50 protein-coding genes and 1 pseudogene (2 of these 51 cut by a window edge) are annotated in these 57,671 nt (G+C 70.0%); 32 read left to right on the top strand and 19 right to left on the bottom strand.

Annotated elements, in window-relative coordinates; translation table 11 throughout:
* The 3 genes in view from ACFORO_RS02480 to tkt are tightly spaced (at most 18 nt apart) and all read right to left on the bottom strand, a layout consistent with a single transcriptional unit that may run on beyond the window.
* Positions 1–912 carry the 5' portion of a glucose-6-phosphate isomerase gene (locus ACFORO_RS02480; RefSeq protein WP_377868805.1) on the bottom strand. It extends 708 nt beyond the left edge of the window, so the window shows 912 of its 1,620 coding nt (coding positions 1–912); the start codon lies at positions 910–912; its stop codon lies off the left edge, out of view.
* A 10-nt stretch (positions 913–922) separates the two neighbouring features.
* Complete coding sequence (gene tal, locus ACFORO_RS02475; RefSeq protein ID WP_377868806.1) at positions 923–2,032, bottom strand: transaldolase; 1,110 nt, start codon at positions 2,030–2,032, stop codon at positions 923–925.
* 18 nt (positions 2,033–2,050) lie between these two features.
* On the bottom strand, positions 2,051–4,150 hold the full coding sequence (tkt, locus tag ACFORO_RS02470) for a transketolase (RefSeq protein ID WP_377868807.1): 2,100 nt from the start codon (positions 4,148–4,150) through the stop codon (positions 2,051–2,053).
* A 428-nt stretch (positions 4,151–4,578) separates the two neighbouring features.
* On the opposite strand from tkt, the gene ACFORO_RS02465 reads away from it, so the two are divergent.
* From ACFORO_RS02465 to ACFORO_RS02455, 3 genes are all read left to right on the top strand, one after another.
* Positions 4,579–5,559 carry a heme o synthase gene (locus ACFORO_RS02465; RefSeq protein ID WP_354738368.1) on the top strand — a complete coding sequence of 327 codons (981 nt, stop codon included), beginning with the start codon at positions 4,579–4,581 and terminating at the stop codon, positions 5,557–5,559.
* 174 nt (positions 5,560–5,733) lie between these two features.
* Positions 5,734–7,983 (top strand): HelD family protein, encoded by a 2,250-nt coding sequence (locus tag ACFORO_RS02460; RefSeq protein ID WP_377868808.1) that lies wholly within the window; start codon positions 5,734–5,736, stop codon positions 7,981–7,983.
* 9 nt (positions 7,984–7,992) lie between these two features.
* A complete protein-coding gene (locus ACFORO_RS02455) occupies positions 7,993–8,508 on the top strand; it encodes an FKBP-type peptidyl-prolyl cis-trans isomerase (protein ID WP_377868809.1) in 516 nt (171 codons plus the stop codon).
* Positions 8,509–8,631: 123 nt separating this feature from the next.
* Here ACFORO_RS02455 and ACFORO_RS02450 read toward each other — a convergent pair whose 3' ends face one another.
* Positions 8,632–9,603: a quinone oxidoreductase family protein gene (locus ACFORO_RS02450; RefSeq protein WP_377868810.1), complete on the bottom strand. Its 972-nt coding sequence runs from the start codon at positions 9,601–9,603 to the stop codon at positions 8,632–8,634.
* Positions 9,604–9,695: 92 nt separating this feature from the next.
* Here ACFORO_RS02450 and ACFORO_RS02445 point away from each other — a divergent pair, with 92 nt between their 5' ends.
* On the top strand, positions 9,696–10,013 hold the full coding sequence (locus ACFORO_RS02445) for a hypothetical protein (RefSeq protein WP_354738376.1): 318 nt from the start codon (positions 9,696–9,698) through the stop codon (positions 10,011–10,013).
* Entirely contained in the window at positions 10,010–10,873 is an 864-nt protein-coding gene (locus tag ACFORO_RS02440; protein ID WP_377868811.1) for an ATP-grasp domain-containing protein, read from the top strand. The genes ACFORO_RS02445 and ACFORO_RS02440 overlap by 4 nt, the downstream gene beginning before the upstream one ends.
* Here the strand turns inward: ACFORO_RS02440 and ACFORO_RS02435 are convergent.
* The 5 genes from ACFORO_RS02435 to mptB all read right to left on the bottom strand — a co-directional run bounded on the left by ACFORO_RS02435 (position 10,870) and on the right by mptB (position 16,382).
* Complete coding sequence (locus tag ACFORO_RS02435) at positions 10,870–11,811, bottom strand: acyl-CoA desaturase (protein ID WP_354738379.1); 942 nt, start codon at positions 11,809–11,811, stop codon at positions 10,870–10,872. The two genes, ACFORO_RS02440 and ACFORO_RS02435, sit on opposite strands and share 4 nt — an antisense overlap.
* A 104-nt stretch (positions 11,812–11,915) precedes the next feature.
* Positions 11,916–12,887 carry a COX15/CtaA family protein gene (locus tag ACFORO_RS02430; protein WP_377868812.1) on the bottom strand — a complete coding sequence of 324 codons (972 nt, stop codon included), beginning with the start codon at positions 12,885–12,887 and terminating at the stop codon, positions 11,916–11,918.
* A 148-nt stretch (positions 12,888–13,035) separates the two neighbouring features.
* Positions 13,036–13,824, bottom strand: a complete 789-nt coding sequence (locus ACFORO_RS02425; protein ID WP_377868813.1) for an ABC transporter permease — start codon at positions 13,822–13,824, stop codon at positions 13,036–13,038.
* Entirely contained in the window at positions 13,821–14,747 is a 927-nt protein-coding gene (locus ACFORO_RS02420) for an ABC transporter ATP-binding protein (protein WP_009075909.1), read from the bottom strand. The genes ACFORO_RS02425 and ACFORO_RS02420 overlap by 4 nt, the downstream gene beginning before the upstream one ends.
* 6 nt (positions 14,748–14,753) lie before the next feature.
* Complete coding sequence (mptB, locus tag ACFORO_RS02415) at positions 14,754–16,382, bottom strand: polyprenol phosphomannose-dependent alpha 1,6 mannosyltransferase MptB (RefSeq protein WP_377868976.1); 1,629 nt, start codon at positions 16,380–16,382, stop codon at positions 14,754–14,756.
* Between the two features lie 312 nt (positions 16,383–16,694).
* On the opposite strand from mptB, the gene ACFORO_RS02410 reads away from it, so the two are divergent.
* The 10 genes from ACFORO_RS02410 (at position 16,695) to lepB (ACFORO_RS02365) (ending at position 25,486) form a co-directional block, all read left to right on the top strand.
* Positions 16,695–17,540, top strand: a complete 846-nt coding sequence (locus ACFORO_RS02410) for a helix-turn-helix transcriptional regulator (RefSeq protein ID WP_377868814.1) — start codon at positions 16,695–16,697, stop codon at positions 17,538–17,540.
* Positions 17,537–18,985 carry a Fe-S cluster assembly protein SufB gene (gene sufB, locus ACFORO_RS02405; RefSeq protein ID WP_354738385.1) on the top strand — a complete coding sequence of 483 codons (1,449 nt, stop codon included), beginning with the start codon at positions 17,537–17,539 and terminating at the stop codon, positions 18,983–18,985. The genes ACFORO_RS02410 and sufB overlap by 4 nt, the downstream gene beginning before the upstream one ends.
* A complete protein-coding gene (sufD, locus tag ACFORO_RS02400; RefSeq protein WP_377868815.1) occupies positions 18,986–20,173 on the top strand; it encodes a Fe-S cluster assembly protein SufD in 1,188 nt (395 codons plus the stop codon).
* A gap of 33 nt (positions 20,174–20,206) precedes the next feature.
* A complete protein-coding gene (gene sufC, locus ACFORO_RS02395) occupies positions 20,207–20,977 on the top strand; it encodes a Fe-S cluster assembly ATPase SufC (RefSeq protein ID WP_354738389.1) in 771 nt (256 codons plus the stop codon).
* Positions 20,978–21,026: 49 nt separating this feature from the next.
* Positions 21,027–22,328, top strand: a complete 1,302-nt coding sequence (locus tag ACFORO_RS02390) for a cysteine desulfurase (RefSeq protein WP_377868816.1) — start codon at positions 21,027–21,029, stop codon at positions 22,326–22,328.
* Positions 22,325–22,774 (top strand): Fe-S cluster assembly sulfur transfer protein SufU, encoded by a 450-nt coding sequence (gene sufU, locus ACFORO_RS02385; protein ID WP_037814681.1) that lies wholly within the window; start codon positions 22,325–22,327, stop codon positions 22,772–22,774. The genes ACFORO_RS02390 and sufU overlap by 4 nt, the downstream gene beginning before the upstream one ends.
* Positions 22,771–23,169, top strand: coding sequence for a metal-sulfur cluster assembly factor (locus tag ACFORO_RS02380; protein ID WP_354738395.1), 399 nt, complete (start codon positions 22,771–22,773; stop codon positions 23,167–23,169). The genes sufU and ACFORO_RS02380 overlap by 4 nt, the downstream gene beginning before the upstream one ends.
* A 127-nt stretch (positions 23,170–23,296) precedes the next feature.
* Positions 23,297–23,722 carry a hypothetical protein gene (locus tag ACFORO_RS02375; RefSeq protein WP_354738396.1) on the top strand — a complete coding sequence of 142 codons (426 nt, stop codon included), beginning with the start codon at positions 23,297–23,299 and terminating at the stop codon, positions 23,720–23,722.
* Positions 23,723–23,826: 104 nt separating this feature from the next.
* Positions 23,827–24,615: a signal peptidase I gene (gene lepB / locus ACFORO_RS02370; RefSeq protein WP_377868817.1), complete on the top strand. Its 789-nt coding sequence runs from the start codon at positions 23,827–23,829 to the stop codon at positions 24,613–24,615.
* Positions 24,616–24,715: 100 nt separating this feature from the next.
* On the top strand, positions 24,716–25,486 hold the full coding sequence (gene lepB, locus ACFORO_RS02365; protein ID WP_377868818.1) for a signal peptidase I: 771 nt from the start codon (positions 24,716–24,718) through the stop codon (positions 25,484–25,486).
* On the opposite strand, the gene ACFORO_RS02360 is transcribed toward lepB (ACFORO_RS02365), so the two are convergent.
* A complete protein-coding gene (locus tag ACFORO_RS02360; protein ID WP_377868819.1) occupies positions 25,401–27,332 on the bottom strand; it encodes an AarF/UbiB family protein in 1,932 nt (643 codons plus the stop codon). The two genes, lepB (ACFORO_RS02365) and ACFORO_RS02360, sit on opposite strands and share 86 nt — an antisense overlap.
* Positions 27,333–27,503: 171 nt before the next feature.
* Here ACFORO_RS02360 and ACFORO_RS02355 point away from each other — a divergent pair, with 171 nt between their 5' ends.
* Complete coding sequence (locus ACFORO_RS02355) at positions 27,504–28,046, top strand: snapalysin family zinc-dependent metalloprotease (RefSeq protein ID WP_377868820.1); 543 nt, start codon at positions 27,504–27,506, stop codon at positions 28,044–28,046.
* Positions 28,047–28,098: 52 nt separating this feature from the next.
* Here ACFORO_RS02355 and ACFORO_RS02350 read toward each other — a convergent pair whose 3' ends face one another.
* Positions 28,099–28,824 (bottom strand): class I SAM-dependent methyltransferase, encoded by a 726-nt coding sequence (locus ACFORO_RS02350; RefSeq protein WP_377868821.1) that lies wholly within the window; start codon positions 28,822–28,824, stop codon positions 28,099–28,101.
* Between the two features lie 83 nt (positions 28,825–28,907).
* Between ACFORO_RS02350 and ACFORO_RS02345 the strand changes: the two genes are divergently transcribed.
* Both ACFORO_RS02345 and ACFORO_RS02340 read left to right on the top strand, forming a co-directional pair.
* On the top strand, positions 28,908–30,107 hold the full coding sequence (locus ACFORO_RS02345; protein ID WP_377868822.1) for a sensor histidine kinase: 1,200 nt from the start codon (positions 28,908–28,910) through the stop codon (positions 30,105–30,107).
* A complete protein-coding gene (locus ACFORO_RS02340) occupies positions 30,104–30,748 on the top strand; it encodes a response regulator (protein ID WP_377868823.1) in 645 nt (214 codons plus the stop codon). Before ACFORO_RS02345 ends, ACFORO_RS02340 begins: the two co-directional genes overlap by 4 nt.
* Here ACFORO_RS02340 and ACFORO_RS02335 read toward each other — a convergent pair.
* Both ACFORO_RS02335 and ACFORO_RS02330 read right to left on the bottom strand, forming a co-directional pair.
* On the bottom strand, positions 30,732–32,411 hold the full coding sequence (locus ACFORO_RS02335; protein WP_354738412.1) for a GGDEF domain-containing protein: 1,680 nt from the start codon (positions 32,409–32,411) through the stop codon (positions 30,732–30,734). The two genes, ACFORO_RS02340 and ACFORO_RS02335, sit on opposite strands and share 17 nt — an antisense overlap.
* 144 nt (positions 32,412–32,555) lie before the next feature.
* Positions 32,556–33,662: a lycopene cyclase family protein gene (locus tag ACFORO_RS02330; protein WP_377868824.1), complete on the bottom strand. Its 1,107-nt coding sequence runs from the start codon at positions 33,660–33,662 to the stop codon at positions 32,556–32,558.
* Between the two features lie 38 nt (positions 33,663–33,700).
* Here ACFORO_RS02330 and ACFORO_RS02325 point away from each other — a divergent pair, with 38 nt between their 5' ends.
* From ACFORO_RS02325 to ACFORO_RS02285, 9 genes and pseudogenes are all read left to right on the top strand, one after another.
* Positions 33,701–35,263 carry a deoxyguanosinetriphosphate triphosphohydrolase family protein gene (locus tag ACFORO_RS02325; protein WP_377868825.1) on the top strand — a complete coding sequence of 521 codons (1,563 nt, stop codon included), beginning with the start codon at positions 33,701–33,703 and terminating at the stop codon, positions 35,261–35,263.
* Between the two features lie 40 nt (positions 35,264–35,303).
* The gene (locus tag ACFORO_RS02320) at positions 35,304–35,795 is read left to right on the top strand and encodes a GNAT family N-acetyltransferase (protein ID WP_377868826.1); all 492 of its coding nucleotides are present in this window, start codon (positions 35,304–35,306) and stop codon (positions 35,793–35,795) included.
* Positions 35,792–36,325: a hypothetical protein gene (locus ACFORO_RS02315; protein ID WP_377868827.1), complete on the top strand. Its 534-nt coding sequence runs from the start codon at positions 35,792–35,794 to the stop codon at positions 36,323–36,325. Before ACFORO_RS02320 ends, ACFORO_RS02315 begins: the two co-directional genes overlap by 4 nt.
* 46 nt (positions 36,326–36,371) lie before the next feature.
* Positions 36,372–37,082 (top strand): barstar family protein, encoded by a 711-nt coding sequence (locus ACFORO_RS02310; protein WP_377868828.1) that lies wholly within the window; start codon positions 36,372–36,374, stop codon positions 37,080–37,082.
* A 268-nt stretch (positions 37,083–37,350) separates the two neighbouring features.
* The gene (locus tag ACFORO_RS02305; RefSeq protein WP_377868829.1) at positions 37,351–40,158 is read left to right on the top strand and encodes a S8 family serine peptidase; all 2,808 of its coding nucleotides are present in this window, start codon (positions 37,351–37,353) and stop codon (positions 40,156–40,158) included.
* A gap of 50 nt (positions 40,159–40,208) precedes the next feature.
* The gene (locus ACFORO_RS02300; RefSeq protein WP_377868830.1) at positions 40,209–40,886 is read left to right on the top strand and encodes an acVLRF1 family peptidyl-tRNA hydrolase; all 678 of its coding nucleotides are present in this window, start codon (positions 40,209–40,211) and stop codon (positions 40,884–40,886) included.
* A gap of 158 nt (positions 40,887–41,044) precedes the next feature.
* Positions 41,045–41,632: pseudogene (locus tag ACFORO_RS02295) on the top strand (ATP-binding cassette domain-containing protein); the annotation flags it as partial.
* A 75-nt stretch (positions 41,633–41,707) separates the two neighbouring features.
* Complete coding sequence (locus ACFORO_RS02290; RefSeq protein ID WP_377896483.1) at positions 41,708–42,682, top strand: ABC-F family ATP-binding cassette domain-containing protein; 975 nt, start codon at positions 41,708–41,710, stop codon at positions 42,680–42,682.
* A gap of 179 nt (positions 42,683–42,861) precedes the next feature.
* Positions 42,862–43,071: a helix-turn-helix domain-containing protein gene (locus tag ACFORO_RS02285; protein WP_003071237.1), complete on the top strand. Its 210-nt coding sequence runs from the start codon at positions 42,862–42,864 to the stop codon at positions 43,069–43,071.
* Here the strand turns inward: ACFORO_RS02285 and ACFORO_RS02280 are convergent.
* Positions 43,058–44,368, bottom strand: a complete 1,311-nt coding sequence (locus ACFORO_RS02280; RefSeq protein WP_377868978.1) for a glycosyltransferase 87 family protein — start codon at positions 44,366–44,368, stop codon at positions 43,058–43,060. The genes ACFORO_RS02285 and ACFORO_RS02280 overlap by 14 nt on opposite strands.
* 235 nt (positions 44,369–44,603) lie before the next feature.
* On the opposite strand from ACFORO_RS02280, the gene ACFORO_RS02275 reads away from it, so the two are divergent.
* A complete protein-coding gene (locus tag ACFORO_RS02275; protein WP_377868831.1) occupies positions 44,604–46,469 on the top strand; it encodes an ABC transporter ATP-binding protein in 1,866 nt (621 codons plus the stop codon).
* A 113-nt stretch (positions 46,470–46,582) separates the two neighbouring features.
* On the opposite strand, the gene ACFORO_RS02270 is transcribed toward ACFORO_RS02275, so the two are convergent.
* Positions 46,583–47,311 carry a sugar isomerase domain-containing protein gene (locus ACFORO_RS02270; RefSeq protein ID WP_377868832.1) on the bottom strand — a complete coding sequence of 243 codons (729 nt, stop codon included), beginning with the start codon at positions 47,309–47,311 and terminating at the stop codon, positions 46,583–46,585.
* A gap of 81 nt (positions 47,312–47,392) precedes the next feature.
* On the opposite strand from ACFORO_RS02270, the gene ACFORO_RS02265 reads away from it, so the two are divergent.
* The 4 genes from ACFORO_RS02265 (at position 47,393) to ACFORO_RS02250 (ending at position 51,361) form a co-directional block, all read left to right on the top strand.
* Positions 47,393–48,118 (top strand): alpha/beta hydrolase, encoded by a 726-nt coding sequence (locus tag ACFORO_RS02265; RefSeq protein WP_377868979.1) that lies wholly within the window; start codon positions 47,393–47,395, stop codon positions 48,116–48,118.
* 89 nt (positions 48,119–48,207) lie between these two features.
* Positions 48,208–49,461 (top strand): cyclopropane-fatty-acyl-phospholipid synthase family protein, encoded by a 1,254-nt coding sequence (locus ACFORO_RS02260; RefSeq protein WP_354738434.1) that lies wholly within the window; start codon positions 48,208–48,210, stop codon positions 49,459–49,461.
* A 110-nt stretch (positions 49,462–49,571) separates the two neighbouring features.
* Positions 49,572–50,762, top strand: a complete 1,191-nt coding sequence (locus ACFORO_RS02255) for an LCP family protein (protein ID WP_377868833.1) — start codon at positions 49,572–49,574, stop codon at positions 50,760–50,762.
* Between the two features lie 74 nt (positions 50,763–50,836).
* Positions 50,837–51,361, top strand: coding sequence for a GNAT family N-acetyltransferase (locus ACFORO_RS02250; protein WP_377868834.1), 525 nt, complete (start codon positions 50,837–50,839; stop codon positions 51,359–51,361).
* 114 nt (positions 51,362–51,475) lie between these two features.
* On the opposite strand, the gene ACFORO_RS02245 is transcribed toward ACFORO_RS02250, so the two are convergent.
* The 4 genes from ACFORO_RS02245 to metE form a co-directional block, all read right to left on the bottom strand.
* Complete coding sequence (locus tag ACFORO_RS02245) at positions 51,476–51,934, bottom strand: peroxiredoxin (RefSeq protein ID WP_377868835.1); 459 nt, start codon at positions 51,932–51,934, stop codon at positions 51,476–51,478.
* Positions 51,935–52,001: 67 nt separating this feature from the next.
* A complete protein-coding gene (locus ACFORO_RS02240; RefSeq protein ID WP_377868838.1) occupies positions 52,002–53,855 on the bottom strand; it encodes a diguanylate cyclase domain-containing protein in 1,854 nt (617 codons plus the stop codon).
* A gap of 246 nt (positions 53,856–54,101) precedes the next feature.
* Positions 54,102–55,505, bottom strand: a complete 1,404-nt coding sequence (locus ACFORO_RS02235) for a cytochrome P450 (RefSeq protein WP_377868980.1) — start codon at positions 55,503–55,505, stop codon at positions 54,102–54,104.
* Positions 55,506–55,796: 291 nt separating this feature from the next.
* Positions 55,797–57,671 carry the 3' portion of a 5-methyltetrahydropteroyltriglutamate--homocysteine S-methyltransferase gene (gene metE / locus ACFORO_RS02230; protein ID WP_377868839.1) on the bottom strand. It continues 399 nt past the right edge of the window, so only the last 1,875 of its 2,274 coding nucleotides appear in the window; its start codon lies beyond the right edge, outside the window; its stop codon occupies positions 55,797–55,799.

Raw genomic sequence — 57,671 nt, 5'->3', positions numbered from 1 at the left:
GGCGAACCCGGGTGCGTCCGGGCCGTCGACGGCCACCGGCAGCAGGCCGGTGCCGAGCTTGCCGGTGGACTCGGCGATCAGCTGCTCCGCCCAGTCCGGGAATCCCTTGATCCCGGAACCGGTGTCGGCCAGCACGACCTTTTCCGCACCGGCTTCGTGCGCCGCGCCCCACGCCGCCGCCAGCTGCACAGCCGGGTTCTCGGCAGTGTCCTCGGCCAGCGTCTCCGCCACCGAGGCGGCCTGGTCGAGCAGCCGCGCGACGTCCGCGCCCGCGAGACCGGCCGGCACGAGGCCGAACGCGGTCAGCGCGGAGTAGCGGCCGCCGACGTGCGGGTCGGCCAGGAAGGTCTTGCGGTAGCCCTCTTTCTCCGCCAGTTCGGAGAACGGGGAGCCGGGATCGGTGACGACGACGATGCGCCGCGTCGCGTCGATCCCGGCATCCGCGAACGCCTTGGCGAAGATCCGGCGGTGGCTGTCCGTCTCGACAGTGCCGCCGGATTTCGACGACACCACGATGACAGTGCGCTCGAGGTCGCCCGCGAGCGCGTCGGCCACCTGGCCGGGGTCGGTCGTGTCGAGCACCGTGAGCGGGACGCCGGCGGTGGCGGTGATGACCTCCGGCGCGAGCGACGAGCCGCCCATGCCGGCGAGCACCACGCGGTCCACGCCCTCGCTGCGCAGTTCCGCGCGCAGCGCTTCGATTTCCCCGATCAACGGACGCGACGACTTGTGCAACGTCGTCCAGGACAATCGGATCGACGCTTCGGACTCGGCGTCCGGACCCCACAGCGTGGAGTCCTTGGCGGCGAGCTTGGCAGCGGCGCCGTCTTCGGCCAGCCGCTGCGCCAGCGGCGCTGCCTTTTCTGCCAGTTCGGCGTCGACGATCACGACGCCGGTTTCGTCCCCGCTCATGGTCTCTGGTTCAGCCCCTCGCTTTGTTCAGCTGCCCGGTTACCGTGTCCAGCAGTTCCTGCCAGGACTTCTCGAACTTCTCGACGCCTTCGGTCTCCAGCGTCGCGAACACGTCCGGCACGTCGATGCCGGCCGCGGACAGCTTGTCGAAGATCGCCTGCGCCTGCTCGCCCTTTCCGGAAACCGTGTCGCCGGTGATCTCGGCGTGGTCGGCGACCGAGTCCATGGTCTTCTCGGGCATCGTGTTCACGACGTCCTTGACCACGAGCTGGTCGACGTACCGGGTGTCGGAGTAGGCCGGGTCCTTCACGCCGGTGGAGGCCCACAGCGGACGCTGCGCGTTCGCGCCGGCTTCGGCGAGCGCCTTCCACTGGTCCGTGGCGAACAGCTTCTCGAAGGCCGAGTACGCGAGCCGCGCGTTGGCGATGGCCGCCTCGCCCAGCAGCGCCTTGGCCTCGTCGGTGCCGATCGTGTTCAGCCGCTTGTCGACCTCACTGTCCACACGGGACACGAAGAACGACGCGACCGAGTGGATGCCCTTGAGGTCGTGGCCGTTGGCCTTCGCCTGCTCCAGGCCGGCGAAGAAGGCCTTGATGACGGCCTCGTAGCGCTCGACGGAGAAGATCAGCGTGACGTTGACGCTGATGCCCTCGGCGAGCACCGCGGTGATCGCGGGCAGACCCTCTTCGGTCGCCGGGATCTTGATCATCACGTTCGGCCGGTCGACGGTCTTCCACAGGTCCTTGGCCTCGGCCACCGTCTTCTCGGTGTCCTTCGCCAGGCGCGGGTCCACCTCGATGGACACGCGGCCGTCGACGCCGTTCGTGGCGTTGTACACGTCGCGGAACAGGTCCGCGGCGTTGCGCACGTCGGTGGTGGTCAGCTCCCGGACAGTGCCGTCGAGGTCCGCGCCGCGGGCGGCGAGGTCGTTGACCTGCGCGTCGTAAGCGGCACCCTTCGACAGGGCGTTCGCGAAGATCGTCGGGTTGGTGGTCACGCCGACGACGTGCTTGTCGCGGACGAGCCCGGCGAGGTTGCCCGATTCCAGGCGTTCCCGCGAAAGGTCGTCCAGCCAGATCGAGACGCCTGCTTCGGAGAGCTGCGCGAGTCGGTCAGTCATGAGTGCACTCCCTTCAATTCAGTTCTTGGTGTTGGCGATCGAGCGGCGGGCGGCGTCGACCACGGCTTCGGCGGTGAAGCCGAACTCGCGGAACAGCGTCGCGGCGTCGGCCGAGGCGCCGTAGTGCTCGATCGAAACGTTCTCGCCGGCGTCGCCGGTGAAGCGCTGCCACGGCATCGCGATCCCGGCCTCGACCGAAACGCGGGCCTTGACCGACGGCGGCAGGACCGCGTCCTTGTAGTCCTGGTCCTGCGCGTCGAACCACTCGACACACGGCATGGAGACCACGCTGGTGGGGATGCCGTCGGCCTCGAGGGTCTTGCGTGCCTCGACGGCCAGCTGGACCTCGGAGCCGGTCGCCATCAGCACGACCTCCGGGGTGCCGTTGGACGCCTCGGCCAGCACGTAGCCGCCCTTCTTGACGCCCTCGGCGTTCGTGCCCTCCAGCACCGGCACGTTCTGCCGGGTCAGCGCGAAGCCGGACGGGTGGTGCACGTCCTCAAGAACGGCCTTCCACGCGTACGCGGTCTCGTTGGCGTCCGCCGGGCGGACGACGTTGAGGCCCGGGATGGCGCGCAGCGCGGCGACCTGCTCGATCGGCTGGTGCGTCGGGCCGTCCTCGCCGAGGCCGATCGAGTCGTGCGTCCACACGTAGATGACCGGGGCCTTCATCAGCGCGGCGAGCCGGACCGGCGGGCGCATGTAGTCGGAGAAGGTGAGGAAGGTCGCGCCGTACGGGCGGGTGCCGCCGTGCAGCGCGATGCCGTTGAGGATCGAGCCCATCGCGTGCTCGCGGATGCCGAAGTGCAGCGTGCGGCCGTACGGGTTGGTCTTCCACATGTCGGTGCCGGCCTCGGCCGGGCCGAACGAGTCGGCGCCCTTCATGGTGGTGTTGTTGCTCTCCGCGAGGTCCGCGGAACCGCCCCACAGCTCGGGCAGCGGCTCGGCCAGCGCGTTCAGCACCTCGCCGGAGGCCTTGCGGGTGGCGATGCCCTTGGCGTCCGGCTCCCACGACGGCAGGTTGTCCGCGAAGCCCTCGGGCAGCGTGCGGGCGGACAGCCGGTCGGCCAGCTTCTTGCGCTCCGGGTTCGCCGCGGCCCACGCCTCGAAGCGCTCCTGCCACTCGGCGCGCTCCTTCTCGCCGCGCTCGATCAGCTGGCGGGTGTGCGTGAGAACCGCGTCGTCGACGTCGAAGTTCTTCTCCGGGTCGAAGCCCAGCGCCTTCTTGACACCGGCGACCTCTTCCGCGCCCAGCGCCGCGCCGTGCGCCTTGCCGGTGTTCATCTTCGTCGGGGCCGGGTAGCCGATGATCGTGCGCAGCTGGATGAACGACGGCCGCCCGGTCTCGGCCTGCGCCGCCTTGATGGCCGCCTCGATCGCGACGACGTCCTCGCCGCCCTCGACGGTCTGCACGTGCCAGCCGTAGGCCTCGTACCGCTTCGCGACGTCCTCGGACAGCGCGATGTTGGTGTCGTCCTCGATGGAGATCTTGTTGTCGTCGTAGAAGACGATCAGGTTGCCCAGCTGCTGGCGGCCCGCGATGGACGAGGCCTCGGAGGTGACGCCCTCTTCGATGTCGCCGTCGGAGGCGATCACGTAGATGTGGTGGTCGAAGATGCTCTCGCCGGCGGGGGCGTCCGGGTCGAGCAGACCGCGCTCGCGCCGCGCCGCCATCGCCATGCCGACGCCGTTCGCGAGGCCCTGGCCCAGCGGGCCGGTGGTGGTCTCGACGCCCTTGGTGTGCCGGTACTCCGGGTGGCCCGGGGTCTTGGAGCCCCAGCGGCGCAGCTGCTCGAGGTCTTCCAGCTCCAGGCCGAAGCCGGCCAGGTACAGCTGGATGTAGAGGGTCAGGCTGGAGTGGCCGGCGGAGAGGACGAACCGGTCGCGGGCGGGCCACTCCGGGTCCGCCGGGTCGTGCCGCATCGTGCGCTGGAACAGCGTGTACGCCAGCGGCGCCAGGCTCATCGCAGTGCCCGGGTGTCCGCTGCCGCAGTTTTCGACGGCGTCCGCGGCCAGCACGCGGGCGGTGTCTACGGCGCGGGTGTCGGTCTCGGTCCAGTCGGCCGGCACATTGCGCCGGAGCAAGGGGTTGGTCTCGCTGCTAGAGGTTTCGGACACTGAACTCGAACTCCTGCGTCGGTGAAGTGGTGGCTGTATTCCGTGCGTGCCGCTCAAGTGCTGCGGTGTGCGCCCTCAGTTATCTCAATCGATCCCGAAGGGACGATATTCCTGCTGGCGGCGCTGTGCAGGCGGAGCGAGCGGCCCGACGCTGTCACCCTAGTGCGTACACGTGCGCGCGAGCGCGGGCGACAGCCCCGCGGGTGAGGTGATCCTGCCCGCCTGTCCTTCCCCGGCTACCCGTCGCGGGCCTTCGCGACTCGCGGGGCGACGTGACGGACGAGACATCGCCGGGCGTGTCCCGGACCCGCGGGCGTCGAGCCCATCCGCCACGTCTAACATCGATCGCGGGCCAGGCACGGAAGTTCTCACACAGCACCACCTGTTTCTTCCGGGCCGCCCGGCCCAGGACTGACTCAGGGAGAGAAATGTCGTTGGTGAACGCTGCGCACGGACGCAGTGAAGACACCAGCGCCGTACCCCCGGACGGCGGACGGCCGAGCGGGGCCCGGCGAAGCTTCCGCCAGGTGGCCGGCGCGTACGCCGCGCTGGCGAAGCCGCGCGTGATCGAGCTTCTCCTCGTCACCACGATCCCCGCGATGTTCCTCGCCGGGCGCGAGGTGCCGAACCCGTGGCTGGTGGTCGCGACGCTGGTCGGCGGCACGATGGCCGCGGGCAGCGCGAACGCGCTCAACTGCGTGATCGACAGCGACATCGACAAGGTCATGAACCGCACCAAGCGGCGTCCGCTGGTGAAGGACGCGGTGCCGCGGCGCAACGCGCTGATCTTCGGCCTCGTGCTGGGCGTCGCCTCGTTCGCCGTCCTGTACTTCACGGTGAACCTGCTGGCGGCGGTCCTCGCGATCGCGACGATCCTGTTCTACATCTTCGTCTACACCCTCGGCCTCAAGCGGCGGACGTCGCAGAACGTGGTCTGGGGCGGGGCCGCGGGCTGCATGCCGGTGCTGATCGGCTGGGTCGCGGTCACCGGGACCGTGCAGTGGCCGGCGTTCGTGATGTTCGGCGTGATCTTCTTCTGGACGCCGCCGCACACCTGGGCGCTGGGCATGAAGTACCGCGACGACTACGAGCGCGCGGGCGTGCCGATGCTTCCGGTCGTCGCGACCGCCGAGCACGTGGCCCGGCAGATCGTCATCTACTCGTGGGTGATGGTCGCCTGGACGCTGCTGCTGCTCCCGGTCACCAGCTGGCTGTACGCGACCTTCGCGATCCTCGCCGGCGGCTGGTTCCTCTTCTACGCGCACCGGCTGCAGGCCGCCGTGCACCGCGGCGAGGAGACCAAGCCGATGGCGCTGTTCCACCGGTCGAACACGTACCTGATGATCGTGTTCGTCGCGCTGGCGGTCGACTCGGCGATCGGCTTGCCGGTCCTCGGCCTCCCGTTCTGACCCGTTCCGCCGAACGCACCCAATGTGGCATTGGGTGCGTGAGACGCACCCAATGTGGCGTTCGGTGCGTCAGATGCACCCAATGCCACATTGGGGCGCTGGCAGGAATGGCCCGGGATCCTCGCCGGTTGCACTCTTCCGGCCCCGATCCCGACCTGAAAGCAGGACCTTTCCTTGCCCGAGGAACCGGCCTACGAAGCCGAGCTGCGCCGCGAACAGGCCTACACCGACGCCCTGTTCGCGAAGCTCGACTCCGAACGCACCCAGACCCAGCGCCGGCTGGACGAGACCCTGCGCCAGACCGGCGGGACGCCGCAGGCGCGGACCGAACGCGAAGCCGCCACGAACCTGCACAGCGACCGGCTCGCCCAGCTCGGGTCGGTCGAGCAGGGATTGTGCTTCGGGCGGCTGGACTTCGTGCCGGGCAGCACCTCCGAAGACACCGAGGAGACCGCCTACATCGGACGGCTCGGCCTGTTCGACGAGGACGACGACTACCGGCCGCTGCTGATCGACTGGCGCGCCCCGGTCGCGCGACCCTTCTACCTCGCCACCGCCGCGTCGCCGGACGGCGTGCGCCGCCGCCGGCATCTGCGGTCGCTGAGCCGTCGCGTCACCGGCTTCGACGACGAGATCCTCGACCTGACCGCCGCCGACCAGGGCCAGGATCTCGGGCTCGCCGGCGAGGCCGCGCTGCTGGCCGCGCTGGAGCGCCGCCGGACCGGCGAGATGGCCGACATCGTCGCCACCATCCAGGGCGAGCAGGACCGGATCATCCGCGCCCCGCTCGGCGGGGTGATGGTCGTGCAGGGCGCGCCGGGCACGGGGAAGACCGCGGTCGCGCTGCACCGCGCGGCGTATCTGCTCTACACGCACCGCCAGCAGTTGACCACGCGCGGCGTGCTCGTCGTCGGCCCGAACTCGACCTTCCTGCGCTACATCGGCCAGGTGCTGCCGTCGCTCGGCGAGACCGGCGTGCTGCTGTCGACCATCGGGCAGCTGTGGCCGGGCTTGGACGCCGACGGCGTCGAGTCTCCGGAAGCGGCCGAGGTGAAGGGCCGGCTGGTGATGGCCGACGTCCTCGCCAAGGCTGTTCGGGATCGGCAAGGTGTACCCGATCCGGTGATCGAAATCGAGCACGAACGCGAGATCCTCAAGCTCGACCGGAAGACCTGCGCGCAGGCCCGCACCCGGGCACGGCGCTCGCGCCGGCCGCACAACCTCGCGCGGCGACTGTTCATCTCCGACGTCCTCGACGCGCTCACCCGGCAGGCCGCCCGCGCGTTGGGCGAGGACCTGCTGGACGCGCAGGACGTCCAGGACATCCGCGCCGAGCTGGCCGCGAGCCCCGCGGTCGCTGCCGCGCTGAACTCGCTGTGGCCGAAACTCACCCCGGGAGGCCTGCTCGACGACCTGTTCGCCGACCGCGAACACCTCGATCGGGCGGCGGGCGACCTGCTGTCCGAAGAGGACCGCCAGCACCTGGAGAGCGGCCGCACCGCGAAGTGGACGCCCGCCGACGTGCCGCTGCTCGACGAACTGGCCGAACTGCTCGGCACCGACGATTCCGAGGAGGAGGCCGAGGACAAGCGTCGCGAACGCGTCGAGCGCGCCTACGCCGAGGGCGTGCTGGACATCCTGGACCAGGACGAGGAAATCCAGGACGAAGAGGTCCTGCGGGTGTCCGACGTGCTGGACGCCGAGCTGTTCGCCGAACGGCAGCAGGCGCGCAGCCAGCTGACCGCGGCGCAGCGGGCCGCGCAGGACCGGACGTGGACGTTCGGGCACGTGATCGTCGACGAGGCGCAGGAACTGTCCGCGATGGACTGGCGGCTGCTGATGCGCCGCACGCCGAACCGGTCGATGACGCTGGTCGGCGATGTCGCGCAGACCGGGGCCGCCGGGGGAGCGCGGACGTGGGACGAGGTGCTGTCGCCGTACGTCGCGGACCGCTGGCGGCTGGAGCAGCTGACAGTGAACTACCGGACCCCGGCGGAGATCATGGCGGTCGCGGCGGGCGTGCTCGCCGAACTCGACGTGGACCTGGCCGCGCCGGCGTCGGTGCGCGAGACCGGGGTGCCGCCGTGGGGCGTGGAAGTCGCTTCGCTGGACGCGGAACTGCCCGCGCTGGTGGCCGCCGAACTGTCCGCTGTGGACGGTGGGACCGTGGCGGTGCTGGTGCCCGGCGGTCGCGTCGACGAGGTGCGGAAGCTGCTTCCCGAGGACGAGCGGCTGAGCGTGCTGACCGTCGACCGTTCCAAGGGGCTGGAGTTCGACGGGGTCGTGCTGGTGTCGCCGGACGAGATCGTCGCGGGCTCGGCGCGCGGGCTCAACGACCTGTACGTGGCGCTGACCAGGGCGACGCAGCGGCTCGGCGTGGTGCGGACCGGTCCGGCGGTGCCCGCGCTCGGCGGCCTTGGTTAATCTTCCGCCATGCAGAACATCGGCAGGACAGCCGTCATCGGCGCGTGCGCAGCGATCGCCGCGCTCGGCCTCACGGCCTGCGGCGGCGACAGCAGCGCGGCCCCGGCGGCCCCGAGCCGCGAGTGCACCGCGGACGACATCAAGACCACCGGGAACTTCGGCCAGCCGCCGACGATCACCATCCCGGACGACTGCGCCCCGCCGAAGAAGCTGCTCACCAAGGACCTCTCGGCGGGCACCGGGAAGGCCGCGGCCGCCGGGTCGAAGCTGTCGATGAACTACCTGGTCGTCACCTGGTCGAACAAGAAGAAGCTCGACAGCTCGTTCGACCGCGGCGAGCCGTTCGGCCTCGACCTCGGCGCCGGACAGGTCATCGACGGCTGGGACCAGGGTCTCGTCGGCGTGAAGCAGGGCGGGCGGCGGCTGATGATCATCCCGCCCGCCCTCGCCTACAAGGACGGCGGACGCGGCATCGCGCCCAACGAAACGCTGGTGTTCGTGACCGACGCCCTCTCGGTCGGCTGAGCTTTCCGGCCGTGCGGCGTCCTCGCCGGTCTTCGTTGGCTTTGCGGACGCCGCGCGAGCCGTCGTGCCCGGCCGCGAACAGTTCGCTGGTGTTCGCGGCCGGCGCGCTGCCGGTGTGCTGAGCTAGGGGATCAGCAGCAGCTTTCCGGTCGTCCGGCGTCCCTGCAGGTCCTCGTGGGCCTTGCGGGCGTCGGCGAGCGGGTAGCGGCCGCCGATGCGGACGTTGAGCGAACCGTCCTGCACGGCGGCGAAGAGTTCGCTGGCGCGCCAGTCGAGTTCCTCGCGGGTGCGCAGGTAGTGGCCGAGCGTCGGGCGGGTCAGGAAGAGCGAGCCGCCGGAGTTGAGCCGCTGCGGGTCGATCGGCGGCACCGGGCCGCTGGCCGCGCCGAACAGCGCCAGCGTGCCGCGGATCTTCAGGCTGGCGAGGCTGCCGTCGATGGTGCTCTTGCCGACGCCGTCGTAGACCGCGGCGACGCCCTCGCCGTTGGTCAGCTCGCGGGTCGCGGCGGCGAAGTCCTCGCGGTCGTAGCGGATCACGTGGTCCGCGCCGGCGCCGCGGGCCAGCTCGGCTTTCTCGTCGGTGGACACCGTGGCCAGCACTCGCGCGCCGCGCGCCTTCGCCAGCTGCACCAGCAGCAAACCGACGCCGCCGGCCGCCGCGTGGACGAGGATGTCGTCGCCCGCTTGCACTTCGTAGGTCGAACGCACCAGGTAGTGCGCGGTCAGGCCCTGCAGCATCGTGGCCGCGGCGGTCCCGTCGGACACGCCTTCGGGCACCTTCACCGTGGCGCTGGCCGGGACCACGGCGCGCTGGGCGTAGCTGCCGAGCACGCCCTGCCAGGTCACGCGGTCGCCGGGAGCGAATTCGGTGACGCCCTCGCCGGTCTCTACGACTGTCCCGGCGCCCTCGGAGCCGAGGACGAACGGCAGGTCGATCGGGTAGATGCCCTGGCGCTGATAGGTGTCGATGTAGTTGACGCCCGCGGCGGCGAGGTCGACCAGCAGTTCGCCCGCGCCGGGCGGGCCGGGCTCGATCTCGGCCAGTTCCAGCACTTCCGGGCCGCCGGTCCGGGTCACCTGCACTGCGGTCGGCATGGTTCCTCCTCGAGATGTGCGCGTCTGGCGTCCACTATGGCCGAGAACACGGTCGGGCCGCGGGGGCGGGGGTCTCGGGTTAAGCTCCGGACGTGGCTGAGGAGACCGAAAACACGCCGACCGCGCCGACCGCCCGCCAGCTGGCCTCCGCCCGCGGCTTCGTGGCGAAGCACGGCAAACCGGCGCGCGCCGTGGTCGAGAACATCGGGCTGGCCGGCGCGCGGGTCGTGCTCGTGGGCCCGGACGGGGCGATGGGCGACGTGCTGGTCGCCGGGGTGGAGACCGGCGCCGCGCTGGTTGAGCAGGTCGACGACCTCGAGGCCGCGGAGTGGGACAGCGAAACCGTGAAGACGGTCAAGATCGGTGCCGCGCACCGGCGCAAGATGGCCGGGCCGCGAGCGGGCCGGTGACGCGCTCGGCGATTTTCGTCGGCTGCGCCGCGCTGCCCGAGGGCGACGGCGACGAGGCCGCGGTGCTGCCCGCGCTCGCGGACCTCGGATTCACCGTGACCTGGGCGGCCTGGGATTCGGCCGCGGACTTCGCTTCCGCGGACATCGTGGTGTTGCGTGCTGCCTGGGACTACCCCTCGCGTCGGGAGGAATTCCTCAGCTGGTGCGAAGACGTTCCCGGGCTGAGCAACTCGGCCGCGGTCGTGCGGTGGAACACCGACAAGACTTACCTAGGCGAACTGCTCGACGCGGGCGTGCCGACGGTGCCGGTCGAGATCGTGCCGCTGGGGGAGAAGCCGCGCTGGCCGAAGAAACCGTTCGTGGTGAAGCCTTCGGTGGGCGCGGGAGGCCGCGACGCCGCCCGGTTCTCGTCGTCCGGTGCGGACGCGGAGCGGCATCTGCGCGCTTTGCACGACGACGGGCGCACGGGTCTGATCCAGCCGTATCAGTCCAGTGTGGACACTCAGGGCGAGATCGCGGTGACGTACTTCGGCGGCGTTTATTCGCATGCCTTCACGAAATTCGCTCCGGTCGAGTCCTCAATGGACACCTCGGGGTTGTATCGCGAAGAGCGGCTGGCGGCCGCTGTCCCGGCTCCGGAGGTGCGTGCGGTGGCGGAAGACGCGCTGGACGCCGCTTGCGGGTTGCTCGGCATTTTGCGGGCGGAACTCTTGTACGCGCGGGTGGATCTGGTCCGCGGGGACGACGGGCGTCCGCTGGTGCTGGAGCTGGAGTTGACTGAGCCGTCGCTGGGTTTCCGGCACGCGGACGCGGGCGCGCCGTTGCGATTCGCGTCTGCGGTGCGGCAGCAGTTGGCCTAGCTGGGTTCGGCGGCTGCTCGCCGCTTCGCCGCCAGCCGTTCCGCCCGGGGCCAGCGGACGTCGCTCGCCCAGCCGAACCGCTCGAACGCCCAGATCACCCGCGCCGAGACGTCCACCTGTCCGCGCAGCACGCCGTGCCGGGCGCAGGTCGGGTCGGCGTGGTGGGAGTTGTGCCACGACTCGCCCATGGACAGCAGGGCCAGCGGCCAGAAGTTCGCCGCGCGGTCGCGGCTCGCGAACGGGCGGTCGCCGATCAGGTGGCACACCGAGTTCACCGACCAGGTCACGTGGTGCAGGAACGCGATCCGCACCAGACCGGCCCAGAAGAACGCCGTCAGCGCGCCCTGCCAGGTGCCGCTGAACGCCCAGCCGAGCGCGGCGGGCAGGGCGAGGCTGAGAGTGATCCACAGCCAGAAGAACCGGTTCACCAGGCGTAGGTCGCGATCGCTGACGAGGTCCGGCGCGAAGCGGTCGGCGTTGGTGACCTCGCGCTGGAACATCCAGCCCATGTGCGCGTGCCAGAACCCCCGCAGCAGCGCGGCGGGCGACGTGCCGAAGAGCCACGGGGAATGCGGATCGCCCTCGCGGTCGGAAAACGCGTGGTGGCGGCGGTGGCTCGCGACCCAGAAAATCACCGACCCCTGCACGGCCATGCTCCCGGCGATCGCGAGCGCGATCCGCAGCGGGCGGCTCGCTTTGAAGGCGCCGTGGGTGAAGTAGCGGTGGTACCCGACGGTCACGCCGAGCGTCGCGAGCACGTAGAAGACGGTCGCGAGGATCAGGTCGGTCCAGCCGATGCCCCACCCCCAGAGCAGCGGCACGGCGGCGATCAGCGCGGCGAACGGCACGAGCAGGAACGTCTTGAGCACGATCATCTCGGCGGTCCCGCGCCGGCCGGAGAGAAGGGGTTTGCCGGTACGGGCAGGGGCGGTCGGCATGGCGGCACCTCGGGCTTCGCGGGGCTTGCGGAAAGCCGGTCGGCGACGACGGTAAGCCGCCGACCTGTCCGCCGGGCCGACGCGCAGTTACGTCCGGATGACCGTCAGTTCGCGGTGGCGAGTTCCCGCTTCTCCGCGGGCTCCAGCGACGTCACCGGACCGCGGTCGCGGGTTCCCGTCCACAGCACGGCCGTCACCACGATCACGAGCGCCGAGCCCAGCACGTGGAACGACACCATCGCCTCGGGCACGCCCAGCGCGTACTGCACCGTCCCCAGAACCCCCTGCAGCAGCGCGACAATCCACACCCACGCATATCGCTGCCACACGCTCTTAGGCGCACCGACGCGCATCAGCGTGAGCCCGAAGACCCCCAGCACCACGAGGTAAGCGATCAGCAAGCCGCTGTGGACCCGGGCCAGCTGCTCGATCGGGGCGTCGAGGCGATGCGTGTTCACGTCGCCGCCGTGCGGGCCCGCGCCGGTGACCGTCGTGCCGGCGATCAGGACCGCCCACATCAGGACCGTCAGCAGGACCAGCATCTGCCGTCCCAGTTTCGGGACCAGCGGGCGCGCCGGTTCGTCTCCTTCGCGGAACGCCTTCAGCAGCATGACCGCCAGCCACACCAGCGGCGTGGAGGCCAGGAAGTGGATCGCGACCGTCCACCATTCCAGTTTCGCCAGCACGGTCAGCCCGCCGATGACCGCCTGCAGCACGACGCCGCCGGGCATCGTCCAGGCGAGCTTCACCAGGCGCTTGCGCTCCGGGTGGTCGATCTGGATCCGCCACGCGGTGAGCACGGCCAGCGCCGCCACCACGATCACGACGCCGGTCAGCATCCGGTTCGAGAACTCGATCCACTGCGTGACCGCGTCGATGCCCGAGTGCCGCACCGGCACCAGGCTGCCCGCGACGCACTGCGGCCAGGTCGGGCATCCCAGCCCGGACCCGGTCACCCGCACCACGGAACCGGTGACGCCGATGCCTGCCTGCGCGACCACCGCGGCGATCCCGACCGCGCGCTGGACCGCGGCGGACGGATACGGCAGGCGGGCGATCAAACTGCGAAGGGACACGCGGAAAGAATACTCGCGCGCGTTTTCCCGCCTGCACGCGGCAGTATTGTTCCGGACGGATTCGCCAGCGTGCGCAAGGAATCGGGTGCGGCGGCCGTCACATTAGCGGCCTGAATTCCGCGCGATGACCGGCAATTCGATGTGGGATTCAGGTGAGTTTCGTGGTCCGCGTCGCCAGCACTCCGGCCACCGCGGCCCACACCACCAGCACCGCCGCCGGTCCCGCCTGGAACTGCCCGTCCACCAGCGCCGCGCGCATGCCTTCCGCCAGCGCGCCCGAGGGCAGCAGCGAAACGATCACCCCGACCCCGGACGGCAACGCCGACGGAGCCAGCAGGATCCCGCCGGCGAGCAGCAGCACGAACCACACGATGTTCGCGAGCGCCAGCACCGCTTCCGCCCGCAGCGCGCCGCCCAGCAACACACCCAGCGCACCGAAAGCGAGAGTCCCCAGGAACAGCAGCACCACCGCGGAGCCGATCCCGGCGGCCGACGGCGACCAGCCCAGGAAAGCCGCCACCACGCCGAGCACCACGGACTGCAGCGCGACGACGACCAGCGCCGCCACGACCCGTCCGGCCACGAGCAGCCAGCGCGGCAGCGCGGTCGCCGAAAGTCGCTTCAGCACGCCGTAGCGGCGGTCGAAGCCGAGGGCGATCGCCTGGCCCGTGAAGGCCGACGACATCACCGCCAGCGCGAGGATCCTCGGCGTCATCCAGTCCACTTTGGACGTCGAGCCGAGCTGGCTCGCGGGCAGGATGTCCAGCGAGCTCAGGCCGATCAGCAGCGCGAGCGGGATGATCAGGGTGAGCAGCAGCTGCTCGCCGTGCCGCAGCGTCAGCGCGGCCTCGACGCGCGCGTGCGTGCGCAGCATCCTGCCGAGCGAGCCGCGGCCGGGCGCGGGGGCGAAAGTGCCTGCGGGGAACGGAGAACTCATGCGCGCAGCTCCCGTCCGGTGAGTTCGAGGAACACTTCTTCGAGCGTCCGCCGTCCGACTTGCAGTTGTTCGGGCAGTACGCCCTGTTGCGCGCACCAGGCGGTGACGGCGGAGACCACCTGCGGGTCGACCGCGCCCTCCACCAGGTACGAACCGGGCGCGGTTTCGCTGACCCGGTACCCCTCCGGCAGCGCGGCCGCGAGCAGCGTCGTGTCGAGCTTGGTGCGGGCGCGGAACCGCAGCTGCGCCGCCTCGCCCGCCTCCAGCGTCAGCGAATGCGGCGTGCCCTCGACGACGACCTTGCCGTGGTCCACGATCACCACCTGGTCGGCGAGCGTTTCCGCTTCCTCCATGAGGTGGGTGGTGAGCAGGACGCTCACACCGTCCGCGCGCAGGGCCGCGAGCAGGTCCCAGACCAGCCGCCGCGCCTGCGGGTCCATGCCCGCGGTGGGCTCGTCCAGGAACACCAGCTCCGGACGGCCGACCAGCGCGCACGCCAGCGAAAGCCGTTGCTGCTGCCCGCCGGAGAGCCGTTTGAACGGCGTCCGCTTGGCGCCGGCGAGCCCGAGGACGTCGAGCAGCCACGCCGGATCGTGCGGGTTCGCCGCGCAGGAAGCCACTAGCCGCAGCATTTCCTCCGCGCGCACGCCCGGGTACGCGCCGCCGCCTTGCGGCATGATGCCGACGCGCGGGCGGAGCCGGGAGCTGTCCGCGACGGGGTCGAGGCCGAGCACGCGCACCCGGCCCGCGTCAGGTCTGCGGAAACCCTCGCAAATCTCGACAGTGGTCGTTTTTCCGGCGCCGTTCGGCCCGAGCAGGGCCAGCAGGGAACCACGCTCCATGCGCAGGTCGATGCCGTCGACCGCGGTGGTGGAGCCGTAGCTTTTCGCCAAGCCGGAGATCTCGACGGCGGGGTTGTCCACAACGAATCACGATACGACGTCGGCGGGCGCGCGCGGTGCTGGGGACGCCGGAGGTGTCCTGGACAACAGCAGCGGCGAAACCCGGTACACGATCGCGAGCCCGCCGAGGGTCACCAAAGCGGCCGCGCCGTAGGCCCACGGCAGGACGTAGGAGCGGCCGTCGAAGGTGCCGCCGGTGGGCGGAAGCAGGAACGGCAGCCCGGCGCTGATGACCGTGGCGACCACCCGGAACCGCGACGTCCCGGCCGCCGCGGCGAGCGGGATCACCGCCCACAGCAGGTACCACGGCTGCAGGTTGATCTGCAGGATCATCGCCGCGCCCAGCGAGACGCCGAGCCCGATGATCGGCCGGTAGCGCCATTTGAAGCTGGCCCACAGGAATTTGATCGTGACGGCCGCGGTGATCACGTTGCCGAGCGTGCCGAGGATCGGCACCAGCGCGTCGGTGTGGTTGCCGAGCCCGAGCGTGATGCCGAGGACGCCGCCGAGGTTCGCGACCTCCGCGGTGGGGGAGATGAACGACCGCACCAGCCCCGGCGTGCTCGCCGTCGCGCCGATCCAGCCGAAGCCCAGCCCGGTGCCGACGCAGATCGCGGTGAGCACGACGCCGAACAGCACCGCCATCGGCGCGCCCGCCCACACCAGGTCCTTCAGCCGTCCGTGCCATCTGCGCGCGACCATCACCGACAGGAACGGCAACGCCAGCACGGCCGGGATCTTCACCGTGGCGCCGATCGTGATGATGACGACGCCGAGCGCGATGAAGAGGAGTTCGCCCTTCGCCAAGGGCGGCGGACTGTCGCCCTTCACCCGCACCGGCAGCCGCCGGATGCCGATCTCCAGCCCGGCCACCATGAGCCCGATGGCCAGCGAATCGTTGTGCGCGCCCGCGACGAAATGGAAGATCAGCAACGGGTTCGCCGCGCCGAGCCACAGCGCGGTGGCGGGCTGCACGCCGAACCGCCGGGCGAGCCGCGGCACCGCCCACACGATCAGCAGCACGCCGACCATCGCGAGGCCGCGCTGCAGCAGCACGCCGACGACGATGTTGTTGCCGCCGACCGGAGCCAGCCAGCCGCCCAGCCGCAGCAGCAGCGGGCCGTACGGGGCGGGGGTCTCGCGCCAGATGTTGGTGACGCCCGCGGTGAGCGGGTCGGCGACGCCGAGCGCCTGCGCCGGGCCCAGCTGGTAGGGGTCCATGCCGCGGTGCACGATCTCGCTCTGCGCGAGGTAGCTGTAGACGTCGCGGGAGAACAGCGGCGGGATCAGCAGCAGCGGCGCGACCCACATCGCGACGGTGCGGGCGAGCTGCCCGCTGGTGGCCAGCCGCGCGCTCGCCGGACGGGCGAACCGGGCGAGCATGAGCCAGCTCAGCACCAGGATGCCCATGCCGGAGAAGGCGATCGCGAGCGAGACCGTCGGGATCCGGATGAACAGCCGCAGCACCGGCAGGTCCTGCACCGGGTTGATCACCGGCGCGGCCCCGGCCCCGAGCGAGCCGAGCGCGAGGAACAGCGAACCGACCGTGCCGAAACGGCGGACCGCGTCGAGGCCGCGGGTCTCGGCGGCGTTCAGCGGATCGGTGCGGCGCGGGCCGACCGGGGACGCGGCGCCGGGGGCAGGAGGAGCGGCCACGGCGCCGTCAGCGTCGCCCGGTTCGCCGGATAAGTCCGGTTCCGGTGCCCGCTGGTCCGGGTGTTCGCCGACTGCCACGCCCGGAAGCGTATCGACTCCGGTTCGGGCGATGTATCGCGCCGTTCAGTCCCCGGCGCCGGGATTGCTCCCGATGGTCCGTGAAGGACTCCTTGGGGGAATCTGATTCCCTCGAGGAGTCCTTCACGGACCTGGGGCGGGGGCCGCCGCGGCGGGGCGCGTCCGGAGGTGAGTCGGGTCACTGCCCGACACCCCGCCTTTGCCCGCCGGCCGGAAATAAGACACACTTGTGTTGTGAAAAAGAACGGGACCACCGGCGAGGGGCGCGGCGACCAGCCGCGCGCCGCGGCCGTCGGCGTTCCCGTGCAGGTCAGCGCGGTGAACGTCGCCGAGGGCCGCACCCGGCACGAGGTCGCCCGGCTGCTGCTGGAGCAGGGCCCGATGACCGCCGTGGTGGTCGCGGAGCAGCTCGGCATCAGCCCGACGGCGATCCGCCGCCACCTCGACGCGCTGCAGGCCGACGGCGAGGCCGAGACCCGCGACGCCCCGCGCAAGGGCCCGCGCGGACGGGGCCGCCCGGCCAAGCTGTTCCTGCTCACCGAAGCGGGCCGCGCCCGGTTCGGGCACGCCTACGACGACCTCGCGTCCTCGGCCATCCGCTTCCTCGCCGAGCACGCCGGCCCGGACGCGGTGCGCGCGTTCGCCGAGCGCCGGGTCGAAGGGCTCGTCGGGCCGCACCGGCAGGCGATCACCGGATCGGCTGATCCGGTCGAGCGCGCCGAGGCCCTCGCCACCGCGCTGAGCAGGGAAGGCTACGCTGCCTCGACCCGCGAGGTCGGCACGGTCGGGGCGGGAGTGGGCGCCCAGCTGTGCCAGCACCACTGCCCGGTCGCGCACGTGGCCGCGGAGTTCCCGCAGCTGTGCGAGGCCGAAACGGAAGCGTTCGCGAAGCTGCTGGGCACCCACGTCCAGCGGCTGGCGACCATCGCGCGCGGAGACAACGCGTGCACCACACACGTACCCGCCGGACCGGCGGGTATCCCGGCCCATCCCGAGCCGGACCGCACGACGCCCGGAGACGCGGCCGCGCCGCCCGACGGGCACGCACCACGGATCCCGAATGGAGGGAAACCCGCATGACTGCCGCTGCCGAGCAGCGCACTCCCACCACCGAGCCGTTGAGCCAGGAAGAGACCATCGCGTCCCTTGGCAACTACGCCTTCGGCTGGGCGGACTCCGACGAGGCCGGCGCCAGCGCCCGCCGCGGCCTGAGCGAGGACGTCGTCCTCGACATCTCCGGCAAGAAGTCCGAGCCCGAGTGGATGCGCGACGCCCGATTGAAGGCGCTCAAGCTGTTCGACCTCAAGCCGATGCCGAACTGGGGCGCCGACCTCTCGGGGATCGACTTCGACAACATCAAGTACTTCGTGCGGTCCACCGAGAAGCAGGCGACCAGCTGGGAAGACCTGCCCGAGGACATCAAGAACACCTACGACAAGCTGGGCATCCCCGAGGCGGAGAAGCAGCGCCTCGTGGCCGGCGTCGCCGCGCAGTACGAGTCCGAGGTCGTCTACCACCAGATCCGCGAGGACCTGGAGGAGCAGGGCGTTCTCTTCCTGGACACCGACTCCGCGCTCAAGGAGCACCCGGAGATCTTCCAGGAGTACTTCGGCTCCGTGATCCCGGCCGGCGACAACAAGTTCTCCGCGCTGAACACGGCGGTGTGGTCCGGCGGCTCGTTCATCTACGTGCCGAAGGGCGTGCACGTCGAGATCCCGCTGCAGGCCTACTTCCGGATCAACACCGAGAACATGGGCCAGTTCGAGCGGACGCTGATCATCGTCGACGAGGACGCCTACGTCCACTACGTCGAGGGCTGCACCGCGCCGATCTACCAGTCGGACTCGCTGCACTCCGCGGTCGTCGAGATCATCGTGAAGAAGGGCGCCCGCTGCCGCTACACGACGATCCAGAACTGGTCGAACAACGTCTACAACCTGGTCACCAAGCGCGCCAAGTGCGAAGAGGGCGCGACCATGGAGTGGGTCGACGGCAACATCGGCTCCAAGGTGACCATGAAGTACCCGTCGGTCTTCCTCATGGGCGAGCACGCCAAGGGCGAGGTCCTCTCGGTCGCGTTCGCGGGCGAGGGCCAGCACCAGGACGCCGGGGCCAAGATGGAGCACCTCGCGCCGCACACGTCCTCGACCATCGTGTCGAAGTCGGTCGCGCGCGGCGGCGGCCGGACCTCCTACCGCGGCCTGGTCAAGGTCGCGAAGCGGGCGCACCACTCGCGCTCCAGCGTGGTCTGCGACGCCCTGCTGGTGGACACCATCTCCCGGTCGGACACGTACCCGTACGTGGACATCCGCAACGACGAGGTGTCCATGGGCCACGAGGCCACCGTGTCCAAGGTCAGCGAAGAGCAGCTGTTCTACCTGATGTCGCGCGGCCTCGACGAGGCCGAGGCGATGGCGATGATCGTGCGCGGGTTCGTCGAGCCCATCGCGCGCGAGCTGCCGATGGAGTACGCGCTCGAGCTGAACCGCCTGATCGAGCTGCAGATGGAAGGGTCCGTCGGCTAAATGGAGTCAACACAGTCCGTGGCCTCGGACAACAATGTTTCCGAAGCCCTTCGCGAGGGGGCCGTCGTTCCGGCGGCCTCCCGCGCGGAGCGGTTCACTTCTTACGACGTCGAGGCCTTCGAGGTCCCGGGCGGTCGTGAGGAGAACTGGCGCTTCACTCCGATGAAGCGCCTGCGCGGCCTGCACGACGGTTCCGCCGTCGCCTCCGGCGAGATCACGCTGGAGACCGAGGCCGCGCCCGAGCTGAAGATCGAGACCGTCGGCCGCGACGACGCGCGCCTCGGCGAGGCGGGCGTGCCGAGCGACCGCATCGCGGCGCAGGCGTACTCGTCGTTCACGAAGGCCACCGTCGTGACGGTGCCCAAGGAGACGAAGGCGTCCACGCCGTCGGTGCTGCGCATCCACGGTCCGGGCGAGGGCAAGGTCGCCTACGGGCACCTGCAGGTCCGCGCCGAGGCGTTCGCCGAGGCCGTCGTCGTGCTGGACCACGTCGGCTCCGGCACCTACGCGGACAACGTCGAATTCGTCATCGGCGACGGTGCCAAGGTCACCGTGGTCAGCGTCCAGGACTGGGCCGACGACGCGGTGCACGTTTCCGAGCAGCACCTGCGGCTGGGCCGCGACGCCGCGCTGCGGCACACCGTGATCACCCTGGGCGGAGACCTGGTCCGCGTCTCGCCGACGGCGACCTTCACCGACAAGGGCGGCGACGTCGACATGCTCGGCGTGTACTTCGCCGACGGCGGCCAGCACCAGGAGCACCGTCTCTTCGTCGACCACGCGGTGCCCAACTGCAAGTCGCGGGTCGGGTACAAGGGCGCGCTGCAGGGCGACGGAGCGCACGCGGTGTGGATCGGCGACGTGCTGATCCGGGCCGCGGCCGAGGCCACCGACAGCTACGAGTTCAACCGCAACCTGGTGCTCACGCCGGGGGCGCGCGCGGACTCGGTGCCGAACCTGGAGATCGAGACCGGCGAGATCGAAGGCGCCGGCCACGCGAGCGCCACGGGAAGGTTCGACGACGAGCAGTTGTTCTACCTGCAGTCGCGCGGAATCGCCGAAGAGGCCGCCCGGCGCCTGGTCGTGCGCGGGTTCTTCCACGAAATCCTGGTGAAGATCGACGTCCCCGAGGTGCGCGAACGCCTCGAAGCCGCGATCGAGGCCGAACTCGAAGCCGTCGGCGTCTGACGCCCCTCCACCGCAGACTTTAGGAAACGAAGAATGGCTACCCTGGAAATCAAGGACCTGCACGCCTCGGTCACCACCGACGAGGGTGCCAAGGAGATCCTCAAGGGCGTCAACCTGACCATCCGGTCCGGCGAGACGCACGCGATCATGGGCCCGAACGGCTCCGGCAAGTCCACCCTGTCCTACGCGATCGCCGGCCACCCGAAGTACACGGTGACCTCCGGCGAGGTGCTGCTGGACGGCGAGAACGTGCTCGAGATGAGCGTGGATGAACGCAGTCGAGCGGGCATTTTTCTCGCCATGCAGTACCCGGTCGAGGTGCCCGGCGTCTCGATGTCGAACTTCCTGCGCACCGCGGCCACCGCGGTCCGGGGCGAGGCTCCCAAGCTGCGCCACTGGGTCAAGGAGGTCAAGGAGGAGATGGGCAAGCTCGGCATCTCCCAGGAATTCGCCGAGCGCTCGGTGAACGAGGGCTTCTCCGGCGGCGAGAAGAAGCGCCACGAGATCCTGCAGCTAGCGCTGCTCAAGCCGAAGTTCGCCATCCTCGACGAGACCGACTCCGGCCTGGACGTCGACGCGCTGCGCGTCGTGTCCGAGGGCGTCAACGAGTACAAGGCGGGCAACGAGGTCGGCGTCATGCTGATCACGCACTACACCCGCATCCTGCGGCACATCACCCCGGACTTCGTGCACGTCTTCGCCGACGGCCGCATCGTCGAGTCCGGCGGCCGCGAACTGGCCGACGAGCTGGAGGAGAACGGCTACGTCAAGTACGTCGGCTCCGCCGAGCCCGCCAAGGCCTGACGTCCCGCGTTCCCGTTCCCGACGACACCGAGAGAGAGGAGTTGGCTCGATGACCACCACGGCTTCGAACAGCCCGACCAACTCTGTTCCCCTTGACGTGGCGGCACTGCGTGCCGACTTCCCGATCCTGACGCGCACCGTGCGCGACGGGAAACCCTTGGTGTACCTGGACTCCGGAGCGACCTCGCAACGGCCGGTGCAGGTGCTCGACGCGGAACGGCGGTACGTGTTCACGTCGAACTCGGCCGTGCACCGCGGTGCCCACCAGCTGTCGGAAGAGGCCACCGACGCCTACGAATCCGCGCGCGCCAAGACCGCGGAATTCGTCGGCGCGGACCCGGAAGAGCTGGTGTTCACCAAGAACGCGACCGAGGGCATCAACCTCGTGGCGTACGCGATGAGCAACGCCGCCACGGCCGGTCCGGAGGCTGAGCGGTTCCGGATCGGCGAGGGCGACGAAATCGTCATCACCGAGATGGAGCACCACGCGAACCTGGTGCCGTGGCAGCAGTTGTGCCAGCGCACCGGGGCGACGCTGAAGTGGTTCAAGGTCACCGCCGAGGGCAGGCTCGATCTGTCCGATATGGACAGTGTGATCACGCCGCGCACCAAGGTGGTCGCGTTCGCGCACCAGTCCAATGTGCTCGGCACGGTCAACCCGGTGGCCAAGCTGGTGGCCAAGGCGAAGGAAGTCGGTGCGCTGACCGTCCTCGACGCCTGTCAGTCCGTGCCCCACTTCCCGGTGGATTTCCACGCCCTCGGCGTCGACTTCGCGGTGTTCTCCGGGCACAAGATGCTGGCTCCGTCCGGGATCGGCGTGCTGTACGGCCGGACCGAACTGCTCGAAGCGATGCCGCCGTTCCTGACCGGCGGCTCGATGATCGAGCTGGTCACGATGGAGCGCACCACGTTCGCCGCGCCGCCGCAGCGGTTCGAGGCCGGGGTGCCGATGACGTCGCAGGCGATCGGCCTCGGCGCGGCGGTGGACTACCTGTCCGCCATCGGGATGGACCGGATCGCGGCGCACGAGCACGAGCTGGCCGCGGCCGCGATCGCGGGCATCAGCGCGATCCCGGGCGTGCGCATCGTCGGGCCGACCGACCTGGAGGACCGCGGCGCGACGGTCGCGTTCGTGATCGACGGCGTGCACCCGCACGACGCCGGACAGGTGCTCGACAGCCTCGGCATCGCCGTGCGGGTGGGACACCACTGCGCGTGGCCGCTGCACCGGGCTTGTTCGGTGCCCGCGACCGTGCGGGCGAGCTTCTACCTGTACAACACGCTGTCCGAAGTGGACGCTCTGGTCGCCGGGATCCGCGAGGCGCAGAAGTTCTTCGGGGTGGACCAGTGAACCTGGAGAGCATGTACCAGGAGATCATCCTGGACCACTACAAGAACCCGCACGGGCGCGGTCTGCGCGATCCGTTCGACGCGGAGTCGTTCCAGGTCAACCCGACCTGCGGCGACGAGATCACCTTGCGGGTGAAGGTCAGCGACGGCAAGGTCGAGGACGTGTCCTACGACGGGCAGGGCTGCTCGATCAGCCAGGCCTCCGCTTCGGTGCTGACCGACCTGGTCGTCGGGCACACGGTCGACGAGGCGTTCACGACCATGGACGCGTTCGTGGAACTGATGCAGGGCAAGGGCAAGGTCGAACCGGACGAGGACGTACTGGAGGACGGCGTCGCGTTCGCCGGCGTCGCGAAGTACCCGGCGCGCGTGAAGTGCGCCCTGCTCGGCTGGATGGCGTTCAAGGACGCGGTGTCCAGCACCACCACAGGAGCTGAGAAGGCATGAGCGAAGAGACGGTTACCGACCCGCGCGAGGGGCGCACCGCCGCGGACCTGCCCGAGCAGACCGCCGCCGTCCCCGCCGACGTCGCCAAGATCGAGGACGTCGAGGAAGCGATGCGCGACGTCGTCGACCCCGAACTCGGCATCAACGTCGTCGACCTCGGCCTGGTCTACGACATCCGGGTCGAGACCGACAACACCGCGACGATCGACATGACGCTCACGTCCGCGGCCTGCCCGCTGACCGACGTGATCGAGGACCAGACGTCGGCGGCGCTGACGTCCGGCGGTCTCGTGGACGACTTCCGGATCAACTGGGTCTGGATGCCGCCGTGGGGCCCGGAGAAGATCACCGACGACGGCCGCGAGCAGTTGCGGGCGCTCGGGTTCACGGTCTGAGGCTCGCGTTTTCGAAGGCCGCTCCCGGTTCGCCGGGGGCGGCCTTCGGCGTATCCCGGATTGGTGCGTTCGGGCGCTGCCGGGCGGAACGTCGGATTCTGTCGGGGCCGGGTGCTATTACTGGTCAATGACCGAACCTGACTCCGAATCCGTGTCCGAAACCGAAGAAAGACCCAGCCGCGGCCTGGCCGTGGGAGCGGTGTCGGTGGCCGCGGTGAGTCTCTCGCTCGCGGTGCTCACCTGGCTGGCCTGGCTGCTGGTCCGGCCTCGGCTCCTCGTGAGCGGTGTCTACCCGCTCGTGGCCGAGGTGTTCGTCCTGGTGCTGGGCGCGCTGTGGTTCGCGGCGCTGCTGGCCGGGGTGCTGGCGGTGGTGCTGGGGCGGCTCGGGGGAGCGAAACGGCCCGGCGGCGACCTGGCCCGCACGGGCGCGCTGCTCGGCGGGCTGACGGTGGTGGTGGCGCTGGCCGGGACCATCGCGTTCACGGTGAGTCCCGGCCTGATGCCCGCCTACAGCGACGGCGGGCGGCCGCTCAATTCGATCCTTAGGGGATGAAGTCCGTATAACGACCTATACGGCGGCGGATGATTCCGGCTGTCCATTATGGACAGAGTGGCACAATCCGCCCCGACGATCCGGGGCCGCGTAACGGATCCGTGGTGCTCGCCGATCCTCGCGAGGTGATCGACGGTTTTCCGGCCCCGCCGCCGGTTTCCCGCGCCCCTCGCCGGTTTTCGCCCGCGCTGGCGCTGTTCGTCGTGCTCGCGCTGGCCGGGGTGGCCGGATGCGGGTACGGGCTGGTGACGGTGTTCAGCTATCGCCTGGCGAAAATGCCGACGAACGCGATGGCGCCCGCCGTGCCCGCCGGGACGGCGATCGTGCTCGGCAAGCGGGACGGGCAGGTCTACCGCCGCGGCGACGTCGTGCTGGCGCGCATGCCCGCGCACCAGGACAACCGGGCTTACCTCCTGCTGGGCCGGGTGATCGGCGTGGGCGGCGACGACGTGCGCTGCTGCGACGAGAAGCGCCGGATCGTGGTGAACGGCAAATCCGTCGACGAGTCCTACGCGAGCGGCGACGGACCCGTGTTCCGCGCGCTCGTCCCGAAGGACGGCGTTTTCCTGGCCGGTGACCGGCGCGACGTCAGCTGGGACTCCCGGAACGAGGAGGCCACCGGAATGGACGGCTCGGTGCCGGTGTCCGAGGTGTACGGGGTAGTCGTCGCCACCGGGCCGAACCGGTGGTGGGTGCGCACGCTGCCGCCGACGACGGCGTTCACCGCCGCGGGATTGCCTGGCGCGCCCGAGGTGGATCAAGGGCCGTTCCTGGGGCGGGTGCTCGTCGGAGCGGGCGCGGGGGTGTTCTTGACCGGGTTCCTGGGCGCGGTGGTGACGGGCGTGCGCCGGGGCAGGAAACGGCGTCGGGAGGCTGCCGGGCCGGGGTGGTGACAGGCGATGCGCCGGGGCCGGGAGCGGCGTCGGGAGGTTGCCGGGCCGGGGTGGCTTCCGGACGGGTAACAATTGTCCGGACTGTTCCGATGATCGTCTCGTGACAGAAGGCTTTCCTGCTGCTCCGCCTCCGGCCGTGCGTGCGCCGCGCCGGTTTCCCTGGCTGCTCGCGATCTTCGTCGTGCTGGCGATCGCGGGCTCGGTCTTGGCGGCGACCGGGCTCCTCAAGGTGTTCAGCTACCGCATGGTGAGCATCCCGGGCGGGTCGATGGCGCACACCATCGCGCCGGGCGAACGGGTCGTCTTCGGGCTGAACGAGGGCCAGGAGATCCACCGCGGCGACCTCGTCGTGTTCGAGGCGAGCGGGTTCGTCGGCGGGAGGTCCGTGAAGTTCCTGAAACGGGTGATCGCCGTCGGCGGCGACGAGATCGAATGCTGCGACGACCGGGGCCGGATCAAGGTGAACGGCAAGCCGGTCGACGAGCCTTACGTGGTCGGCAAGCAGGAGACCTTCCACGCGAAAGTGCCCCAGGGTTCGGTGTTCGTGGCGGGCGACCAGCGCGACAACTCGTTCGATTCCCGGTGGTGGATCAACCAGTCCGGCGGTGGTTCCGTGCCGCTTTCCGAAGTGTACGGAGTTGTGGCGGCCACCGGGGATCTGTTCTGGGTCAAGCAATTCCCGGCGACCACTGCGTTCACCGACGCCGGATTGCCCGGTGCGACAGAGCCGGATTCCGGACCGGTCACCAGCCGGATCACCGCCGGGGTCGGGGCGGGCGTGTTCCTCATCGGGTTCGTCGGCCTGCTCGTGACTGTCGTCCGGAGCGCCGGAAGACGACGAAAAGCAGCCGCAGCCCCGCCAGTGCGCTGATCATCAGCAGGTTGTAGCCGAACACGTGGTTCAGCGTCAGCCCGGGCACCAGCTGCGGGCCGCTCGAACTGGACAGCAGCAGCACAGCCATGAGCCCGGTCGCGATGCCGACCAGCGCCAGCAGCACCTCGTGCACGAGGCCGGTCACCAGGTCGCGGTCGCGTTCGTCGGAGAACAGCCGCATGTTCACCGACAGCCGGCCTTCTTCCAGGGCCGCGCCGATCCGGTCGACGCGGCGGGGCAGGCGGCGGAGCACCGGCAGCAGGGCGGTGAATTCGTCGGTGACGGTGCGGCGCAGGGTTTCCGGGCGCAGGCCGATGCGTTCGGTGGCGAACGCGCGGGATTCGGCGACGAGGTCGAAGTCCGGGGCCAGCGTCGCGAGGGTGCCTTCCATCGTCGCCAGCGCGCGGAACACGGCGGCGATCGGCGGCGGTACGGCCAGGCGGAATTCGGCGATGACCCGGAACAGGCCGGTGAACAGGTCGAGGCCGGGGCTCCGGCCGGGCCCGAAGTGCCGGGCGAGCAGGGCTCCCAGCGCGCGTTCCAGGCGTTGTTCGTCGAGATCGTCCGGACGGTCGACGATCTCCAGCAGCCCGTCGCGGACACCGGCCGGGTCGCCTCGGTCGATGGCGGGCAGCAGGGCTTGCAGACCGGCGCGCAGACCGGTGTCGAGGCGGCCGACGGACCCGAAGTCGAGCAGGCCGAGGGTGCCGTCTTCGAGCAGCACAACGTTGCCAGGGTGCGGATCCGCGTGGAACACCCCGCCGAGCAGCACCTGGTCGAGCAGACCGCGCAGGAAGGTGCGGGCGAGTTCCTCGCGGGAGCGGGCGGAACCGGTGGCGAGGGGTTTGCCGTCGAGCCGTCGCAGCACCAGAACGCGCTCCGTGGACAGTGCTTTGTGGACAGTCGGCAACGTGACGCCGGGGACCGGATGCGCGGCGATGGCGTCGATGTTCGAGGCTTCGGTGCGGAAATCGAGTTCGTCCTCAAGGGACTCGGCGAAGCCGTCGGCCAGGTCCAGTACGCCGAGCGAACGTGCCCAGCCAGCTCGTTCGTACAGCACGGCGGCGAGGCGGCGGACGATGTCGATGTCGCGTTCCACCTGCTCGCGGATCCCGGGCCGCTGCACCTTCACGACGACCTCGGCACCGGACCGCAGCCGAGCGCCGTAAACCTGCGCGATCGACGCCGCGGCAAGGGGTTCGTCGTCGATGTGGGCGAAGGCGGTGAGGTCGATTTCCTCGCGCAGCAACGCGCGCACCTCGTCTTCGGGCGCGGGCGGGACCTGATCGTGCAGCCGGCTGAGTTCGCGGATGTACACCGGCGGCAGGAGATCCGCTCGCGTCGAGAGCAACTGGCCGAGCTTCACGAACGTCACGCCCGCTTCTTCGAGCGCCAGCCGCAGCGACCGGGCGAGCTTCGCCGAACCATCGGGTCCCGCGGTGCGGCGGCCGGTGAGGAACGAACCGAGGCCGTGGCGGATCGCGATGCGCATGATCCGCGAGTAGCGACGGGCGCGGGCCGCGCGGGACCGCAGCGACCGCATCCGGGCGAACAAGCCCGGCCCGCCGGACGGAACCGCGAGTTCGGCGACGAAAAGGACTAACAGCGTCACCGCGAGCGCGCTGCCGGCCAACGGGATCAGCAGTCCGATCGCGACCCCGGCGTTGGTCAGCACGGCGATCGGGAACAGCCGGATGACGGTGCCCGCGACGAGCCAGCCCGCGAGCGCCGCGCCGAGCGCCCGGACGAGACCGACGCGCACCCCGAGCACTTTGCGGGCCGCGGCGACGAGCGGCCACAGCACGACGACGTAGGCCAGGAGGCCGAGCAGCAGCGTTTGCATGCCGAAAAGCACACCATCGCGGCGGCGCCCGCGGATCCAGCCGGGGCGGGACGGACCTCCCTCTCGCGGGGGAGCGTCCTACTTTCGGACGTAGTCGCCCCGGTGGTGAACTTCTAACGTCGTCGAGCGGACAAGGGTTGCTTGCTTTCTCGATGAGGTACGGAGGACACGATGCACGCACGAGGGTTCCGGCGGATCGCCGCACTGGCCATGGCGACCGCCGCTCCGCTGGGTTTCGGCCTGGCGACCGCACCCGCCGCGTCCGCCGCCGCGGCGACCACCGTCTACTACAGCTCGGCGGGCGCGCCGGACTACGTCGCCCAGATCGACCAGGGGGCGGCCAACTGGAACGCGGCGGTCAGCGACGTCCAGCTGGTGAAGGACGAGGGCAAGGCGACGGTGAAGATCCACGAGGTCACCAGCGGCGGTTCGTACACGCAAACCGACGGGCACGGCAACGGCGACGTCTACCTGGACACGAGCCAGGTCGCCGAGGGCTACGACCCGACCCGCATCGCCGCGCACGAACTCGGCCACAACCTCGGGCTGCCGGACCACTACGAGGGGCCGTGCACGGAGCTGATGTCGGGGCACGGGCCGGGCACGTCCTGCACGAATGCCAAGCCGGACGCGCAGGAAACGGCGAAGGTGCAGCAGTTGTGGGCCAACGGGGTCCGGGCTGCGGGGACTCGGGTCACGACGACTGTCTACTGAGGACTCGTGAGTGCTGCTGCCGGTGAGAACCGGCAGCCGCACTCACGACCCCCTACTCCGCCTGCAGCACGAAGAACAAACAACTCGGGCTCACGCACAACATCCGGTAGTCCTCCGGGAACAACGCCTCCGCCTCCGGCACCGGTTTCGGCTCGCTCAGCACCGAAATCCGGAACCCGCCGGCGGTGAACGCGTCGGTCATCGCGTGCAGCGGCCGGTTCCAGAAGCTCATCGGCATGGTGCGGCCGTCGATCTCCCAGGTCTCGGTCCACTCGTAAGTCGCCGAATAGTCGGTCTCCTGCCCGGCTTGGCGCTGCAGCATGTGGATCGCGTACGGGTGGTCGACCACCACGATCAGCCGTCCGCCGGGCTTGAGGACGCGGTGGAACTCGCCGAGCGTCGGGCCCCAGTCCTCCAGGTAGTGCAGCACGAGCGAGGCGACGACGTCGTCGAACGCGTTGTCCGCGTAGGGGAGTGGCTCGGCGACGTCGGCGACGCGCAGGTCCACGTCGGGGCCGAGCCGCTGGCGGGCGATCTCGAGCATGCTGCTGCTGAGGTCGAATCCGGAGACCTCCGCGCCGCGTTCGCGCAGCGAGACAGTCAGCGGCCCGGCGCCGCAGCCCGCGTCGAGAATCCGCCGCCCGGCCACGTCCCCGGCCAGCGCCAGCACGGCGGGCCGCTCGTAGTAGGCGTTCTGGATTTCGGTGTCGGACATGGCGGTGTAGCTCTCGGCCAGCAGATCGTAATCGTTGACGACGGCGCTTTCTTCCGGAGGCATGCGACCCACAGTGCCAGAAAATCGGCGGCCGGGTCCCGCCCTGGAGGGAGGCGCCCGCCGGGGCCGCCTGTCAGGATTGGCGGGTGCGTTTCTTCCGTCCGCTGGTCAGCGGGGTCACCTATCGCCGGTGGGTGTACTTGATCCTCGGCGCGGCGCTCAGCGTGCCGTACCTGCTTCTCGCGATGATCGCGATGCCGTCGCTGATGCCGTTCACCACGACCGTGGGATGGGCGAGCCTCGCCGGATTCGTCGTGACGCTCGCCGTGCTGGCCGCGACCGCGTTCCTGCCCGCGGTGCGGGTGCTGGAGGCGGCGGCGGTGCGGGAACTGCTCGCCCAGCCCGCGCCCGGACGCGGACGGCTGCGGTGCGCGGCGATGTTCGTGCTGCACGTCGGGTCCGGGCTGATTGTCGGCCTCGCGACGCTCGCGGTGCCTGCCGGATTCGGGTTCGCGATCAACGCGGTCTTCACCGGTCGGCTTGTCGACACGCCGGATTTCCAGCTGACGGTTCCGCGCGGCTGGGCCTCGGCGTGGCTGCCCGCGGCGTTCATCGCGGCTTTCGTCGTGCTGATCTACGTCGTGTGGGGCGCCGGCGGGCTGCTGCGCCGCGCGGCGGCCCGGTTGCTCGGCTGGTCCGCCGCCGAACGCATCGCACAGCTCGAACGCCGCACCGATCTGCTCGCCGAACGCACCCGGCTCGCGCGCGAACTCCACGATTCCGTCGGCCACGCGCTTTCCGTGGTCACGCTGCAAGCCGGAGCCGCGCGGCGGACGCTGCACACCGATCCCGGCTTCACCGAGGAAGCGCTCACCGCGATCGAGGAATCGGCCCGCACCGCGCTCGACGACCTCGACCACGTGCTCGGCCTGCTCCGCGACGAAGCCCGCGACCGGACGCCGCACGCGGGTCTCGTCAACCTGCCCGCGCTGATCACCGTGACGCAGCAGTCCGGCACGGATTGCCGCTACGAGGTGCGGGGCGATGTCGCCGCGGTGCCGGCGGTGGTTTCCCGTGAGGTGTACCGGATTCTGCAGGAATGCCTCACCAACGCGGTGCGCTACGCGGGGAAGGTGCCGGTCAGCGTCGCGCTGGCGGTCGCGGACGGGCAGGTGCGGGCCGCGGTCGCGAACCCGCTCGGCTCGGCCCGGCCGTCGCGCGCCCGGGGCGGCCGCGGTCTGCGGGGCATGGCGGAGCGGGCGGAACTGGTGGGTGGCAAGCTGTCGGCGGGACCGGTGGGCGAAAACTGGGAGGTCGTGGTGACGGTGCCGTGGGGGAACCGGTGAGCGTGCGAGTCCTGCTGGTGGACGACGAACGGCTGATCCGGGCCGGGCTGCGGGCGATCGTGGACAGCGAACCGGACCTGACCGTGGTCGGCGAGGCCTCCGACGGCGCCGAGGTGCCTGGACTGGTCGCGCGGCTGCGGCCGGACGTCGTGCTGATGGACGTGCGGATGCCCGCGGTGGACGGAATCCGCGCGACCGGGCATCTTCTGTCCACTATGGACGAACCGCCGAAGGTGATCGTGGTGACCACCTTCGAAAACGACGACTACGTGTACGACGCGTTGCTCGCCGGGGCGAGCGGATTCCTGCTGAAACGCGCTCGGCCGGAGGAGATCGTCGCCGGGATCCGGACAGTGCTGGCGGGGGATTCGCTGCTGTTCCCGGCCGCGATCCGGGGAATGGCGGCGCGCCGCGCCCCGGGTGCGGTCGCTCCGCTGGACTTCCTGACCGAACGGGAACGCGACGTCCTGCGGCTGATGGCGGCCGGACTGTCCAATGGGGAGATCGCCGCGGAGCTGTTCCTGGGGCTGCAGACGGTGAAAACGCACGTCGGGAACGTGCTGTCGAAGCTGGGCGCGCGGGACCGGACGCAGGCGGTGATCCGGGCTTACGAGTCGGGCTTCGTCACGCCGACCGGCTGATGGCGACGTCCCGGCCGATGCCGCGCAGCACCTCGACCCGGTCGCTGCCGGGGCGGCTGAGGACCCAGCTGGATCCGGGGACCGCTTTGGCGCGTTTCTTCAGCGGTGCGAGCAGCCGGGAAGCGTCCCGATAGGACGGAATGGCCCCGCTCCCGCACACGAGCGTCGCCAGCGACACCGTGACCGGCATGCCCTCGGCAGACCAGTGCGTGTCCAGCAAAGCCGCGGCGACCGTCCCGATCTCGTCCACATCGCACACGATCAGGAAATCGTCTCCGCCGACATGGCTCACGCGCATGCGCGGCAGCCGTCCGGCGAGGTCGGTGAGGGCTTCGCCCAGGGCGCGGATCAGGTCGTCGCCCGCGGCGAAACCGGCGTTGTCGTTGACCGACTTGAACGCGTCGACGTCCAGCCAAGCCGCCACGAACTGCTCCCCGCTGGCGATCCGGCGTTCGACGTCGCGCGCCGCCGCTTCGCTGCCCGGCAACCGGGTGAGCGGGCTGAGCGTCACCGCCTCCTCGACCTTCGCCTCGGCGACGCCGCGCACGACCTCGGTCACCAGCACCACGCCGAGGCAATGCCCGGACGCGTCGACCACCACGACGTCGTCCCCGGTGCGGCCCCAGTCGGCGTCGGTGACCAGTTCGAGGAACTCCAGCGCGCTCGCGCCCGCCTCGATCAGATGTGGTTTGTCCGCAAGCCTTGCCGCGGAACGCTTCGCGTGCAACGCATGTCCGTACGGGCCGGTGATGGTCACGAGGAAGCGCGTCCGGTCGACTGACCACTGTGGACGGTTGTCCGCGTCGACGCCGACCACGCCGCTCGGCGCGTCCGCGGCGGCGAGCACCTCGCGGACGTCGTCGCAGGTGGCGTCCACCGGCAAGGTGGTGGCCGGGCGCAGGAAATCGCCGACGCGCGGGGCCTGCGGCGGCGCGGGCGAGCGCCGGTCCTCCGGGACGACCGCGCCGGCGGCGGGCGCGGACCGGTGCGCGGCGGGCGGCGCGAGCAGGTTGCCCTGCGCGATCCGGACGCCGAGGTGCTGCGCGGCGTCGAGCTGCGACTCGGTCTCGATCCCGGTCGCGACCAGCCGGATGTTCGTGCGCGTCGTGAAGTGCAGCAACGCCTCCACAACGGCCGTCGACGCCGGGTCGCCGGGCAGGCCGCGCAGCACGCTGCGGTCGAGTTTCACCAGGTCCACCGGGGACTGCGCGAGCAGCGCCAGCGGCAGGTCGCCGCGGCCGAGCCCGTCGAGCGCGAGCCGGAAGCCCTGCTCGGTGAGCGCGCGCATGCCGTCGAGCAGGCGGCCGGTGGGCAGATGCGTGAACGGCGGCCCGACCTCGAGCACCACGTCGCGGGTGCGGCGCCCGGCCGCGCCGAGTTCGGCGATCAGTTCGTCGAACGCCTCCGTCGGCGACGCGAGCGTGCGCGCGGAAAGGTTGAGGTGCAGCGGGAGCGCGCTGGGCCGCTCGGCTTCCTGGCGCACCGCGGCGGCGGCCAGCCCGAGGTCGACCTCGGTGAGTCTGCCCGCGCGACGGGCCTCGGCGAGCAGTTCGTGCGCCGTGCCCCGGCCCGGCCGGGCCAGCGCTTCGTACGCGACGACCCCGCCGGTGTGCAGGCTGTACATCGGCTGGAAGGCGAATCGGACCGCTCGCAGCGTCGTCACGGGGGCGATACTCGCATCGCCGAAGGGGGCTGCGAAACCGTTGTCAGCTGATGTTCACCAGGGCGGCACTTTGGCCACCGGAACGGACTAACAAAATGCTTTCACGTTCCCTCGATCGGGAGCGGGAAAATTCCCGGCGCCGCGTCAGCCGAGCAACCTCCGGCGGATCCCGGCCGGAGCGGTGCGAAACAGGTTTGCCATGGTCGCGGCGGTGCGGGGAAGGTCGGCGCGACCGGAGGTGAACGCGCGCTGCGCCGGGACCGGAAGATCGAAGAACAGGTCGAAAAATTGCGCCGACTGGGCGGGTGACATTCCGCACAATGCACGGAGTCCGTGGCGGCGCAAGACGTGCACAGCGCGCGCTTCGGCCGGCCACAATGCCTTCCGGGCCGCGCTGGCCGCTGCTGCTGGACCCGCGTCGAACGAGTCCGCGAGCGCATCCGCGACGCGAGGCGCGAGCTGCAATGCGGTCGCGAGGCTGTAGCCGGTCGCCGGGTGCACGAGTCCGCCCGCGACCCCGAACGGCACCGCCTGGCCGCGCTTCGGCAGCGGGACGTCGAGCACGATCCGCACCCGCTCGACCCGGCCCGCGGGACGGATTCCCTCCGCTTTGAGCCGGGTGTGCAGCCGCTGGGCCAGTCCGGACACCGGGAGTCCGGGCTTGCGGGCCAGCGACGTCTCCTCGACCAGTACGGAGCCGTCGCCGAGGGGCAGCAGGTAGCGAAAGCTGTCCGTGCCGTCGCGCCAGTCCATGAACACCGCGGTGTCGGCCCGAGCCAGTCGCGCTGCTTGGTCTGCGGGCAGCACGAGCCCGTACGCGGTCTGCTCGGCGCGCGGGGCACGCAGCTTGGGCGCGCCGGACGCGTCAACGAACACCGCGGCCGCCAGCCGTCGACCGTCGGCGAGCAGGACGGTCGAACCGTGCGGCCCGTGCTCCGCGCCGGTCACCTTGCCCGGGACGACCTGGACCTTCGGCTCGGTGAGCCACTCGCGCAGACCGGCGTTGTCGAGCACCCGATACGCGCGATCGACCCGGTGCTCGCGGGTCCCGAACGCGAGCGTCGCCGCCGGAGCCGCCGCGATGGCTTTGTCCGGCAGCTCAGGCACTTCGTCCGCCCACAGTCCGTAAGTGTTCGGCCACTTTCGGTGCGGATCCGGGTCGAGCACGGCCGTTTCCAGCCCTCGCCGGGCGCACGCGGCCGCCAGCGCCCGTCCGGCCGGGCCGCCGCCCGCCACCAGCACGTCGGTCATCCCGCAATCCTGCCGGACGGCCGGATACGGTGGGACACATGGACGAGACCGATCCGAGGGCAGCGCGCCGGGACCCGGCGAACGGGGCAGGCGGGTTCACCGATCTGGCGACCAGCCCGTTCCGCGTCGACCGCGACCGGATCACCGCGTCGCCGTTCTTCGCGCGGCTCGGCGGGGTCACCCAGGTGGTCAGCGCGGGCGGGGCCGGGCTGCTGCACAACCGGCTGACGCACAGCCTGAAGGTCGCGCAGGTCGCGCGCGGGATCGCGGAGCGGATCACCGGGTCGAGCGAGTCGGCCGAACTGGCCGCGAAACTCGGCGGCTGCGACCCGGACGCGTGCGAGGCCGCCGCGCTCGCGCACGACCTCGGGCACCCGCCGTTCGGCCACCTCGGCGAACAGACCCTGGACCGGATCGCGCGGCACCGCTTCGGCCTCGCCGACGGTTTCGAGGGCAACGCGCAGTCTTTCCGCATCATCACCACGACGGACGTGCGCGGCCCGTCCGCCATCGGCCTGGACCTGACCACCGCGGTCCGTGCCGCGGTCCTGAAGTACCCGTGGGCCCGCCTGCATTACCCGCAGCCGCACCCGACCCAGATGCCGTCACAGCCCCGTGGCGCCGCTGAGCCGGACGATGCTCCCGGCACCGGCGCGAGCAAGTTTTCCGCCTATGTCACGGAATTGGACGACTTCGAACAGGCGCGCGCCCCGTTCGCCGGGCGGATCGAGCCGTGGCAGCAGACGGTGGAAGCGTCCGTAATGGACACTGCCGACGACATCGCGTACGCGATCCACGACCTGCAGGATTTCCACCGCATCGGCGTCCTGCAGCACGCCCCGGTTGCCGCGGAGCTGGGGGAGTGGCTGGCGCACGCCGTCGATCTGGCCTCTTTGGACGATGCCCGGCTGACCGCGGAAATCCGCCGCCCAGGCCGTTCCCTGGAGCGGATGCGCCGCCGGATGCACCTGAAGGACAGCTGGATCGTGGACGACGACGCCTTCGCCGCGGCCGTCGCGCGGGTCCAACGCGAACTGGTCGACGGCTTGCTCGCGGACGGTTTCGACGGCTCGACCGAAGCCGAACAAGCGACTGCAGCGTTTTCCGCGAACTGGATGGCGCGGCTGGTGGACGGAGTTTTCGTCCTGTCGTCGCCCCCGACGCGGTCCGGCCACGTCTCGCTGCGGCCCGCGCAGTGGCACGAGGTGCAGGTCCTGAAGTTCGTCCACCGGCGATTTGTGTTGCTGCGCCCCGATCTCGCCTTGCATCAGCGCGGCCAGGCCAGTCTCGTCACGACGTTGGTGGACGCGCTGGACGCCTGGCTCCTGGACCGCGACGAGGCCTCCCGGCTGCCCCGTCGACTGCACGACCTCCTGGAACTGGCCCACGGCGAGTACTCGGACCTGGCCCGGATCGCGCCGGAGTTGCTCGTCGGCGCGACCGGCGAGCGAATCGAGGGCGCGGACGCGGTGCGCGGGCTGGCTCGCGGCCGGGCGGTCGTGGACTTCGTGGCTTCGCTGACGGACAAGCAGGCAGTGACGCTGCTGGACGCGTTGTCGGGGCGGTCGAGCCAGCCTTGGTCGGATTCCTTTGTGCTGTAAATAGGTTGCGGGGGCGGTGTCTGATCAGCACGGTAGGCAGATGTCTTTGGTGATCCGGGAAGCCGGTGCCGACGATTGGCCGGGGATCTGGCCGATCATCCGGGATGTAGTGACCGAGCAGCAGACGTTCCCGTACGACCCGGCCATGAGCGAACCGGACGCACGTCGGCAGTGGCTGGTGCCCGCCCCGGCGCGGGTCGTGGTCGCTGTTGCCGGGGACCGGGTGCTGGGCACGGCGAACATGTACGCGAACCGGCCAGGCCCGGGAAGCCATGTCGCGTCGGGGAGCTTGATGGTGTCCCGCGATGCGCGCGGCTCCGGGGTGGGGCGGGCGTTGGTTGCCGACCTGGTCTCGTGGGCGCGGCGGGCTGGGTTCGCGGCGGTTCAGTTCAATGCGGTGGTGGAGACCAACGTGCACGCGATCCGGTTGTACGAGAGTTTGGGGTTCGTGACGTTGGGCGTCGCGCCGGGGGCGTTTCGGCATCCGGTGGAGGGGCGGGTCGGGTTGCGCATCATGTGGCTGGATTTGTGATTCGCTTCGCGGAGGTTTTCGCTCTCGCCGCCCGGCTGCCGGGTCAGGTATTCCGGGAACCGCAAGGGGATTCGCTGTTCTGCGAGTACGACGCGGTGCTGGCTCCGGAACTCTGGCCCGCGCTTCGCGAGATGGCCCGCTGGCACGGCGACGACCGGGTCGAACTTCTGGTGCCAGGTGCTTCCCGGGCGGTTTCGTTGTCCGTTCATGCGGACGAGGACGATTACTGGACCGCGATCGGACACGGATCGGACGACGAATTCCTGGACTCGATCGCCGTGTCGGCGGACGTCGTCGCGGTGACGGGCCCGTCCGGGAAGTGGGGCTGCTGGGGAGAACGCGGTCCCGAGATAGCGGTCTTCCGAGGCTTCCCGGACGCCGCCGCCCGCGACGGATGGCGCGAGCGGTTCGGCCCGTTCCTGGACGCGGCGGGAGCGGTGGAGTCGTACGTGTGGATGGCGCTCGGCGGGCGCGGGCCGGTTCCGGACGAGTACGCGGCCGCGCTGGCAGAGAACTACGGGACCGGGTGAACGGCGCGCCTTGAGAGGCTGGGGAATGGGAAGCGGGAGATCTCGGATGCCGTTGTATCGGGTTGTCTCCGAGGAAGACCGGCCGGACTTCGTGCTCGCCTTCGAGTCGCTCTCCGGTTTCTTTGTCGACGAGACAACCGCCGGAAAGGCAGTCCTCGAAGGCATCAGCGGCGCGGCCCCGCCAGCGACTGTGGACGATGCGGTCATCGAAGTGGTCGACGATTCCGGAAAAGCGATCGGCAGTTACTGCCTCGGCCGTCTCGAACTGCGGCAGAAGAACATTTCCCGGGCGCCCGACGGGTCGATCAGCCTCGAAGTCCGGTGCGGTGGCGGCGAACCGTATCCCCACGCGCAGGAGATCTGGGCGCGATGGAGCCGCGGCTCGATCCTGCCTCGCGAGTGGACGCGGTATCCCGCGACCCAGCACGGCGACTGGCTGCACGTCGTACAAAACGCGTGGTTCACCTCGGGGAAGCGCGCGCTGCGATACGGCACAGGCGACATCGTCATCGACGGGCAGGGCCTGTCGTCGGAGGATTCGTTCTATTGCGCCATCGGCGAGGCGGCGAACGGCCCAGGCGGTTACTTCGGCAGCAACTTGGACGCGCTTGACGACTGTGTCCGGAACGGATCCGAGACAGGACACCACTATTCGGTGGTCTGGAGTGCCGCCGAAATCTCCCGCCGGGTCCTGGGCGAGGACTTCGTGACCGTGGTCACGGAAATCTTCGGCGCGCACCGAGTCGCACTGCGCTGACCGGCGAATCCGGTGCCGGGCCGCGCAGACAAGAGACGGCTGGCTCGGCCGAACGGCCTACGACGTCCGGCGGGCAACGGATATTGCCTGACCAACGTCACCCCAACGGCCGTTTTTCCCGGACAGAAGTGGTACTTAGCTGGATCCAGCCGGTGATCACCGGCGTTGGCCAGCGTGAGTCGGGGCACGCGGTGTGAGATCGGAGGCGCACGTGCGTCGTACCCGTTCACCTAGAGCCTCGACAAGGACCGCCAGAAGACGGACGGGCGTGGTCGCCGCGGCGGTGCTCGCCGCCGGGCTGGCGACACCGCCCATCGCCGGAGCGCAGGAGTCCACTGCGGACGCCACTGCGAAAAGCCAGATCGCGGCATTGCAGGCGGTCAAAGCCGGACAGACCGCGACTGAGTCCAAAATAGACAGCAAACTGCTCGTCCAGGAGAAGATGCGCACGCGGAGCCTGAGTGCGGCCGCGTTGCCGGGAATCGCCAAGACCGCGGACAAAGCGCTGGTCGACATCCGCGTCACGAAGGTCAGCGACGGGCTCGTCAACGACCTGCGCGAGGCCGGGGCCGAGGTGCGCGCGGTGTCGAGCACGGCGGCGAGCATCCGCGCCGAGGTGCCGTTGACCGCCTTGCCGGAAATCGCGAAGCGCGACGACGTGAAGCATGTCGAGACCGCGGATCAGGCGATGACGGCGCGGCAGCGGGAAAACACCAAGGACGACAAGGAAACCAAGCAGCAGAAGGCTGACCGCATCGACCGGCAGCTCAAGGAAGCGATCGGAACCACAACGCAGGTGGTCAGCGCGGGCGACCGGGCGCACAACGCGGACACAGCGCGCCAGCAGTTCGGCGTGACCGGCACCGGCGTAAAGGCTTGCGCGCTGTCCGACGGGGTCGATTCGCTCGAGGTTTCCCGCACCAAGGGCGAGCTTCCGGCGGTCGATGTCCTGACCGGACAAGCCGGCAGCGGCGACGAGGGCACGGCGATGCTGGAGATCATCCACGACCTCGCCCCGAACGCGAAGCTCGGTTTCGCCACGGCATTCACCTCCGACGCGAGTTTCGCCGACAACATCCGCAAGCTGCGTTTCGAAGCGCATTGCGACGTCATCGTCGACGACGTCATTTACTTCAAGGAATCCCCTTTCCAGGACTGGATCATCGCGCAAGCGGTGAACGACGTGACGGCCGACGGCGCGCTCTACTTCTCCTCCGCGGGCAACGAGGGCAACGTCGCCGACGGCACCGCGGCACACTGGGAAGGCGACTTTGTCGATTCCGGAATCTCGATCGGCAAATACGCCGGCACGGCGCACAACTTCGCGGGCGCGGCCGGAAAGCAGGTCTTCGAACCGATCTCGGACGCGTCGTCGGCCAACATCCCGGTGACGCTGCACTGGTCCGACCCGCTCGGCGCGGCCGCCGACGACTACGACCTCTACCTCCTCGACGCGCGCGGCAACGTCGTGAGCTTCAGCCAGGACGTCCAGAACGGCACCCAGGACCCGTACGAGCAGCTGGCTACCCCGCTGTTCGGCGGCACCGGTCTGCGGCTCGCCGTGGTGAAGTTCTCCGGGGCCGGCCGGTATCTCTCCCTGACCGCGTTCGGCAGCCGGTTCCGCGATTCCGCGGACGGGCTCAAGGCGTACTCCACACCGGGCGCGGTCGTCGGCCACGCGGCGGCGCGCAAGGCGTTCGCGGTGGCGGCGGCACCGGCCGAAGCGGCGTTCGGACGGCCGCTCGAACCGGGCGACCCGGCGAACCCGACCGGACCGTATCCGGCGGCGTATTCCGCTGCCAGCAAGGCGGAACGGTTCAGCTCGGACGGTCCGCGACGCGTGTTCTACGAAGCCAACGGAACGCCGATCACGCCGGGCGACGTGTCCTCGACCGGCGGAGAAGTACGGCAGAAGCCGGAAATCACCGCGGCGGACGGCGTGCACACCTCGGTGAGCGGGTTCGACCCGTTCTTCGGCACCTCGGCCGCCGCCCCGCACGCGGCCGCGATCGCGAGCCTGGTGCTGTCCGGCAACCCCGGACTGTCCTCTTCGGACATTCGCGAGGCGTTCCTGAAGACCGCGGTGGACATCGAAGCGCCGGGAACGGACAACCTCACCGGTGCCGGAGTGTTGTTGGCGGACAAGGTGTTGGCGTACACCGGAGCCAGCCCGCAGCCGTACGCGGAGGCCGGGCAGCCGGCGGTCCGCGGCCCCAACGGCGGCAGCACGCTCAACCCTGGTGACACCGCGACCGTCACGCTGCCGGTGAAGAACAACGGCGACGGTGCCGCGGTGTCCACGAGCGTCGTGCTCACTTCGCCGACCCCGGGCGTCACGATCGAACCGCGGGCGAAGTCGTACGGCACGATCAGCCCGGGACAGACCGGAATCAACGATTTCACCGTCACGGTTCCGGCGAACCAGCAGCTCGGCTCGCCGGTGGTGCTCAACGCGAAGGTGACGTTCGCGGGGTCGTACTCGCCGCGCACCAGCACGTATTCGCTGCCGGTCGGCACGCCGTCGCCGGTTTCGCAGGCGTTCGCCTACGCGGGCCCGGTGGTCGCGATTCCGGACAACTCGCCGCTCGGCGCTTCGGTCCCGCTCGTGGTGAGCGGGGTCGGCCCCGCCTCGAAGGTGTCGCTCTCGATCGACGGCGCCACCTGCACCGCCGCGGAGAAGGCGACCACGGTCGGCATCGACCACACCTATGTGAACGACCTGGTCGGCACGCTGACCTCGCCGTCCGGCGCGACGGCGACGCTGTTCCAGAAGGGCGGCGGCAGCGGCAACAACCTCTGCCAGGTGGTCTTCGACGATTCGGCGACCAAGCTGTTCAGCTCGACCGGGTCCGCGGACGCGCCGTTCACCGGCACCTACCGGCCGGTGACGCCGCAGACCCAGGCGGGCGTCTCGGCGGACGGCACTTGGACGTTCAAGGTCGTCGACACCGCGGGCGGCGACACCGGTTCGATCCGCAGCGTTTCGCTGCACGTCAACGGGTACGTCCCGGCCGGGCATCCGGCGGACGTGCACAAGACGGTGACCACGGGGCCGGTGCGGCCTCAGCTCGTCTGAGAAGGATGCGGGGCCGTCGCCAGGCGCGGCGGCCCCGTACCGTTTCCGGCATGGCACGGCAGGTCGCGGGCGGCGGACGGGCGGTGGAAGTCCCGCCCGAACGGCTCGACGGCTGGTTCGCGCGCTTCGCCGAACGCAACGACGGCGTGCGCACCACGCTTCTCACCGCGACCGAAGTGCGAATCACCGCGGAGAACGGCACCACGGCCATCGCGACTGTCCCGTTTGGACCGTTGCCGACTCAAGGCGAGTACCCCGGGCTGGCCGTGGAGCCGTTGATCCGGCACGCACAAACGCCAAGACTCATCGCGCTGCTGCTGGTCCGCAAAGGCGGCCATTCGCTCGGACTCGCCTACGACGGCCGCGTGGTCCTCTCCAGAACCGACCGCCACCACGTGCAAGGCCGAACCGCGGCGGGCGGCTGGTCGCAGCAACGCTTCGCGCGCCGCAGGGAAGGCCAGACACGGGCCGCACTGCACTCGGCCGCTCAGGACGCGTGCGAAGTCCTGCTGCCCAGACTGTCCGAAATGGACGCTGTGGTGCTCGGCGGAGACCGGCGGGCACTCGGCGAACTGCGCGCCGACCGTCGGCTCGCCAAGCTGTTCGACCGGGCCGAGCCGCGCGTGCTGGAGATCCCCGAACCGCGCCGCGAGGTGCTGGCCGAGGCGGCACAGCGGGCACGCGCCGTGGAGCTGGTGGTGAGGGAGCCGACAGCAGGGCCTGAGTGAATCCGGACACGGCCGCGAAAACCGTTCGACGCCGACCCGTACACTGGGTCCGTGGTCATCAGGGCATTGGTGCGGATTCAGAGAGAATAACCGCCCGCCCCGCATCGCACGCGGTGCCGGGGCGCTCCAGCACGTCCATCTGACCGCCCCCGTCTCCGGGAGTTCTCTTGATCACGGCCACCGGCCTTGAGCTGCGCGCCGGTTCGCGCATCCTGCTCAACGGCGCCACCCTCCGCATCCAGTCCGGCGACCGCATCGGTCTCGTCGGCCGCAACGGCGCGGGCAAGACCACCTCGCTCAAAGTCCTCGCGGGCGAGGGCGAACCGCACGCCGGCGACGTCCGCCGCAGCGGCGAACTCGGCTACCTGCCGCAGGACCCGCGCGAGGGCGACCTGTCGGTCACCGCGAAGGACCGCGTGCTGTCCGCGCGCGGCCTCGACACCCTGCTGCGCGACATGGAAAAGGCGCAGACCGCCATGTCCGAGCTGGTCGACGAGAAGCAGCGGGACAAGGCGATCAACCGCTACGCGCGGCTCGAGGAGCGGTTCTCCTCGCTCGGCGGGTACGCCGCGGAGAGCGAAGCGGCGCGGATCTGCTCGAACCTCGGCCTCGCCGACCGCATCCTCGCCCAGACGCTGAGCACGCTGTCGGGCGGCCAGCGCCGCCGCGTCGAGCTGGCGCGGATCCTCTTCGCCGCCGCCGAGGCGGGCGCAGGCGGCAAATCCGAGACGATCCTGCTGCTGGACGAGCCGACCAACCACCTCGACGCCGACTCGATCAACTGGCTGCGCGGCTTCCTCAAGCAGCACGAAGGCGGCCTCGTGGTGATCAGCCACGACGTCGAGCTGCTCGGCGACGTCGTGAACAAGGTGTGGTTCCTCGACGCCACGCGCGGCGAGATCGACATCTACAACATGAGCTGGCAGCGCTACCTCGACGCGCGCGCCACCGACGAGAAGCGCCGCCGCCGCGAGCGCGCGAACGCCGAGAAGAAGGCGTCCGCGCTGCAGGCGCAGGCCGCGAAGCTCGGTGCGAAGGCGACCAAGGCCGTCGCGGCCAAGAACATGGCCCGGCGCGCGGAGCAGATGCTCTCCTCGCTCGACGAGACGCGCCAGGCGGACAAGGTCGCCCGGATCAAGTTCCCGGAACCGGCCTCGTGCGGGCGCACGCCGCTGACCGCGGACGGATTGTCCAAGTCGTACGGTTCGCTCGAGATCTTCACCGGCGTCGATCTGGCGATCGACCGCGGCTCGAAGGTCGTGGTGCTCGGATTGAACGGCGCCGGAAAGACGACATTGCTCCGGTTGCTCGGCGGAATGGAAACGCCGGACACCGGATCCGTCGAACCGGGTCACGGATTGCGTTTGGGCTATTACGCACAGGAACACGAAACTCTCGACCACGAAGCGTCGGTGTGGGAAAACATCCGCCATCTCGCGCCGGACACCGGCGCGCAGGAGCTGCGGAACCTGCTCGGCTCGTTCCTGTTCACCGGCGAACAGCTCGACCAGCCCGCCGGGACGCTGTCCGGCGGCGAGAAGACCCGGCTCGCACTCGCTGGACTCGTGTCCAGCCAAGCCAATGTGCTGCTGCTGGACGAACCGACGAACAACCTGGACCCGGCCAGCCGCGCGCAGGTTCTCGACGCGCTGCGCAGCTTCGCCGGAGCCGTCGTGCTGGTGACGCACGACCCGGGCGCGGTCGAGGCGCTCGAACCCGAGCGCGTGATCCTGCTTCCGGACGGAACCGAGGACCACTGGTCCCCGGATTATCTTGAACTTGTCCAGCTTGCCTGACCGAGTGCGTCCGTTCGGGTGCTTACCGTGTCGGGCAAAGCACTGGAATGGCCCAATGTGATCGCGGTTTCGATCGTTTTACGGCTGTCGTCTGGCAATCCGGCGCGTAGTGTTCGATCATTGCCCCGGCAGGGGCCGCGAATGGCCCGGAACAACCACTCGGCGGGAAGGCGATCGACGTGGCTGATCTCAAGAAAGGCGCGCGGATCACCGGCAACACGCGCGACAAGCTGGCCGCTGACCTGAAGAAGAAATACGAGAAGGGCTCGAGCATCCGGGCGCTGGCCGAATCCACCGGACGGTCCTACGGGTTCGTCCACCGGGTGCTGTCGGAGTCCGGGGTCCAGCTGCGGGGGCGCGGCGGGGCCACGCGGGTCAAGAAGAAGTAGCGTCAGCGCGGCCGTTGCGCGGGGGGCGCGCGGTCGGTCCGGAGTCCCGGAAGGTCAGCGCGGCGCCGAGGAGTACCAGCGGGTACACCAGGTAGCCGTACCGGGTGGCCGGAGTGAGAAGGATCAACGCGCCGAGTCCGACGGCGGTTCGCGTCAGTGCAGCGGATCCCGTCGCGGGGGGCCGGCGTGCCAGCCAGATCAGCATCGCCACTGCCGCAAGACCCACCAGCACCAGGGAAATCGCGGTGCCCGCGGGTACGAACTGCTTGATCAGATGCCCGGGCAGCGGGCTCGCCGCGGGGGAACGGACGGTGCCCATGCCGAGCGGGAAACGGATCACGTGCTCGGTGAACGCGGCCGGGTTCGCCAGATACACCGGCAGATGCAGCGCGATCGTCGTCGCGGCCAGCGCGCCCGCGAAGCGACCCGTTGCGGCCCAAGGATTTTCGCCGCGCGCTCGCCGGTAAACGAAGACCGCGAGCACCGCGGCAGCCGGCGCGACGATGAGTTTCGCGCTGATCACCAGCGCCAGCACGAAACCAGTCCATCCTGGACGGCCGGAAGAAGCGAGCGCGAACGTCAGCACGAGCAGGCCCACGATCGCGAGGTCCGGACCGGCGACCGCCCAGGTCAGGGCGGTGAGCGGACAGGCGATCGCGAGCTGTGCGGCGAAAACCGGAATGCGAGGCCGGTTCAGCAGGCGCCAGGACGCGTACGCGCAGATCACCGCGGCGAGCGCGAACATCCAGCGCGCGTCGGTCAGTGCATTGAGGACTGGATTGCCGCCGAGCAGCGCGCGCGGCAGCCCGAAGACGGTCATCGCCGGCCCGTACGGCGTGTAGTCGTTCACTTCCGGTGCGCGGCCGAGCGTCGCGAAGTCGACGTACGGGGTTCCGTGCCGCAGCAACAGATCCGCGCTGCGTTCGATGACCCACACCTCGGGCTGCGCGGCCCAGGAGAACGGGGTGATCAGCCAGTCCGTTCCGGTCAGCCGCCGGATCACCAGCATCGCCAACGGCGCGCACATCGCGAACACGACAACCGCGCCGATACCGATCCAGCGCGACCCGAATTTGCCGTCAGTTTGCATTCCGCGGCGCGCGGAAATCGTCAGCCAGGCGCTGTGCGCGGCGGCCAATCCGTATCCGGCGACGGCGAAATTGCCCCAGATCCGGTAGCCGTAGAACTCCGAAGCGAGCGCGGTGCCGAGCGCGAAGGCGAAGCAGCCGAGATAAAAGACGAGATCCCACGCGACGACGCGCACGGGATGTGCTGTTCCGGCCCGCGCCGGGGCCATCAGCAGTTGCACCCGCGTTTCCTCCCCGGTTCGCCGACCCCGAAACGCCAGGCTACCGAGCCCCGCCGCCCCGCCCGGGCCCAGGTCCGTGAGGGGAACCCTGAGGGAATCAGAGTCCGTGAGGGTTCCCCTCACGGACATCGGGAAGAATGCCGGGCGTCCCGGTGTTGTGCAGGTCATCTCCGGAAAAAAGTTCAACTAATCTAGAGGTTTTCACGAGCTGGGGGACACTCCAATGGACAACACTTGGGCGCTGCTGAGCTCCGCCATGCGGGCGGGCGACGCGCCGAAAGCGCTGACCCGGGGCACGGTCCGCCGGGTCGCGCGGTTCGCCCGGCCGCACTGGGTGCGGCTGCTGGCCTTCCTGGTGCTCACCGTGATCTCGGCGGTGCTCGCCGTGACGACGCCGGTGCTCGCGGGCAAGGTGGTCGACGCGATCGTCGGCAAGCACGAGCTGAACGTGGTGATCTGGCTGTCGGTCGTGATCGCGGTGCTGGCGATCCTCGACGCCGGGCTCGGCCTCGCCGAACGCTGGCAGTCCGCGCGGATCGGCGAGGGCATCATCCTCGACCTGCGCGTGGCGGTGTTCGAGCACGTGCAGAAGCTGCCGATCGCGTTCTTCACCCGCACTCGCACCGGTGCGCTGGTCAGCAGGCTCAACAACGACGTGATCGGCGCGCAGCGCACCTTCACCGCGACTTTGTCCGGTTTGGTCACCAATGTGATCCAGCTGGTGCTGTCGCTGATCGTGATGGTGTCGCTCTCGTGGCAGGTCACGCTCTTCGCGCTGGTGCTGTTGCCGATTTTCGTACTGCCCGCCCGGCGGCTCGGCCGTCGCATGGCCGGACTGCAGCGCGAGGCCGCGCAACTCAACGCCGGGATGACCACGCAGATGACCGAACGGTTCTCCGCGCCGGGCGCCACGCTGGTGAAGCTGTTCGGCCGGCCGCGCCAGGAGGTCGCCGACTTCGGCCTCCGCGCCGGACGCGTGCGCGACATCGGCGTGCGGACCGCGATGCTGACGCGCTGGTTCATGACGAGCCTGACGCTCGTGTCGGCGCTCGCGCAGGCGCTCGTCTACGGCCTCGGCGGCTACCTGGCGCTCACCGGGAAGCTCGAACCGGGCACCGTGGTGGCGCTGGCGCTGCTGCTGACCCGGCTGTACACGCCGCTGACCGCGCTCGCGAACGTGCGCGTGGACGTGATGACCGCGCTGGTGTCGTTCGAGCGGGTCTTCGAGGTGCTGGACCTGGAGCCGATGATCAAGGAGCCGGCCGAGCCGAAGAAGCTGCCCGAGGGCGGCGTTTCGGTCGAGTTCTCCGACGTCCGGTTCGGCTACCCGGCGGCGGACAAGTTCTCGCTCGCCTCGCTGGAGGACGTGGCCACTTTGGACAGCCGAGGCGGCGACGAGGTGCTGCACGGCCTCAGCTTCCGCGCGGAAGCCGGGCAGATGGTCGCGCTGGTCGGTTCGTCCGGTGCGGGCAAATCGACGATCGCTTCGCTGCTGCCGCGGCTGTACGACGTGGACGCCGGTTCGGTGCGACTGTCCGATGTGGACGTCAAGGAGCTGAGTTTCGCTTCGCTGCGGGAAACCGTCGGCGTGGTGACCCAGGACGGGCACCTGTTCCACGACACGATCCGCTCCAACCTGAGCTACGCGCGCCCGGAAGTCACGGACGACGAGATCTGGGCCGCGCTGGAAAAGGCGCGGCTGGGCGATTTGGTGCACTCGCTGCCGGACGGACTGGACACGACCGTCGGCGAACGCGGTTACCGGCTCTCCGGCGGCGAACGGCAGCGGCTCACCATCGCGCGATTGCTGTTGGCGCAGCCGAAGGTCGTGGTGCTGGACGAGGCGACCGCGCACCTGGATTCGGAATCCGAGGCCGCGGTGGGCGAAGCGCTCACCGGAGCCCTGGAAGGCCGCACGTCGCTGGTGATCGCGCACCGGCTGTCGACCGTGCGGGCGGCGGATCTGATCCTGGTGGTGGAAAACGGGGACATCGTGGAACGCGGCACGCACGACGAACTGCTGGCGAAGGAAGGCCGGTACGCGGAGCTGTACCACACGCAGTTCTCGGAAGAACCCGCCGCCGCCTGACCCCGGCCAGGACCGCCCCAATGTGGCATTGGGTGCATGTGACGCACCGAACGCCACATTGGGTGCGTCTGGCGCACCCAATGCCACATTGGGGCGCGTGGCGCGGGGCGGGGTCAGCGCAGGGCGGGCACGCGAGGCTCGTACTTGGCCAGCAGCGCCGCGTTCGCCGCGTCGCCGCCCTCCACATTGGAGCTGCGCCACAGCGGAACGTCGAGCCCTTCGGCGGTGCCCCGGTCGTAAACCTCGGCCAGGATCAGGTTCCACAGAAACGCATTGACCACAGTGGACAGCGGCCCGGTGCGCGGCGCGGACGCCGGATAGCTGGCGTCGCCGGGAATCACCAGCGAATCCAGCACCACACTGCCTTCCTCGACCAACGTCGTGGCGGACCGGCGCGGTGCGGCCGCCACACAAGCCCGCGACGTCACCGCGATCACCGCGGCGCCTCGGCGACGTGCGCCGGCGGCCAGTTCGACCGGGTACGGATTCACGCCGGACGTGGAGAACACGACCAGCACGTCCTCGGGTCCCGGCGCGCGTTCGGCCAGCACCTCTTCGGCGAGCCCGGAACGGCGTTCGGTGCGCGTGCTGTGCTGCGCGCCGTGCAGCGGCAGCAGTTCCGGGTGGTACACCGGATACACGCAGGCGAGCCCGCCCGCGCGGTAGAACGTCTCGGCGACCGCGGCCAGCGAGTGCCCGGCGCCCGCGGTGAAGACCAGCGCGTCGGCCCGGATCACCCCCAGCAGCAGGTCCGCGGCGGCGGACACCTGCGCGGCATTGGCCTCCGCCGCCGCCGCAAGCTGGTCCGAAGTGCTCTTCACGAGATCCGTGGCGCTCACCACACCTGCCCTTCCTCGCGGGTCCGGGCACCGAATCTATCGGGTGGACACGCTTCGTGGTGGATTACCGTGGAGTTGATCGGAATGGGGGTGCCGGTGAACGGGAAACGGCAAGGCGGCCGGACGGATCCGGCCGTGCGGGCGTGGCGGGCCCCCGGGCAGACCCGCGCGGTGGCGCTCGTGCTGCACGGCGGGGCCGAGCGCAGCACCGCGGTCGTCCAGCCGTGGCGGCTGGCGTATCAGCGCATGGTGCCGCTGGCCCGTTCGCTGCACCGGGCCGGAAAACGGCACGGCCTGGAAGTCCGGCTGATGCGGAACCGGCTGTACGGCTGGAACGACCGGATGGAAAGCCCGGTGCCGGACGCCCGCTGGGCCCTGGACCGGATCCGCGCCGACCATCCCGGGCTCCCGGTGGTCCTCGTCGGCCATTCCATGGGCGGCCGCGTCGCGCTGCGGGTCGCCGACGATCCGGCGGTGACCGGGGTGTGCGCGATGGCCCCGTGGACGCCGCAGGGCGAGCCGGTGGACGCCGTCGCGGGCCGCGCGGTGCTGATCGCGCACGGCACCCGCGACCGGATGACCTCGCCCGCCGAGTCCTACGCCTTCGCCGCGCGCGCCCGCGAGGTCACCGACCTGGTGGCGCGGTTCGAGATCGCCGGGGAAGGCCATTCGATGCTCCGCCGTCCCGCGGTCTGGACCCGGCTGATGTGTGCTTTCACACTGGACCGGATCGGAGTGGGCGAGACGGACGAGACTCTCCGTCAGGCCTGGTCCCGCCCTTCCGGCGACCGGTTGCGCATCCCGGGGTAACCGGAGGGCGCGGCCCGGTCGCGAAGGCAGTCGGGACGAAGCGGGAATATCATGGGGAAGGGCTCGAAAGCCCGTTCGGAGGGAGTGTCTTGTCCACGTCACGAGTCGATCCGACAGTGGTCTCGCAGCCGGTGCCCGGCGAATCCCGATGGCCCGGTCTCGCCACGCCGCCGCACTCGCCGTTGCGGGCGCGCGCGGCCGAGGCGCTGTTCCGGCACGCGGTGAAATCGCTGGACGTGCGCGTCACGTTCCCGGACGGCACCGTGCTCGGCGCGGGCGGCCCGGACGCGCCGGAGATGCGCATCCACCGGCCCGCGGCGTTCTTCCACCGGCTCGGGGCCGACGCGAAGATCGGCTTCGGCGAGGCGTACCTGGTCGGCGACTGGACGGCGGACGACCTGGCAGGCGTCCTCACGCCGTTCGCCGAGCGGCTGGCCACGCTCGTGCCGCCGTTCCTGCAGCGGTTCCGCCGGATCGCCGAGCGCATGCAGCCGTCCGAGGAAGAGAACACCGTCGAGGGCGCGCGGTCGAACATCCACCGGCACTACGACCTGTCGAACGACCTGTTCAGCGCGTTCCTGGACGAGTCGATGATGTACTCCTCGGCGCTGTTCGGCCCCGGGGACACGCTCACCCAGGCGCAGCACCGCAAGCTCGACAGCGTGCTCGACTACGCCGGCGTGCGCAAAGGCAGCGAGGTGCTGGAGATCGGCACCGGATGGGGCGAGCTGTCCATCCGCGCGGCCTCGCGCGGCGCGAAGGTCACGTCGCTGACCATCTCGCAGGAGCAGAAGGTGCTCGCCGACGCCCGGATCGCCGAAGCGGGCCTTTCCGACCGCGTCGACGTGCGGCTGTGCGACTACCGCGAGGCCACCGGCGAGTACGACTCGGTGGTCAGCGTGGAGATGATCGAGGCGGTCGGCGCGTCCTACTGGCCGACGTTCTTCTCCACGATCGGCAAGCGCCTGCGCCCCGGCGGGCAGTTCGGCCTGCAGGCGATCACCATGGACCACGACCGGATGCTGGCCTCGGCCAAGTCCTACACGTGGATCCACAAGTACGTCTTCCCCGGCGGCATCATCCCGTCGGTGCAGGCGATCGAGGACGGGATGCGCGAGAACACCCGGCTGAAGCTGGCCGGGATGCGCGAGTTCGGCCAGGACTACGCCCGCACGCTCAAGCTGTGGCGGGACCGCTTCCAGCAGCGCTGGGACGACATCCGCGGCTTCGGGTTCGACGACGTGTTCCGGCGGATGTGGGAGTTCTACCTCGCCTACTCCGAGGCCGGGTTCCGGTCGGGGCATCTGAAGGTCCACCAGTTCGGGTTCGCCGACCCGCGCTGAGGCCGTCTCTCCCCGCCGGGACAACCCGCGTAGGGTCCCGCACGTCCACCGCAGGAGGACCGCGCAGGAGCCTGCGCGGCCACGCACCACCGGATCGGGGAGACAGGCCCATGACGTACGGAGGCGACGACGGCAGGCGGCGGATGCCGCCCGGCCCACCGCAGCCCCCCGCACGCCCGCGCCAGCAGCAGCGGGCGCAGATGATGCCGCTGCCGGGCAGAGGGCAAAGCCCCTACGACGCCCGCACCCGGCCGATGGGAGCGCGCGGCGAGGCCCCGCCGCCGCCCGTGCCGCCGCGGCAGGACCCGCCGGAGTACGGGGGCCAGCAGCCGCGGCCGCGCCGTCGCCGCCGGTGGAGCGTCGGCAAGATCCTGATGACGCTGCTGATCGTGTTCGTGCTGTTCCTCGGCGCGGTCTGGGCGTATCTGGAGTTCACTATCAACCGGGTGGACGCGATCGCCGACTACTCCGGGCGCCCGGCCGCGGCGTCGGGCACGAACTGGCTGATCGTCGGGTCGGACAGCCGCCAGGGCCTGTCCGCCGCGGACGAGGAGCGCCTGGCCACCGGTGACACCGGCGAGGCGGGCGGGCAGCGCACCGACACGATCATGATCGCGCACATCCCGGACAATTCGACCAAACCGACGCTGCTGAGCCTGCCGCGCGACTCGCAGGTGAAGATCCCCGGCCACGGCACGAGCAAGATCAACGCCGCGTTCGCGCTCGGCGGGCCGAAACTGCTGGTCCAGACGGTCGAACAGGCCACCGGGCTGCGCATGGACCACTACGCGGAGATCGGCTTCGGCGGGTTCGCGAACATCGTCGACGCGATCGGCGGGGTCGACATGTGCATCGAGAAGGACATGAACGACCCGATGACCGGCATCGACATCAAGGCGGGCTGCCAGAAGCTCGACGGACGCTCGGCGCTCGGCTTCGTCCGGATGCGGCACGCCGACGCGACGCCGCGCTCGGACCTCGACCGGGTGGCGAACCAGCGCAAGTTCATCGGGGCGCTGGTCAGCCAGATCGCCAGCCCCGGGACCCTGTTGAACCCGTTCGACTTCTTCCCGCTCCTGGGTTCCGCGCCGGACGCGCTGACCATGGACACCGGCGACCACGTGCACAACCTGGCCGGCCTGGCGATCGCGATGCGCGGCATTTCCTCCGACGGCGTCACGACCACGACGATGCCGATCACCGACGCGTCGGCGCAGCACTGGGACAAGAAGAAGTCCGGGCAGCTGTTCGACGCGCTGAAGAACGACACCGAGGTGCCTCCGGACGTCGTGATGCACTGACTGGGCTTGTGAAACGGCGGCAGCTTCGCGAAATTCGCGAGCCTGCCGCCGTTTCTGCTGTCAGGATGGCTCGCATGGACACTCTCACCGACGGTGTGGTCACCCTCGTTCGCTGGCGCCAGGAGCATCGGGACGCGCAGGTGGCGGCCGTCGTGGGATCCCTGGACCACCTGTCCGCGTGGATGCCCTGGGCGATCGACGGCTACGACGAGGCCAAGGGAGACGAGTTCCTGACGCGCGTGGCCTCGCAATGGGAGAGCGGCGAGGAATACAACTACGCGATCTACACGCCGGATGACGAACTGGCGGGCAGTTGCGGGTTGATGCGTCGTGGTGACGGGTGGGAGATCGGGTACTGGCTCACGAAAACCCAGACTGGCAAGGGTTTTGTGACGCGGGCGAGTGCGTTGCTGGTTGCTTTGGCTTGGCGGCTGGACGCCACTTTTGTGTTGATCAAGCACGATTCGGAAAATGCCCGCAGCGGCGCGGTTCCGGTGCGGCTGGGGTTTTCCCGGGTGGGGGAGGAACCAGCGGAGGGGCGCATTCCGTCGGCTTGCAGCGGGGTGAATGTGGTTTGGCGGCTTGAGCGGCCCGTGTAAGCGCCCGCTGCCGCAGAAGTCCGTGAGGGGAACCCCGAGGGAATCAGAGTCCCTCAGGGTTCCCCTCACGGACGTCCGCGTCGCGCGCCGGGCGGGATTTCCGGGTGGTGCCGGTCAGGCGTCCGCGCGTTCCCGCAGCACCTTCAACGCCCGATCAGCATGCGCCGTGAAGTTCAGTTCGCTCTTGATCACGTCCAGCACCCGCCGGTCTTCCGCGATCACGAACGTCTGCCGTTTCGTGTGCAGGGGCAGGATCTTTCGCCACACGCCGAACTGCTTCGCCACCGAACCGTCCACATCGGACAGCAGTGGGTAGTCGAAATCGTGCTTGGCGGAGAACTCGCGCTGCTTGCCGACCGCGTCCGGGCTGATGCCGACGCGTTGCGCGCCCGCCTCCGCGAATTCCGCGGCCAGGTCCCGGAAGTGGCAGCTTTCGGCGGTGCAGCCGGACGTCATCGCGGCCGGGTAGAAGAACAGCACGACCGGGCCGTCGGCGAGCAGTGCCGACAGGGTGCGTTCGACGCCCTGGTCGTCGGGGAGGGTGAAGTCGGGGGCGAGGTCGCCAGGCTGCATCGCGGAGGGGTCCTTCCAGAAAGGTCGTCGTACCCGGGAGTTCGGCGCCGGGCAGGCGGCGGATGGGTCAGCTGGCGTGCCGGGCGATCATTTCGTCGACCTCGTCGCCGGTCGCGGACTCTGCCACGAACGAACCCCTCGCGGCCAGGACGCCCTGTTCCCGCAGGCGGTCCGCGTGGTCGTCATCGCGCACGCCCTCCGCGCCGATGCGCAGGCCCAGCTCCTTGGCTCGCGTGACCAGTTGCGACAGGTGCCGCACGTCGGTCTCCGCCGGGTCCGGACCGGCCAGTGCGTCGATGACCGGGCCGCTGAGGATCACGTGCTTGACCGGGAGCCGGTACCGCGGGATCAGTTCCAGGTCGGACGATCCGGAGATGGTGAGCACCAGCTGCGCGCCCAGGTCGGCGAGCACGGTGAACGAGTCCAGCACCTCGCCGTCGTCGTCGAACATCGACGCGCGGTCGGTGCACAGCCGCAGGACTCGCGCGGGCAGGTGGTGCCGGTCGAGCTGGTTCTTGACCAGCAGCACCAGATCCGGGTCGATGGCCAGGCGCTTCGGCAGCCGGATGCAGACGTCCGGCGCGGCGGGGCCGTACTGGTCGCGCCAGCGCGCGGTCGCGCCCAGCGATTCCTGCAGCAGCCATTTGCCGAGCGGCACGGTCATGCCGGTGGTCTGCGCGAGCGGGTAGAACTCCTCGGGCCCGAGTTCGCCGCGTTCGGGGTGGCTCCAGAGCAGACCGGCGTTCACCGCGGCGATCTCGTCCGGCTTCGCGAGCTTGACCGTCGGCTGGTAGATCAGCGAGAACTCGCCGTTCTCCAGCGCGCCGGCGATCACGGCGCCGAGCTGGTAACGGTTGCGATTATCGCTGTCTTTCTGCGGGTCGTACTCCATCCACTGCGCCTTGCCCGCCTCTTTGGCACGGTGCAGCGCCAGCTCGGCCGCGCGCAGCAGTTCGCTGTGGCTGCTCTCGTGCGCCGGGCGCACGACGATCCCGATGCTCGCACTGACGCCGATGCCGTGTCCGTCGACGTACACCGGCTCGCTGAGTTCTTCCAGCACTTGGTCGGCCAGCACGACCGTCTTCTGCGAGTTCAGTTCCGACCCGCGCAGGATCACGGCGAACCCGTCGCCGGACAGCCGGGCGACGTAACCGTCGTACTGGCCGGTGAACACCGCCTCCAGCTTCCGTGAGATCGCCTTCAGCACGAGGTCGCCCATGCCGGTGCCGAGCCCGTCGTTGATCACCTTGAACCCGTCGATGTCCAGGTACAGCAAGGCGATCTCGTCGGTGCCGCTCGAGCCGAGCACGGTTTCCAGCCGGGTGGTGAACGCGGCGCTGTTGGGCAGCCCGGTGAGCGGGTCGTGCAGGTTCTGGTGGCGCAGCCGTTCGCCGAGCAGGTGCAGGTCGTCGTCATCGGCCGCCATGAACACCGGGAAGTACGTCCCGGGACGGTCGCCGGGCAGCGTCGCGAGCGTGACGTTCGTGGTGAGTTCGCCGTCGAGGCTGTGGCCGAGCTGCACGCTCTGGACGGCCCGGCGGCCGTCGGCGGTGAGCGGCAGGCCCTCGAGCGCGGAGCGCAGCCGCACGGAATCCTGCGGGCCGGCTCCGAGATCGGCGATGTGCTTGTCCCGCAACTCGATCGTGGACGTGCCGAGCAGCCGGGCCAGCGCGGCGTTCGCCTCGACGACGGTGCCGTCCGGGCCGGTGAGCGCGATGCCGATCGGCGCGGAGGAGAAGAGCGCGGTGAACCGGCGCGTGGCGCCGGTGTCCTCGGGCCGCTCGGCGACCTCGCCGGCGAAGTCGAGCAGGATCCGCTCCACCTCGGCGGGAGGGAGCGTTACTCCGTTGGTGTCAGTCAGCGCCGCCGCGTACTTGCGCGCGACGTCGACCAACCCTGGCGTGGCACCAGGCTCCGGCACACTCCACCTCTTCATACGCGGACAAAGACCAGCTCAGGCCCGGTGCGGAGGGTCCGAGGACCCACACTGGGTACGAGTTGGCCGCAAGTGATGCCACGGCATCACGGACCTAACAGGGTGTCTACCGGCTGAACGAGTGATGGGCACTACACAACTGGTGACATCAAGTCACCTTGAGTACACGAAGGTGGCCTGTACTGTGGTTTTGTCTCCAGCTGTCGACCTTTCTGTCCCGCTCGGCGGCCGTCAACGATAGGCCAGGCGGGCCGGGAGCCCGTCGGCGGGCACCGGAAGCGAGACGTAGTCCCACTTGGCGACGTAGTCCTCGGGCACCGACCAGCGGTGCGCCCGCAGCAGCTCGTGCATGAGCGCCTTGACCTCAAGGCCGCCGAACTGCAGCCCGATGCACTTGTGCGCGCCGCCGCCGAACGGCATCCACGCGAACCGGTGCGATTTGTCCTCGCGGCGGTCCGGGCCGAACCGCTCGGGGTCGAAGCGCAGCGGATCGGTCCAGTGCTCGGGGGAGTAGTGGTTCAGCGTCGGCGAAACCGCGACCATCGTGCCTTCCGGCAGGTAGTGGCCGAGGACGGCAGTGTCCTTTGTGGTCTTTCGGGCCAGCGACGGCACCGGCGCGCGCAGCCGCAGCGCCTCCTTCATGACGAGGTCCAGCGTTTCGAGGCTTTCCAGCGCTTCGAGGTCCGGCAGGTCGTCGCCGAGGCGCAGCGACTCCTCGCGGGCGCGCTCCTGCCATTCCGGGTGTTTCGCGAGGTAGTAGGCCATCGCGCTGGCGGTGATGGTGGTCGTGTCGTGCGCGGCCATCATCAGGAAGATCATGTGGTTGACGATGTCGGCGTCGCTGAACCGGTCGCCGTCCTCGGAGGTCGCGTGGCAGAGCGCGGAGAACAGGTCGTCGCCGTCCGCGTCGCGCTTCGCCGCCAGGTTCTCGCCGAAATAGCGCTCCAGCGCCCGCCTGCCGCGCAAACCCGCGGCCCAGCGACCGCCAGGCACCGGATATCGCACCACAGCGGTACCGGCGCGCACAGCGGCCACGAACGCGCGGTTGATGCGCTCGGCGTCGGCGGCGGAGCGCATGCCCATGAAAACCTGCGTCGCGACGTCCAGCGTCAGCTGTTTGAACGCCCAATACAGCTGGGGACGGCCGGACGGCAGCGCCGCGACGCCTTCGCGCAACGCCGGGCCCATCTGCGCGACATAGCCGCGGAGCCGGTCGCGGGTGAATGCCTCCTGCATGATCCGGCGGTGCAGGTGGTGCTCGCCGAAATCGAGCAGCATGAGCCCGCGCTCGAAGAACCGCTCGATGAAGAACTTCCAGCCCTCTTGGGAAAACGCCTTGTCCTTGTTCACGAGCGCGGCCTGCGTGGCGTCGGCCCCGGACAGCGTGACGATCCGCTGGCCGAACACGCCCATCCACGACACCGGGCCGAACTGCTCGAAGCGGCGCAGGCTGAAGTCGAGACCGAACCTCATCCCGTCGAGCGTGTGGCCGATCAACGGCGGTCCGTCGTCGCCGAGGATGGGCTTCAGGCCGCTGCCCGCCGGGGGAGTCGCGAGTTCGCGGACCGGCCAGCGCGCACCGAGCCAGCGTTCGTCCACCTTGCGCGGCAACGGGATCGCGGTCAGCGGCGGCATCCGGCCGCGCAGGTTCTCCGAGAGCCGGGTGACGCCGTCGCTCCCGGCGTGCGCGAGGGTGCCGAGCGCGTCGGGACCTACCCGGGCGGCCCGGCCGAGCGCGCCGCCAGTCGTCGGGATTCCCGCTTTTCCGGTCACGTCCGCCATGACGACCACCTCCCGGCAAGGGTATCGGTCGCGTCCACGGTCCCCTGTTATTGACAACATGACAATACCTTGCGGGGCTGCCGTTCGGGTGATCCTCGGGGCGGTGCCGGGCGGCTGGTCTTTCGCCGCCCGGCACCGGCGGGGTCAGCGAGGTTCGGCGCGCAGTTCCCGGGCCGCGCCGACCAGGTGTCGCAGTGCTGGTTCCACCTCGGCGTAGCCGCGGGTCTTGAGGCCGCAGTCCGGGTTGATCCACAGGCGTTCCGCCGGAACTGCGCTGAGTGCTGTGCGCACCAGGCTGGTCAGTTCGGTTTGGTCCGGCACGCGTGGTGAGTGGATGTCGTATACGCCGGGGCCGACGCCGCGGGCGAAGCCTGCGTCGTTCAGGTCGGCGAGTACCTCCATTTTCGAGCGGGCGGCTTCGATGCTGGTGACGTCGGCGTCGAGGGCGTCGATCGCGGGTAGTACGTCGCCGAATTCCGAGTAGCACATGTGGGTGTGGATCTGGGTGGTTGCCGCCGCGCCTGAGGTGGCCAGGCGGAACGCGGGCACGGCCCAGTCGAAGTACGCCTCGCGGTCCGCCGCGTGCAGCGGGAGCAGTTCGCGCAATGCTGGTTCGTCGACTTGCACGACGCGGATTCCGGCGGCTTCCAGGTCGGCGACCTCGTCCCGGACTGCCAGCGCGACTTGGCGTGCGGTGTCGGTCAGTGGTTGGTCGTCGCGGACGAATGACCAGGCCAGGATTGTCACTGGGCCGGTCAGCATGCCTTTCACCGGACGGTCGGTGCGGCTTTGCGCGTACTGGGTCCATCCGACGGTCATGGGGTTCGGGCGGGAGACGTCGCCGAACAGGATCGGCGGGCGGACGCATCGGGATCCGTACGACTGGACCCAGCCGAAGTCGGTCGTGGCGAATCCGGTGAGTTGTTCGGCGAAGTACTGGACCATGTCGTTGCGTTCCGGTTCGCCGTGGACGAGGACGTCCAGGCCTAGGTCTTCCTGCAAACGCACTACGCGGTCGATTTCGGTACGCATCGCGGTGCGGTAGGCGTTGTCGTCGAGTTTGCCTGTGCGGTGGGCGGCCCGGGCTCGGCGGACTTCGCTTGTTTGGGGGAAGGAACCGATGGTGGTGGTGGGTAGCGGGGGGAGGTTCAGGGATTTTTGTTGTGCTGCAGCGCGTTCTAGGTATGGGATGCGGACGGTGTCTTCCGGTTGGAGCGCTGCGACGCGCGCCCGGACGCCGGCGTCGTTGAGCTCCTCAGCACTGGCTCGGTCGGCGACGGCGGCCCGCGCCGGGTTGAGGTCGACGTTCTCGCCGTTCAACGCTCGGCCGAGCAGGACAACCTCGTCCACCTTCTGTTGTGCGAAGGCTAGCCAGTTCTTCACGCGTGGGTTGAAATCTGTCTCTGCTTCCACGTCGTAAGGGACGTGCAGGAGGGAGCACGACGTCGATACGCTTACGTGTGCCGCGGTGGCTTTTAGTTGTGCGGCGCGGGCCAGTGCTACGTCGGGGTCGGTGCGCCAGATGTTTCGGCCGTCCACGATTCCGGCGAGTACTTCCTTGTCTCGCAATGCTCCTTCTGCTGCTGCTTTGTCCACAAAGGATGCATCGGTTACCAGATCGAGGGCCAACGCTTCGATGGGGGAGCGGGCCAGTACGCCCAGTGCTCGGCCCAGTCCGCCGAAGTATCCGGCTACCAGCAGCTTGGGTCGGTGCTTTTCCTTGGCCAGCCAGTGGTATGCGCGGGTGAGGGCGTTGAACTCCGAGGTCGCCCTGTCTGCGGCGAATGCTGGTTCGTCCAACTGGACCCACTCGACGCCTTCGTCGGCCAGTTCGCTCAGCAGTTCGGCGTATGCGGGCAGCAGTTCGTCCAGCAGTTCCAGCGGGCTGAATCCGGGCTCAGTTGCCTTGGCCAGCAGCAGGAAGGTGACCGGGCCGACGAGTACCGGGCGCGGGGTGATGCCTAGGGCGCGGGCTTCGCGTACCTCGTCGATCGGGGTGGTGCCGGTGAGGGCGAACCG

The organism is Amycolatopsis halotolerans (genome assembly GCF_042647905.1).
In the GTDB taxonomy this organism is placed as follows: Bacteria; Actinomycetota; Actinomycetes; order Mycobacteriales; family Pseudonocardiaceae; genus Amycolatopsis; species Amycolatopsis halotolerans.
The sequence above is the reverse complement of the archived record's forward strand: the minus strand, read 5'-3'. Positions and strand labels throughout refer to the sequence as shown.

Coding starts and splice junctions, on each gene's coding strand:
- tal (WP_377868806.1), bottom strand. CDS start 2,032: ATGACTGACCGACTCGCGCAGCTCTCCGAAGCAGGCGTCTCGATCTGG.
- ACFORO_RS02465 (WP_354738368.1), top strand. CDS start 4,579: ATGTCGTTGGTGAACGCTGCGCACGGACGCAGTGAAGACACCAGCGCC.
- ACFORO_RS02455 (WP_377868809.1), top strand. CDS start 7,993: ATGCAGAACATCGGCAGGACAGCCGTCATCGGCGCGTGCGCAGCGATC.
- ACFORO_RS02450 (WP_377868810.1), bottom strand. CDS start 9,603: ATGCCGACCGCAGTGCAGGTGACCCGGACCGGCGGCCCGGAAGTGCTG.
- ACFORO_RS02435 (WP_354738379.1), bottom strand. CDS start 11,811: ATGCCGACCGCCCCTGCCCGTACCGGCAAACCCCTTCTCTCCGGCCGG.
- ACFORO_RS02425 (WP_377868813.1), bottom strand. CDS start 13,824: ATGAGTTCTCCGTTCCCCGCAGGCACTTTCGCCCCCGCGCCCGGCCGC.
- sufB (WP_354738385.1), top strand. CDS start 17,537: ATGACTGCCGCTGCCGAGCAGCGCACTCCCACCACCGAGCCGTTGAGC.
- sufD (WP_377868815.1), top strand. CDS start 18,986: ATGGAGTCAACACAGTCCGTGGCCTCGGACAACAATGTTTCCGAAGCC.
- sufC (WP_354738389.1), top strand. CDS start 20,207: ATGGCTACCCTGGAAATCAAGGACCTGCACGCCTCGGTCACCACCGAC.
- ACFORO_RS02390 (WP_377868816.1), top strand. CDS start 21,027: ATGACCACCACGGCTTCGAACAGCCCGACCAACTCTGTTCCCCTTGAC.
- ACFORO_RS02380 (WP_354738395.1), top strand. CDS start 22,771: ATGAGCGAAGAGACGGTTACCGACCCGCGCGAGGGGCGCACCGCCGCG.
- ACFORO_RS02375 (WP_354738396.1), top strand. CDS start 23,297: ATGACCGAACCTGACTCCGAATCCGTGTCCGAAACCGAAGAAAGACCC.
- ACFORO_RS02360 (WP_377868819.1), bottom strand. CDS start 27,332: ATGCAAACGCTGCTGCTCGGCCTCCTGGCCTACGTCGTCGTGCTGTGG.
- ACFORO_RS02355 (WP_377868820.1), top strand. CDS start 27,504: ATGCACGCACGAGGGTTCCGGCGGATCGCCGCACTGGCCATGGCGACC.
- ACFORO_RS02350 (WP_377868821.1), bottom strand. CDS start 28,824: ATGCCTCCGGAAGAAAGCGCCGTCGTCAACGATTACGATCTGCTGGCC.
- ACFORO_RS02330 (WP_377868824.1), bottom strand. CDS start 33,662: ATGACCGACGTGCTGGTGGCGGGCGGCGGCCCGGCCGGACGGGCGCTG.
- ACFORO_RS02325 (WP_377868825.1), top strand. CDS start 33,701: ATGGACGAGACCGATCCGAGGGCAGCGCGCCGGGACCCGGCGAACGGG.
- ACFORO_RS02320 (WP_377868826.1), top strand. CDS start 35,304: ATGTCTTTGGTGATCCGGGAAGCCGGTGCCGACGATTGGCCGGGGATC.
- ACFORO_RS02310 (WP_377868828.1), top strand. CDS start 36,372: ATGCCGTTGTATCGGGTTGTCTCCGAGGAAGACCGGCCGGACTTCGTG.
- ACFORO_RS02300 (WP_377868830.1), top strand. CDS start 40,209: ATGGCACGGCAGGTCGCGGGCGGCGGACGGGCGGTGGAAGTCCCGCCC.
- ACFORO_RS02280 (WP_377868978.1), bottom strand. CDS start 44,368: ATGGCCCCGGCGCGGGCCGGAACAGCACATCCCGTGCGCGTCGTCGCG.
- ACFORO_RS02275 (WP_377868831.1), top strand. CDS start 44,604: ATGGACAACACTTGGGCGCTGCTGAGCTCCGCCATGCGGGCGGGCGAC.
- ACFORO_RS02265 (WP_377868979.1), top strand. CDS start 47,393: ATGGGGGTGCCGGTGAACGGGAAACGGCAAGGCGGCCGGACGGATCCG.
- ACFORO_RS02255 (WP_377868833.1), top strand. CDS start 49,572: ATGACGTACGGAGGCGACGACGGCAGGCGGCGGATGCCGCCCGGCCCA.
- ACFORO_RS02250 (WP_377868834.1), top strand. CDS start 50,837: ATGGACACTCTCACCGACGGTGTGGTCACCCTCGTTCGCTGGCGCCAG.
- ACFORO_RS02245 (WP_377868835.1), bottom strand. CDS start 51,934: ATGCAGCCTGGCGACCTCGCCCCCGACTTCACCCTCCCCGACGACCAG.
- ACFORO_RS02235 (WP_377868980.1), bottom strand. CDS start 55,505: ATGCCGCCGCTGACCGCGATCCCGTTGCCGCGCAAGGTGGACGAACGC.